Source organism: Secundilactobacillus odoratitofui DSM 19909 = JCM 15043 (assembly GCF_001434895.1).
GTDB lineage: Bacteria > Bacillota > Bacilli > Lactobacillales > Lactobacillaceae > Secundilactobacillus > Secundilactobacillus odoratitofui.
The window spans coordinates 1-57,671 of sequence record NZ_AZEE01000002.1; the positions used below are offsets into that span (position 1 = coordinate 1).

Genomic DNA, 57,671 nt, shown 5'->3' on the forward strand with positions numbered 1-57,671 from the left:
TGTTTCTGGGTTGACCGTGATCTGGGTTTCCTTATCACCGTCAGTCGTGGCCTTTGGCGTAATGGTAAACGTCCCAGTTCCAGTAGTAATGTTGTAGTTTACATTCTCACCAGCATTTGCATCAAACGAAACAGTTTCATCATATTGACCAGCATTTTCGCCAGGAACACGTGAAACGGTATAGGTTAATTCATCACCATCAGCCAATTTTGATACTGTCACTGTCAATTCAGGATCTGGAGATGTCCCATAAACCTTTCCATTATCTTCAGGTGTGATCTCAGCAGTCGCCTTATCAATTACCAGAGTACCAACACCAAACGTCACACCACTCAAATCGTAGTTAGGGTTTGCGTCTTTGATTGCTTTCAAACCAGTAGCCTTTAACTTAACTTCATAACCATTGGCATTAGCATTCAAATGGCCATTTGTATAAACCGCACCCGTGATGTCAAAATCGCTGTCATCAAGATTCGGAATATTAATATCTTTATTAGTAGAAGAGGTTACGGTAATCTGAGCGTCTTCTACTACCGTACCTTCATCAACTGTGCCGTACGTTTTCTTACCTGCAGTGATCGTAACAGAACCTTGAAGTGCCAATGAAGTAATCGCAATGACACCAGCTACTACTCTAATTGTATAGTTACCATTATCATTTGAAATACTGTCTGCACCCGGCGATACAACTGACGCATATTCGCCCACACTAGACTTAGTTGTCGCATCACTAGCTACCGAGTATTCAATCTTATCGCTGCCCAGGTTACCAGTCATAGTTGCACTTAACTGACCGCTATATGGAGAACCATCGTAAACCTTTGAACCACCATTAGCGGTAATGGTCAATTGAGCTTTGTTGACGATTAATTTGCTGGTGCCAAATGCATCCGCACCAAAGGTATAGTTCGGGTTAGCGTCCTTGATGGCTTTGATGCCTGCATCCGTCAATTTAACCACGTAACCATCTGTATTCACCTTGAGGAAGCCCGCCGTTGAATAGGCAGGGTCTTCGATCGTGTAATCATCACTAGTGAGGGCTGGCGAAACAAGATTTGCATCATTCGTGACAGTCACGGTTGGCGTTCCACCGTACGTAATCTCAGATTTGTTCAAACTGAACGTTGCATCGGAAGCTGCTGGGGTAATCGTGAAGTCTCCCGTACCCGCAGTTAAGTTGTAATTGCCATTATCATTAGTCGAACTTGGGTCAGCAATGTTTACTGTTTGTGTGTACGTATTAACATCTTGACCAGGCTCACGACTTAAAGTGTATTCAATATTGTCGTCTGTTACTCCCCCAGAAACCGTTGCAGTAAGTGCTGGGTCAGAAGTTGCCTTGCCATCATAGACCTTACCGTTGGTAGCTGGAACAATCTTCGCATCAAGCTTGTTAACAACTAATTGCCCCGTAACAAAGTCAGCATCAGTAAAGGTATAGTTCGGGTTTGCCTTCTTTAAAGCCGTAATCGCATCATCAGTTAAACTAATGTCGTAAGTACCAGCTGCTAAATGATCAGTCGAACTGTATTTTGCACCGGTCAACTGGAAGTTATCTGAACTCAAACCGCCTTCAGGCAATACTAAACCAGTACCGGTCAGCGTCACAGTAGCGCCATAATCGGTTGTTGACTTCGTATACGTGCCGTAATTAACATCAGCTGCTGTTACTGTAAACGTACCAGTTGCATCAGCAGGTGTGATGGTCATCGTCCCATTAACCGTTGTGAACGTGTAATTAGGGTTAGGCGTTACTGTAACAACAATGTCTTTGTGTGCACCAACGTCTTCCGAAGTACCGGCTGGATCAAGAGACGTATCACGTGATACTTTGAAATCGGCCTTATCATTACCAACCATACTTTTACTAGTGATCGCCGTCCAATGTATAGCTGGATCTGTATCTGGTGTACCATAGGTCTTGGTTTGGTCGCCCGCTGTTACCGTAACGGCTCTTGGTGCCACCACAAGTGTGCCAGGAATAAATTGATTAGAAATAAAGCTGTAATTACTATTGGCATTTTCCAATGCTTGTACGCCATTGGTGGTTAAATTAACTGTGTAGCCAGATTGGTTGGCATTCAGGTAGTCGCCAGTGTATGCCGTACGAGAGATATCAAAATTGGAATCGTCAAAATCGGTTGGAACAACTAGTTCAGATCCATCTGTCGCTGTTAACGTAACCTGGAAGCCAATATCATTGGTCTTAGTCACATCACCATAAACCTTGTTTGTTGGTGCAGTCACCGTTATGGTTGCTGAAATTTTCTTGCGATTAATCGTCAAAGTACCAGGTTCAATTGTAATGTCATAGTTTTTATTAACGGTCGAGTCATCAGTCAAGACAATCGTCAACGGGTGATCACCAACATTTGCATTGTTATCACTGTTGACAACCTGGTAATCCAAAGTTTGGCCATCTACCGCACCGGTAACATCAGCAGTTAAGCTCGGTGTTGTACCATAATCAACACTTACATCTTTTGCTTTAATTGTTGCGGTTGCCTGTTTAACAACAAACGTAGCGCTCGGTAATACAGACCCACTAAAATCATAGTTTGGATTCAATGCTTGAAAATCTGCGAAGCCGTTCTTTGTCAGAGCGATAGTGTGATTGTCGCCAGCATTCAGCAATGTTTTACCATCATATGCAGCACCATCAATAATGTAGTCCTGAGTAGACAATGCTGGCATTTGCAAACCAGAAACGGTGGAAGTTAACGTTGCCTGGATTGCAGTATCACCGTATGTCATGTCTGTAACACTGATAGTCAGATTTGCGTCCACTTTTTGAGGTGTAATCGTAAATTTACCATTTTCAAAGGTGTAAGTGTAGTTTGCATTCGCATCGGCTGATGGTTTGATGACATAGCCAGTTGTCTCGTTGACGTCTTCACCAGCATCACGAGTAGCTGATGTGGTGATTGTGTCACCATCAACTTTACCTGATACCGTTGCCGTTAACGCAGGATCAGTTGTCCCGTACGACTTGGATTTATCGTCAGCAGCAACAGTAACTGCCTTGGGCGTAACCGTTAAAGTACCAGTTTCAAATACAGTTGAAACATCATAATTAGGGTTTGCAGTTTGCAATGCTGTTTCAAAATCTCCAGTGACTTCGATAGTATAGTCACCGGCTTTTAAATGACCAGACGCAGTGATTGAGCCTACCGGAACCACCACAGCAAAATCAGCAGCAGTGTAATCAGGAATAACAAGCTTGTTGCCATCTTTATCGACAACGTTGAAAGTTAACCCCGTCACATTAGTCAAAGGTGTGGTAATAACCTGTGCACTACCAGTATCAGAGATGACTGGATCGGATCCGTATTCCATGGAAGCATCCGCAACCGTAATTGTTTCAGTGACTGGTGCAGGCGTGATAATAAATTTACCGGCTGTATTATGCAACGTATAGTTAGTGAGATCACGTGACGTTACCATGGCCGTTTGAACATATGAGCCTACATCTTCACCTGTCGCTCTATTCACACTGACGTCAAGAGTGTCACCATCCATCAGTCCGACAATATTATACGTCAACGTCGGATCTGGTTTTGTCCCATACACCTTCGTGTTGCCTGTCGTGATGTAAACATCCTTTGGATTGACAACCAAATGACCACTCACAAAATTATTAGCGGTTAAAATAAAATCGGGATTTTGAGCAATAAACTTATCGATTCCAGATTCCGCTATATTGACCGTATAAGTACCGGCATTTAAGTAACCACTAGTCGTATAGGTTGCCACTGCACCGGTTGAGGCATCCGTAATTGTAAAGTCTGCATTAGTTAACGCATTAGTACCAGTCGGAACTGATAAGTTATCGTCATTGGTTTCAAAAAGGGTACTAATGTTGTACGTATCAGAACTGCTGCCAGCCTGAGTAATTGAGCCATAATCCGTCGTATCTGACTTAATATCAATCCGATCAGAAGACAATTTCCCAGTAATCGTAAACCCATCTTTTAGTGACTGACTGGAAACAGCATAGTTAGGGCTACCAATAATTAAGACATCTATATCGTAAGTGCCAACATCTTCACCAATCTTACGTTCGACGTCGTAACCACCAATATCTGAAAATGTATCGCCTGATGCTAAGCTTCCTGACAAAATTGTGGGAGTCAAAGCTGGATCAGCCTCACCTTTCATTTTTGTTGCAGGATTAGCTGTTAAAACAATCGGGCGTTTTTTAACTGTGATTGTTCCCGTTGCGGATAATGAAGACAAATTGTAGTTACTGTTTGCTTTTTCAAACGCTGAAATAAAGCTAGAACTTAGCTGATACGTGTACGTACCAGCGTCAAGATGGCCATTTGAATATGATGCACTTTTGATGACATAATCATCAGCATTCAAAGTAACCGTCCCATTAGCTATTGAAGAACCATCCACATTCTTTAACGTGGTATTACCAGTAATTGTCATCGAAACGGTATATCCCAAATCGGTGGTACCAGATTGGCTACCATCTGCATTCGTATCATCGCCGTATCCAAGTGTGGCATTTGTTACTGCAAAAGTATCGTTAGCATCGACTGGTGTAATGCTTAAAGCACCAATTGAATCAGTTGTGACGTTAAAGTTAGGATTATCACCTAGTGTAACGATGTAATTATATGTGCCGACATCCTCACCTGGTTTACGCGTAACCGTGTAGTTGATCGTATTGTTATTGAACGATGTACCAATAGTGGTCAATGTTGTCCAGTTTTCGGTGGAATAATCTGTACTCGTCAGTGCAACAACTGGCATAGGATCTGCCGTACCTACCGACTTTGAATTGCTTGGAATTGAAATGGACAAATCTGCCGGAGTAACAGTAATCAGCCCATCCACAATCTGGTCTTTAGTAATCGTCAAATTGGATTTAGCAAAAATAGCTTGTAAGTCCGTAAAGCCTTGATCGGTCAACGCAACGGTATAAGCACCAACGTTTAGGCACCCATTTGTATAAGAAGCGCCCTCAATGACAAAATCAGATTGTGGCAAATCGCCACGCTTAATGTCTGGTACCGCAACACCGTCTGTACCTTTGGTAGCGCTCACAGAAAGGGCATAGTCACCCTTAGCAACTTCGTCCTGTCCGTAAACTAAATTTTCGTTCGTTATCGAGATTGTCCCGTTTGAACTATTAGGTGTGATGGTGAAGGTTCCGGCCTGATTGGAAGTATTGTAGTTGGGGTTTTCAGTGACATTGATACTGATAGTATAAGTACCAATTGTTTCGCCAGCCTTACGAACCAGAGAGTATTTAATCGTATCAGTGCCAATCAATCCAGTGACTTTTGCAGTAAGTGCTGGATCAGCTTGTCCTAAGACTTTTTTGGCATCGTTTGCAACAATTGTGACGTTGGCTTTCTTCACATTAATTGACCCAGCAGTAACCATGTCACTTGTAATGGTTGTATCCGGATTAGCGGTCTGAAGTGCTTTTAGACCATCCGCATTTAAACTAACAACATAGCTTCCTACATTCAAATGATTTGAGCCACTATATGTTGCACCTTCGATAGTAAAATCTGCTGGTGTTAAAGTTGGTACCGTAATGTCACTAGAACTAGGTGTTAAAGTAAAACCGTAGCCACCCGTGCTACCATTAGAGACCGCACCATACGTTATATTGACATCATTAATATTTAAAGTTGAGCTCGAGGTCTTTTTATAAATTGTAAATACGCCAGTGTTAGTTTCAAACGTATAATTATCATTAGTTGGAACCGATGCAGTTTCAGTATACGTTCCAGGCGTTTCACCATTAACACGCTTAACTGTAACACCAAGGCTCGCTTTAGTGTCACCATCAGCCAATCCATTAGCTGAAAAATCTAATGCAGGGTCTGCGGCACCAACTGTTTTACCATTATCAGTAGGTGTAATCACGACGTTCGCGGGTGTAACTACCAAAGTTGAAGTCCCGTAATTATCAGCAGCTAACTTATACTTAGTATTTGCTTGTTGAACTGCAGTCATACCGAAGTCATTAAGTGCAACTGTATAAGTACCGACTTTCAAATGTCCTGAAGCCGTGTAATCTGAACTTGCAATTTCATTACCATTTTCATCTGTGATTGTAAAGTCGCTGGTCGTTAACCCCGAAGGTATAGTAATTGTGCCGTCTTTTGATTTCACAGTAATGCCATAATCAGATGAAGCCTTATACGCGTCATCTCCATATGTGACTGTCGTGGCAGTTGGTGCCACTACATCCGTTGTGACTGGGTTAACAACGTGTAATGTTGCAGTACCTTGAGTATAGGAAATGGTGCTTGCATTGAAATATTCGACAACAAATGTATAATCGCCAGGAGTATTGGTTGAATAGTTGCCAGGATAAGTGGGCGACATGATTGAACCTGTTGATATTGTTTTACCGTTTTCATCCACAGCACTAACAATATAAGATTTCAAATCCGGTAAACTAGCGCCGACCTGAACTGTTTGATCCTGAGTAGTAATGGCAGCCTGAGAGGTCTTATAAACATAGTTAAGAGAAATTTTATCATTAACAAAAGTAGCTTCAGTACTATTCCCAAAAGCATAAGTAATAATCCAGAGAAGATCTGACATACTGGTCAACGAATGACCTGACAGATTAAACCACGAAATATTTGAAATCCAATAACTCAACGGTTGAGTTTGTCCACCAAGCGTAAACGTTGTTTTATCAGTGTCAATTTGATATCCCTTTTCATAAGGTGGCTCAGTGATTAATGCACTGACTTGATCGAATGTCTCAGGAACTGTTGCATTCAAACTGGGTGATAAAGTTTTACCCGTTGAATCTTTAAATGATTGTGAAACTGTAACCTTCCCCACATGATTGGTAACCGCGATTAGGGATCCGTTATTGTCCAAAACAAACGCATGCCCACCATTTTTAACTGCAGTTGCGTTGTATGATTTTAAGTAATCAATCACTTCGTCCGAGTTCATTGACTTCATTTCAGTATAAAGACTTTGTGTAATAGAAACTGGTGCGGAGGCCGAACTCGTCGCACTCTTGAGCGTTGCAACATTGCCAGTGTTAGCCGTAGAATTAACCTCACTAGAAGTAAACCCGGCATCCGAACTGGCCCCACTAGAAATAGTAGCACTCGAAACTTGTGCTGCTGCAGAATTGCTACTATTTGAGTTAGTTGATGAAGTATCACTTAAACTAGCGCTCTGAGTTGAGTTGGCAGTACTTGAAACCGTACTGCTTTCCTTAGTAGATGTTGCGCTAGTTGCTGTCTCGGACGTAGCTGAGGCAGATGCTGGTGATACACTATCAGAACTAGCTGATGACACACTGGTGGCACTGGCATCGCTAGTTGCATCAGCCGAACTAGCCGGCGTAGCACTGGTCGTAGCTGATGCACTGGTGGCTGTGGTATCTGCAGCTTTAATCGTATACGTCCCCGACGCAACGCTCAGCTTTTTCGTACTACTGCTGGACGCAGCGTCAGTTGTTGTCTGGGCGTAGGTAATCGTACCAGAGCTAACCATCCCAGCGCCAAGTGACAGCATGAAGATACCAGCGTACAACCAGTTCTTCCCAGCCTTAAACATCTTATAATGTTCTTTTTTCTCACTAAATGCGTCGAAGCGTTTTTTACCAAAATTCTGATTAGAATTAAAATGTACTTTCATGATTTTACCCCCTCCAAAGTCATCACGGCATAATAAACGACTTGGTATCAAATTTATTGACAATCATCGACTTAATAAAACCATTAACACCATTGATTAATCGTACGAATGATGACAGTCACGTGATTGAAAAAAGTTAATCGATCACTTAACTATTTCGTGTTCAATAAAGCCCCCATGACACCCCCATTCGTGTCTACTATGCCTATTTTTTCTAATTATATCTTCATACTACAACTTTAGGTAAACGTTGTCATTAATCATAAATGCATCACTTAATAGGGTTAATTACATTTAAAATAAATGTTAAATCTTATTAAGACTGACATAAATATTAATGAACGTACTTACTTAATTCAGAAAATAGATAACCACGGTATTCTAACTTGTACGAATAAATAAGATCAACAAAAAAGCCCAAATTTTCCAATCATACGTTTGGGAAATGTTGGGTTAAATTATTTTTGACTAAATCGATATATTTTATAAATTAATTTTAAAAAATATTTTATTTTTTCTATATCTTGTGCCTACACAATACAAGCCTACGACTCCGCCTCATCCCGAAACAGGTCAATCACCTGTAAGAACGCGGTCCCATACTTTGCCATCTTGTTGGCACCAATTCCTTTAACGGTTAACATTTCATCCTCGTCAACGGGCATTACCGAACACATATCACGTAATGTTTTATCTGAAAAAATCACAAATGGTGGTACTTGTTGTTTTTCAGCAAACTCACGGCGCAGGCTACGCAAGGCTTCGAACAACTCACTATTAACGGGTAACGCCTTGGTCGCGCGGATTGCCACCTTACGAAAGACTTGTTGGTTACCGTGCAAGACCTCACCACCTAGTTCAGTTACCCGAAGAACCGGATACTGACCACCGTCCGCAAACAGGTACCCAGCAGCCGTTAAGAAGTCAATTAACTCCGCCACGGATTTTTGAGACGCTTGCTTCATAATGCCATACGTACTGAGTTCATCAAAGTGCAGTTGTTTCACCCGTGCCACGTTCGATCCCGTCAGCACTTGCGCCACCAGGTTCTTACCAAAACGTTGATTCATTCGAATCACACAGGACAGCACTTTTTGAACATCTACGGTAATGTCAATGGCCTCCCGGTCGTCCAAACAGTTACTGCATTGACCGCAGGCTTCGCCATCTTCACCGAAATAATTTAAAATGTACTTTTGTAAACATTCCTGAGTATTCGCGTATTGTGACATTGCCTGCAGCTTATCATACTCGCGTTGTTTATTGGCCTCGTCACGCTCAGACTGATCAATTAAGAAGTGCTGAATTTGAACGTCCGACAACCGAAACAGCAAAATGGCTTCACTCGGCAACCCATCTCGCCCCGCTCGGCCAGCCTCTTGGTAATACGACTCCAAACTGCCAGGCACTTGCGCGTGAATCACAAACCGCACGTTACTTTTATCGATACCCATTCCAAAGGCGTTGGTCGCCACCATCACAGGAGTTCGGTCATACAAGAAGTCTTCCTGATTCTGTCGCCGCTCTTCTTGATTCAACCCACCATGATACATTGTGGCGGAAACGTGCTTACGCTGCAGCAACTTAGTTAACCGCTCAACTTCCTTACGGGTGCTAGCGTACACGATGCCCGACTGATCTGGGTTCTCCTTTAAATAATCCACTAAAAACTTATCATTATCCTGATCCTTCACCACTTTGAAGGCGAGGTTGGGACGAGAAAAGCCTGTTTTAACTTCTTGTTCGATATCCAACCGTGACATGATATCTTGCGCCACTTTGGGGGTCGCCGTCGCGGTCAAGGCCACGATGGTTGGCTGACTTGGCAGCTGTTCAATCGCATTCGTCAAATTCAGATAACTGGGCCGAAAGTCGTGACCCCATTGCGAAATACAGTGGGCTTCATCAATCGCAACTAACGAAATAGGCAGCTGCTCAAGTCGCGCCAAGTAGTCCGAATCTAATCGTTCTGGTGAAACGTACAGTAATTTGACTGCTTTGGCCGCTGCTTGGTTAAACCGATCATTGATTGCCTGGTAATCCAACGAGCTATTAATGAACGTGGCCGGAATGCCGTTTTCGTTGAGGGCATCCACTTGGTCTTTCATCAGTGAAATCAAGGGTGACACCACCAGTGTGATACCGTCTTGAAGTAGCGCTGGAATCTGATAGCAAAGTGATTTGCCACCACCAGTCGGCATGATTGCTAGGACGCCCTTTTGCTGCATAATATCGTCAATAACCTCGGCTTGACCGGTTCGAAATGAATCGTAGCCGAACTGTGTTTTTAGAATTTCAAGTGGCGTCATGGTTAAGTTCCTTCCCGATTTGTTAATACTCAATTCTAACACATTCCACTTCTGCTGTTAGCTACGGGAAATCGTTGTGGTTTTGGTTAAATACCACTTTTAGAACACTGTAATAGATTGCATATCTGTCGAATTTTACTTGTCCTGCGCCTCCGGCTCCCGGTTCTGGGCGTTTCTTGCTGTGGGGCCGGTCCGAGCCCAAGAGCTGTCTCGGACCTCGAATTTGAACCGTGCCAAAGTTCGTGCACGTTTCAAATTCGTCCCCGACTGGTTCCCAGTCGTTTCACTGCAGGAAACGCCCAGAACCGTCCGCACTACGGCTGACATTGTAGATATCCATAAGTAAAGTTAGATTTGGGTTAACCTCTACATTCTGCTACTGGTTAACAATTTAAATATTTCAAATCAACACACGACCTATTATTAAATAGGTGCAATTTGCAAGTAATAGTTAATTTTCCACTTAAAATTGAGGATGACGAACAACGAAAATTTAGCTATTAACTCTGAATCAACTTTAATGCGCCTATTTAATAATAGGTCGTCTATGCCAAGTAGACTTCAGCTTATTGACGTTTTGCATACGACGTCAGCTGGAGAGCAAACAGTGGTATTTTTTGGTGGTGGCAGTGACTAGTCCTCAGTTTGCGCGAAGCGCTTACTGAGACTGGACGAGTTTAAGACTCGTTGGGGTTTACGAGGCTTAAACTCGAGGTGGAAGACGCGTCAGCGGCTGCAACCGGTCCCACAGCCACCACCAAAAAATACCGCTGTTTGCCGGAAGCGTAATCAATAGAAAAACACCAAAATAAAAAGAGCTGCCAAAGCAACTCTCAAAAAATTTAAGCATTCTTAGAAGTAATGTACCCCTGAGCCTTAAGTAATTCGGCACATTCAACGGCACCACCGGCAGCACCACGGGCAGTATTGTGAGACAGACCAACAAACTTCCAGTCGAAAATCTTGTCTTCACGTAACCGACCAATGGAAACGCCCATGCCGTTCTCGAAGTTAACGTCTAAGCGAACTTGTGGCCGATCATCTTCGGTCATGTACTGAATGAACTGCTTAGGTGCACTTGGTAGGCCTAACCGTTGGGGTTCGCCTTCGTAACTTTCCAACGCGTCAATCAACTCTTGCTTGGTTGGGTTTTTAGCGAAGTTAACGAACGTAGCAGCAGTGTGGCCATACAAAACGGGAACTCGCAAACACTGTGACGTAATGACAGTACCTTCATCCGGCACGATGCTCTTCGTATCAGCATCAACGTGGCCCCAGATTTTCAATGGTTCGCGTTCTGACTTTTCTTCTTCACCGGCAATGTATGGAATCACGTTACCTTCCATTTCAGGCCAGTCCTTAAACGTCTTACCCGCACCAGAAATGGCTTGGTAAGTCGTCGCAATCACTTGCGTTGGTTCGAATTGACGCCATGCAGACAACGCTGGCGTGTAACTTTGAATCGAACAGTTTGGCTTAACTGCAATGAAGCCACGCTTAGTGCCTAAACGTTCACGCTGATATTTGATGACATCGGTGTGTTCTGGGTTGATTTCAGGAATCACCATTGGTACGTCTGGGGTCCAACGGTGCGCACTGTTGTTAGAAACCACTGGCGTTTCAGTCTTAGCATAGGCTTCTTCCAAAGCACGCGTATCAGCTTTGTCCAAACTGATGGCACTAAATACAAAGTCAACTTGGCTGGCAATCTTATCAACTTGCGCAGCGTCTTGCACAACCATGTCTGAAACGACATCGGGCACAGTGCCTTCCAACTTCCAGCGACCATCAACCGCCTGAGCGTAGGTCTTGCCAGCACTGTGTGCGCTCGCTGCAACAGCCACAATCTCGAACCAGGGGTGATCTGCGAGAATCTTAATAAACCGTTGACCGACCATCCCCGTGGCACCAATAATACCGACTTTTAACTTATCACTCATAACGAATCCCTCAACTTCCACACACATATTTCAAATCTAATTTTAATAATGCTAATTAAACTGTATTTGACACAATCAGTCAAGCCCTAGGCCTTAATCGAGTCGACAAACGCTGCCATTCGTTTCATGGCTTCAGCCAAAACAGCATCTGAAGCCGCATAGGAGAAGCGAATGTAGCCCTCACCACCAGCACCAAAAGCACTGCCTGGCACGCCGCCGACTTTGCCCTTTTCAGCTAAGTCTTCTGCAAAACGAACGTCATCTTGACCATAAGCAGCTGGGATTTTGACGAAGGCGTAAAAGGCGCCACTTGGCGTTGCCATATCCAGGCCCATCTTGGCGAAGGCCGCTTGTACGAAATCACGGCGCTTCTGATAAGCCTCTCGCATCACGATTGGATCATCTAACCCATTATTCAGCGCTTCAGCGGCCGCTGCTTGAGCTGGATTCGATGGTGAGGTGACCATGAAGGCGTGCATCTTAGTTGCATTGGCAATGAATTCGGTTGGACCAGCAATGTAGCCCATCCGATAACCAGTCATGGCGTGCGACTTCGACAAGCCGTTGATCAAGATCGTCCGTTCTGGAATCACCTTCGCGATTGAGAAATGGTCAACGCCAAAGGTCAACTCGCTATAAATTTCATCAGCAATCACGTATAAATGATGGTCAGCAATTACCTTAGCCAAGCCTTCTAGCGTCGATTGGGGGTATTCAACCCCAGTTGGATTACCAGGATAGTTTAACAAGACGGCCTTCACTGAATCACCCGCTTCGGCCAAAACCTGTTCCAGATGTTCCGGTGTTAACACGAAACCATCAGCAGAAGTATCCACCTGAATCGTTTCAGCGCCAGCAATCGTGACTAATGGAAAATACAGTGGAAAGGCTGGTGTTGGAATCACAACCTTATCACCTGGGTTCAAAATGGTTAGCAAGGTGGCGCAAACTGCTTCAGTCGCCCCAACGGTCGCAATAATCTCAGTTTCTGGATCGTAGTCGAGGTTCTGACTCGTTTTCAAGTAGTGGTGAATCCCCTGACGAAGGTAAGGCGTCCCCTTTTGTGGCGAATAATGGGAATCATTTTCCGTAATACTCTTAATCGCCGCCTGCTTTACGTGCTCTGGCACGTTCATATCAGGTTCACCCAAGGTCAATTTAATAATCCCAGGAACCTTCGAAAACTTCTGATCCACTGCCCGAATACCGGACGGCCCCACTTGATTGAGGCGTTGGTTCACTTGTTGCGATAACTCACTCGCCAATTTTGGCATGATAGTCACTCCGATTTCACATAAATTAAGAATTCAATAATAAGATTATAAAACAATTAAAGAACATTTTCGAGCCCAACGACTAATTCGTGCAGAGACTCAACGTGATCCATCGCGACTTTGACACCGGTCATAAACGATTGGCGATCAAATGAATCCTGGCGAATCGTTAAGGCTTCACCCGGACCACCAAAGAGGACTTGTTCGTGAGCGACGTAACCCGGTAACCGAACGGCATGAATGTGAATGCCGTGATAATCGCCACCGCGAACGCCCGCTAAGCTTTCGGTTTCATCAGGATTACCCTGCTCGTGTTCAGGACGAACTTCATCAATTAACTTGGCCGTGCTCAATGCCGTGCCAGAAGGGGCATCCGCCTTGTTATCATGGTGCATCTCGATAATTTCAACATCCGGGAAGTATTTGGCAGCCTCCTGCGCAAACTTCATCAATAACACGGCTGACATCCCAAAGTTAGGTGCGATCAGCCCGCCCAGTTGTTTAGCACTGGCCAACTGTTGTAATTCAGCAACTTGGGCATCCGTTAAGCCCGTAGTGCCGATTACTGGGTGAATACCGTGTTCGATTGCGAACTTGGTGTTGGCGTACACTGCGCTTGGCAAGGTGAAGTCGATCCAAATATCAGCATCCGTTTCAATTTGGTCTAAATCATCGAATACTTTAACGGTGGCTGGTAAGTTATAATCAGCTGGATTCAGTGACGTCAACCCACCCGCAAAACCAGCAACCAATTCATACCCCTCAGTTTCTTCGACTAAGTGCACCGCTTTTTGTCCCATAGCACCGGTAAATCCGGCTACAATTACCTTTGTCATCTCTAATTAGCTCCTAACTCAACTGGCACATCGTGTAACAACGCATCTGCCTCTAAATCTAAGGCAACGGCCAATTGTTGTTTTTCGGCGTCATTTAACGACAGAATTGGTAACCGGCAGCCACCAACAGAGAAACCTTGGGCATTTAAGACTGCCTTGACTGGTGATGGTGATGGGAACATGAACAAAGCAGCCATCTTTGGCGTTAATTGACGCTTCAGTTGACCAGCGGTTGCTAAATCGCCAGCGTACAGTGCGTCATACATTGCCCGCATCTGGGGACCATAAATGTGAGCAGCTACGGAAATCACACCAGCACCACCAACCACGCGCGCTGATAAAGCCTGAGCGTCTTCACCACTGTAAACGCTGAAGCCTTCAGCGCTGTGTTCTACCAAGTACTCAATGTCTTCGATTGAGGTACATTGCTTGACCCCTGCAATCATGGGGTGTTGTGATAATTCAACCACAGTGTCATTTGCCATCGTCACGCCCGTTCGACCAGGAATGTTATAAATGATGATTGGCTTTTCAGCGGCATCAGCAACGGCTGTAAAGTGGGCAATCATGCCTCGTTGGTTAGGCTTGTTGTAGTAAGGGACCACCACGAGTTCATAATCAACACCGGCAATTTGGCTAACCTCACGCGTAAAATCAATGGTTTCCTGGGTATTATTACTCCCGGTCCCAGCAATCACTGGTACACGACCGTTAATGATTTGAGCAAATCGCGTATACAGTTCAATCTTTTCATCGTGACTGAGCGTTGGTGTTTCACCAGTTGTACCACCAATCACAAATCCTTTGTTGCCAACGGCCAGCAAGTGCTCCGTCAACCGTTCGAGTGCTGGATAGTCAATATGATTCTGTTCGTCAAATGGTGTAATAATTGCGGTCATGAGATCAACATTGTTTAAAGTTGTCATTTTAAAGTCCCCTTTTCATTAACACGTGCTTACGGTTATGCGGTCATCCGGTCGTTCAAAAAGGCCGTGATTGCGTTGATGCCTTTACTAATTGCTGATTCATCTGGATTTAGCGTTGCTGAGTGAAGTTGTGAATCATCTTCAACGCCCAGCCAAAACATGGTGCCCGGAATCTTAGATAGTAGGTAGCCAAAGTCCTCACCAGTCATTGCCGGCTTCGTTTCGACAAAGGTCACCTCAGGATTATTTTTCATAAAGTTAATGAAACGTTTCGTCAACTCTGGGGCATTTTCAACCGGAAGATAGCCACCCTGGTTCAAGCTGACTGTCACTTCGGCGTTAAAACTCTTAGCGATGCCTTCACCAACTTCGCGCAAGCGCTGATCAATTTTTTCAATCATCACCTGAGTTAAGCCGCGAATCGTCCCTTCGATGTGAGCGTGACCCGCAATCACGTTACGAATCGTGCCGGCCTCTAGCTTACCCAAGGTAATGACACCACCCTCGATGGGATCAATACTACGCGAGATGATGGTTTGAACTTGGCCAATCAACTGAGCGGCTGCCACCACCATATCGTTGGCATCTTGTGGGTACGCGGCGTGACCACCTTTACCTTCAAGGTCAATATTGACTTCGGTTGTACCGGCAAACAGTGTCCCGAGTCGAGCACCAATTGCACCAGCTGGTAAATCGGGGTTATCGTGTAACCCGTAAAATTCATTCGGTCGCCATTCGCCCTCAAATACGTTAAGCTCGTAAGCTAATTTACCACCGTTCTCGCTTTCCTCAGCTGGCTGGAAGAAGAAGATCAGGTTATCAACGGGCTGATGTTCTGAGAAATAACTCAACACACCTAACGCAACGGTCATGTGAATATCATGTCCACAAGCGTGCATCACACCTGGATTCTTGGAAGCAAACGGCAAACCCGTTTTTTCGCTGACAGGAAGCGCATCAATATCGGTCCGATAACCAAGCGTTCGTTTCGGGTTGCTGCCTGTGACACGTACCAACAGCGCCGTTGGTAAGTCTTTAATGTGTTTGACTTGCAGATTGGTTTGATCAAAACTGGCAATCACTTTTTCCAGGTAGGCCGAAGTACGAACTTCCTTCAAGGCCAACTCTGGCATTGCGTGTAAATCACGACGAATCTGAATCAAGGCTTCTTCTGTCAGTACTGTCATTGTCATCACAACTTTCTTAAATCATCTTCGAGACCGGTCTTTGATTCGGTCTTTTCGTCAACGTTTTTAATGAATCGGGCTGGCACACCGGCAACCATCGTGTGGGGTGCGACATCTTGTGTAACCACCGCACCGGCTGCAACAACGGCACCTTCGCCAACGTGAACGCCTTCAATCACCACAGCATTTGCACCAATCATGACGTTATCATCAACACGAACGGGTTCAGCAGAAGCTGGTTCAACTACCCCGGCTAAAACGGTCCCGGCGCCGATGTGAGTGTGCTTACCAACAATCGCACGGCCGCCAAGTACAGCGCCCATATCAATCATGGTATCAGCGCCAATTTCAGCACCAATGTTAATGGTTGCGCCCATCATAATCACGGCGTTATCGCCAATTAAAACTTGATCCCGAATGATTGCGCCTGGTTCGATTCTGGCATTGACCCCTTTCAAGTCCATTAAAGGGACCGCCGTGTTGCGCGTTTGATTTTCAACTTCTGTGTCGGTAATCACCGCTTTGTGCGCTTCAAGGAAAGGTCCAATCTCTGCCCAGTCTCCAAACAAGACCCCGGTCTTCGTTTCAACAAAGGCTTTGATACTTGCAGGTACTTCTAAGTTAGCCAAATCACCTTTGATGTATACCTTAACGGGTGTCTTCTTGGGTGCGTTGGCGATGTAATCAATAATTGCTTGTGCGTCTAATTCTGCCATGAATTTATCCTCATCTCTCTGATATGAATTATAATAGGAAGTTTTTTAGTTATTTTTCGTATATGATCGATCTAACCGGGTCAAATCGGCGTAGGTTTCACGCTCAACAACCAGTGCTGATTCGCCGTTTTCCACGAAGACCACTGCTGGTCGTGGATTACGATTATAGTTGGAAGCCATCGAGTAACCATAGGCACCCGTATCGAGGATGGCAAGTAAGTCGCCCGGTTTAGTTTCCGGTAGCGCCTGTTCGTTGATCAGGATATCACCAGATTCACAATACTTGCCGGCAATGTGAACCGTTTCAGTCGTTTTGGCGGTTGGGTTGTTTGCGAGCACTGCTTCGTACTCCGCTTGGTAAAGGGCTGGGCGGATATTATCCCCCATCCCACCGTCTACGGTTAAATAGGAAGTTAACCCAGGCACATCCTTACGTGACCCAATCGTGTAGAGGCTGTAACCTGCAGGACCAGCAATGGAGCGACCAGGTTCGATCCAAACGGCCGGCATATTTAAGTGATGTTCACCGGCGCTTTGCTTGATGGTCTTTACAATGGCATCAACGAACGCTTCTGGCGCGAGTGGGTGGTCATCTTGCGTGTATTGAATCCCGAAGCCACCACCAACGTTAATAACTTCTGGCTGGTAGTTAAACTGTTCGTGCCAATCGGCTGCAATTTCAACCAGTTTTTCGGCCGCCATTTGGAAGCCGTTCAGTTCAAAGATTTGTGATCCAATATGAGCGTGAATGCCCAACATGTTCATTCGGTCATTAGCAAGCACGATTTGAAGCGCCTTAGCGGCTTGACCTGAGTTAAGGTCAAAGCCAAACTTGCTGTCTTCTTGACCGGTCGAAATGTATTCGTGGGTGTGCGCCGAAATACCTGGTGTGATCCGCATCATAACTGAAATACTGGCGTCATGCTCACGTAAGACCTGGTCCAGTAAATCAATTTCGTGGAAGTTATCCAAGACGATCACCCCGACATGATGTTCAACGGCCATCTCAAGTTCAGCCAACGACTTGTTATTACCGTGGAAGCTGACCCTTGCCATTGGGAAGTTGGCTTGAATTGCAGTGTAAAGTTCACCGCCGGAAACAACATCAATGTGGGCTTCTTCTTGGTCAATCACCTGGTACATGGCAATTGTTGCGAAAGCCTTGCTGGCATAACTCACTGCGTAGTTCACATCGTTATCTTCAAACACGGATTTGAAGCGCCGAATCTGATCACGAATTTTTGACACATCGTACACTGCCAAAGGGGTTTGGTACTTAGCAGCTAACTCAGTTGCATCTACCCCACCAATCGTTAAATGTCCTGCTTCGTTGATCTGTTGGTCCGTCAATTGTTCGCTCATGTTATGCCCTCCGGTGATTGTGGTTATACGAAAAGGGATCCTTTTGTTCACGCTAAACAAAAGGATCCCCAAATTTAATCACATAAATTAATGGTCTCATTTTCGATAGCGCCCCGCGAGCTATTGCCCGCGACAGTTCGTGGCCTCTTAAACCACGTCCCAGCTAACTAAGTTCTGTAAAGCCTAGCGCTTCGGCAACCGCCCCTTTTAGTCTGCTTCATCGTCATTACAGTGACTTCACAGACTGACTCTTGTTGGTTGCGACCTCTTCGATTTATTCAAAGTCTATAATTGTTTTCACAGATAGTCAAGTGATTTTTCATAATTTACTTAGATTAAGTGCTCGAAGGATTTGAAATGATTGCGGTTGAATGATTACCATGTGCGCCTTTCGGCCCACTGCCACTCCGACTATCAGCTTGGCGCCGCTACTGTGGGACCAGCTTCAGCCACGCATAACCCGCGTGGCTTACGCTTCGCTTCTGAGCCTCAAAACCCGAGTCTCAGAAACGTCCAGAGGTTGTAAGCGCTAGAAGCGCCAACAACCACTTGTCACTGCAACCGCGCCAAGCTGATAGTCTCCGTTCTCGTTGCGGAGTAGGTAAATTAAACGATAACTTTGAACAGAATCTTAAACGGATTCTTTCAAGACCATCATCACTGTTAAAGTGACATAGAGTACTTCTACGTGGCAACGTTTTTTATTGCGTAAATCATCAGGTACTTTTTAATACTAGACGTGTTTACTGAGTTCAATTTCATTGTGTTCTCGGAAAACTCGTTGAGTCGTTTAATTAAATTGGGCAAAAACTAACAATCGAAGTGGCGTGCGTACTTAACTTTAGGACCATGTCATAATCGTTTCTTGAATGCGTTCATCAATTCTTCCAAATTAGCCGCAGAGTCACTCGCTTTTTTCGGTGGCAGTGACAAGAACTTGTTGGCGCTTCAGCGGTTACAAGTTCTGGACGTATTTGAGACTCGGTGCTTTACCGTGGCTCAAATATGAGGCGTAAGACGCATCGCGGCTGAAGCCGGTCCCACAGCTACCGAAAAAAGCGAGTGACCGGAGGCGCCATCGTGCACAAACTCATATCGATGCAAAAGCTAAAAAAACTTTATATCTACTAAGTGCTCACTCAAACTGTGGGTATTTTCACATTTCAACGGTTGCGAAACCAAAATAAACTGTTAGAATTCAATGTAATTATTAACCGTTCGTGAAAATTGCGACGGACAGGGAGTGTTGAATGTGAAAGTCGTTAAGTTTGGGGGCAGCTCGTTAGCAGACGGCGCCCAGTTTGAAAAGGTGATTGGCATTATGACCGCCGATCCACAGCGTCAGGTAATGATTACCAGTGCGCCAGGAAAACGGCATGATGGTGATATTAAAGTCACCGATTTATTAATTAAATATGCAGAATTAACGATTAAACATGCAGATACTGGTGAGATCTTCGACCAGATTTTCGCGCGTTATCAAGCGATTGGTGACTACTTCAACTTAGGTGAAGATGCTTTAGCGCCAATTTGGATGGCGTTAAGTCAACTGCCAACGACAACTTATCCGGATGACGAGTACCTCATGGCCGCCTTTAAAGCCCACGGTGAACGCCTCAACGCCAGGCTCATGGCAACTGTGATGACACATCTGGGTATCAAGGCGCGCTTCGTTGATCCAAGTGAAGCTGGTATTGTGGTCAGCGATGACCCTAACAACGCCACTGTCTTACCGGAAACTTATGACCGCCTGGCTCAGTTGCAATACACCGATGAATTGTTAGTCTTTCCGGGCTTCTTCGGCTTCACAGAAACAGGTCAAATTGCCACCTTCTCACGTGGCGGTTCCGATATTACCGGTGCCATCGTTGCACGCGGACTGAACGCCGATTTGTACGAAAACTTTACCGATGTTGACGCCATTTACGCCGCTAATCCCAAAATTGTTGATCAACCAATGGCAATTGAGCGCATGACTTACCGGGAAATGCGAGAACTGTCATACGCCGGTTTCTCAGTTTTTCACGATGAAGCCATTATTCCGGCCATTCAAGGCCAAATTCCAATTAACGTCAAAAACACCAACCGGCCGGAACTACCTGGCACGTTGATCGTACCTGAGACTAACTTCCGTCCGGCTCAAACGATCACTGGGGTTGCCAGTTCCAACCGGTTTGCTGCACTGTACATTCACCGATATTTGCTCAACAAGGAAGTTGGGTTCACGCTGAAATTGCTCCAAGTCTTTAAAAAGTACAATGTGTCTTATGAACACATGCCATCTGGGATTGATGACTTAACGGTGATTTTTGACAAAACGCAATTTGACGATGAGACAGTTCACGCAATGTGTCACGACGTGCAGGAGGCTTTGCATCCTGACACGATTGAATGGATTGATGATTACGCCATTATCATGGTGGTCGGTGAAGGCATGCGCAACAAAATTGGTGTGATTGAACACATTGTTGAACCACTTGTTGCTCACGACATTGGCGTTCACATGATCAACCAAGGTGCTTCTAGAATCTCAATCATGCTTGGCACTCGCCGGGCTGATGCGGACGAAGCCGTTAAGAGTATTTACGATGCCTTTTTTAACCACCAACCAACTTTACAAAAGAATTAAGTTAATTTAGCAGACAAATTAGAGTAAGCCTGATAGAATGGGCTCATTATCAGCAACGAATGATTAGATTGGAGCGCTTAATATGGTGCAATTACGCAAGGTACACGGGTCTGAGAACCACTTTTTCTTATTAGATCAGACAACGCTTGAACAACCACTTACGGATTCTGAGCTAGTGGCGTTAGCACAACAAATCACGAATCCGGCAACTGGTATTTTAGATGGCGCAGACGGTGTGTTGGTCGTAGACAAATCCGACCACGACAACGTACTGGGTCAAATGCGGGTCATCAACGCAGATGGCAGCGAAGCCTCAATGTGTGGAAACGGCCTCCGAACCGTTTCACGGTACTTGGCCGAAAAATATCACATGAACCAGTTCAAAGTGGAAACCATGACCGCTGATCTTCAGGTAAGCCGCCAAAGTGACTTGGCGCCTGAAGTTCCCGCATTCAGCGTAGAAATCTCACCGGTTCGTTTCAACCCAGAGGCCTTTCCATTCGAAAACCTCGGTGATCAACCTTTGATTGACCAGCCAGTGCCAGCCTTCGTCGCCGGTCTGAACTTCACAGCGATTGCTGTACCTAATCCACACTTGATTAGTTTTGTTGATGAAGACGTGATGAACGGTAACGAACTTGGTGAATTAGGGGCCCGCTTAAACGGCCATAATAATTACTTCCCAGATGGTGTGAACGTCAGTTTTGCTCAGATTCTGGGCAAGAACCAATTGTTCGTTCGAACCTACGAACGTGGTGTTGGCTTCACAAACGCTTGCGGCACCGGAATGTCAGCGACGAGCTTGGCATTTGCTATGACTCACGCCAACCTCGGTGAATTCGATCACACGATTACCGTCTATAATCCAGGTGGCATGGTTAAAACTAAGGTTCATCAAACTGAGGAACGCTACTGGATCGACCTGATTGGTAACGCCACAGAAACCCACCACATTGAAGTTGCGGAAAGTGCACTACACGCAGCAAACGTCACTGATGACAACACTGAAATTTCAGAAACTAACGAAGAAACTGCCTATCTCCAATTTGTGGACCAGTTACCAAAAGTGTCTGCAATTGCGGTTAAGAAGTAATTGAATGAATATTCAATAATAACAAAAAATGACGCCTTTCAAAAACTTCGTTGAAAGGCGTCATTTTTTGTTATTTGCGATACTTTGATTCCGTAGTTTTGTACTCTAACTTATTACACCAACAGTTAAAAAACTGATGTAACGTAGTGCCAGAAGTGGCAGTTACACGTCCAAGTCGACTACTGTTTTTCCCGCATCATTGCGACCAACTCATCACTCACAAACTCACTGGTAAATCGCGACATGGGTGTTATCGCATGTCGATCCTTGTATGCGACGGGTCTCGTCTCAATCACAGCGACTGATAAGTGGTTTTCGGTCAAAAACACTTGGCCAACACCCTTAAACTTTCCTTTGGTATGGCGACCAGTTCGCCACGAATGTAGCTGACTAGTCGCAGCATCTTTAACAATGTATTGACCACTATCGTCTTGTTCAACCGGCACACCAATGTATTCTTCAACCGGGTACTTCGCCTTTGCCATGTGTGATTATCCCCTACCGTTTTTCAATCAATAACTCTGCCACGAGTGCCGTAATTTCTTCATCCGACAGCTCTTTTTTTAACCAACGCTTACTGAGACGATGTGACAAATCCTCCGCCGTTAAACTTGCGCCCGTGAGCTGGGTTTCAAGTTTATGGGCGAGTTTTTCATCTAATAGGTCACCATAGACGGCCACTTTCGTAATCGTGGTGCCCTCCACCTTCAAATTCAGTGCTAACCGGCCGCCAGCAAATTCTTTAAACCGGTACCGGTTAAAGCCTGGGTTTTCACCGTAATTCCAGTCATCGGTGCGGTACTGTTCTGCTAATCGCTCATCGATGATCTGCCAATCTTTATCGCTCAAATGATACGTTTCAATATCTGAAAGTTTTTCAACGTGGAATAATTTAAGTAGCAATTGCTCTTTAAAAGCTTCACTGCTCAAATTTTGGTACTCGGGCGCTAAGTGCAACCGAATGTTTTCAATGTTACTCCGGTTAGATTTCACCCATTTACCATTGATGCGGGACTCAACTGGGTGCAACGCTTGACTGGCAGCATCCAAATTCATATCAAACATCAGGGTGCCACCAGCTGCGTAGGCATCGCCGGACTTCACCATGGTCATCCCGGTAAACTTATGGTCATTAACCACCAAGTCGGAGCGACCACGTAATTCAGCATCGGTTGCCCCCAACTCATGTAAGGCATCCAGAATTGGTTGGGCAAACACACTGTAGTTCCCCCACTCCGCATCATCATCAGTGTCACCAACCACGATGTTTTCAAAAATTAAATTGCCCATATCATGGTAAACCGCACCACCACCGGAAGAGCGGCGCACTAACTTAATGTCGTTTTCACGTAAATACGGCACGTTGACCTCAGCAAAAATATTTTGGTTCACGCCTACAATCACTGACGGTTCGTTGATATACATGATCAAACCATGCCCTGGTAGTTTCAAGTCATTGATCAGGTAATTGTCTAAAGACTGGTTCACAATTGGATCATAAACGGGTTTGCCATTTCGGCTGGTATCGATTAAAAACATCCTGTTGTGCCTCCTGTATGCGTTTTCTACTGTTTCCATTCTACTTGGTTTCTGCGCTGGTGACTAGTCCGATGTTTCGACCGTCAGTCGTTTAGCCATCAGCTAAAAACTTGATGTTCTAAACGCTTTCCTTATTTCACAAAGCCCGTTATACTAGTAGCAATAAGTTTACGTTGAAGGGACCGATTATCATGGGATTTTGGACAAAATTCGTTAATAGTATTAAACAACTTTTTAACGGTAAGCAAAAGTTTGCGCCGCAAGAAAAGGACGGCATTTGGTATCAAGAGATTAAGCCAGGCATTGTCCGGATGGGGATTACCAATCAAGCCTACGAAGACCTGGGCGACATTTCATTCATGGACTTCTCTTCCGCTGATAACAACCTTGAGACTGGCGATGACCTGTTAGAATTAGAGGGCGCCAAGGCTGTCGAAACGTTGAAAACACCAGTCAGTGGTAAAATCATCAACCGCAACAACGATTTATTGACCCAAACCGACCAGTTGGCCAATCAATCTACTGAAAGTAATTGGTTAGTGGACGTTCAAACAACTGCATAACCTTCATTAAAGCGATTATGGTGTCAGCCATAATCGTTTTTTGATGGCAGCAGGTAAAAATATGGTCATCCTTAAGTAGACTATTTTTGACACGTTCAAAGTATTTTTAACACGCTTCCAATTGATGGTCATGTCGCTCCACTGTGCTCTTAACGCTAAAACGAGAAGCATCTTACTAGTCAATTTTTGACTCATTTTCGAGTCAATCACTGATTCGGTACGCAAATTAGATCAATCGGTGTAAGCTGTAAGTAAATTCAATGTCAAAAATTGACAGATTGATAAGGAGTGAACACGATGTTAGCAAACCACAACTATTCTTCAACGACCAATGTCAACTTTGATTTACTCACTTACATGATCGGCAGTTACCACTACAACTGGCACGAACAGCTTGAACTACTCTGGTTGCTAAAAGGTCACGTGGAAGCCAACGTTGATGGTGAGCGCTTTTTGCTCAATCCTGATGATCTCATTTTAATCAATACTAATTGTGGTCATGCAACGTTTGCGCGTTCAAGTGATTGCATTGCAATGCGCCTACATATTACGTCGACCTTTTTAACTGACCAAGGTGTCTCACTCAATCACGGGGCTTTTCAACTCAATAGTGTTACCGTCCCTCAACATCAGGATTACGCTCTCATCCGCAAAATTTTGGCGCGATTGCAACTCGCTGACACCACACACCGTTCAATTTTTGAAATTAATGCACTTTACTATCGTTTGATCAGTCTCTTGTTACAGGACTTTTTTAATCCAGAAGTTACGATCAACGCACCGTTAAAACGTCGTCAGGGGTCATTAAACCGCGTCATTCAATATCTAAACCATACTTATGATCAAGCAGTCACTTTAGACCGAGTGGCCGCCATCAGTCATTATTCATCTGCGTACCTGTCTCGCGTGTTTAAGTCTGAACTTGGCATTAATTTTTATGAATACTTAACGCGGTGTCGGCTGCAGCACGCCGTTTACGACTTAGAGGACCGAACTATGAAAATTGCTGATGTAGCGTTCAAAAACGGTTTCAAGGAAGTCAAATCCTTTAATTTAATGTTTAAAAAACACTTTGGCCAGACACCTTCTAACTATCGTGAACACCTCCAACTTGAAAGCCGACCACAAAAAGACCAGTTCAAGCAGCCACTTAATGTAAAACAAACCGATTGGGTATTCGCTCAGTTGCAACAAGTTATTAATTCGACAACCACTGACTCACTAAGTGCCTGCAATCACTGTGTTTATAAACGTCAATTTTCGGATTACCAAGCCCTCAAAGTTAAAGTTGGTCAACTAAAGAAAGTGCTCAATCAATAAAACTGGGGTAACCAATTTTTGTCATCAAATTTAAAACAGGCAAAACTTAATATCATCATTCAACCCTGAGAAAGAGGCAGTTATCGTTTTTATAGCGGTAACTGCCTCTTTCTTTTTTTATCGTTCTTAACAATGATTTCAAAACATTGTGAATGATTTTACGAAATTCTAAGCTTGTAATCGGTTGGTAATCGGTTCGTTTCTAAACTGGCTTGCGCCTAAACTATTGGTGTAATCAACGAGGAGGAATAATCATGGATACAATGACTTACGACTACACCGAACCAGAATTATCAACCAAGGGTCAGCAAATGCGTGATTTATTAGCAACTTACATTGCGTTAATTAGTCACCGACTACCTGATGACGTCACGGCTAAATTACAGGAACTTGCAAAAATTGAAGTTGATCCACTTCAAAAGCTGGTTTACGACACAATGATGGAAAACCAGCTGTTAGCGAATAAGCTCGAGCGTCCCAGTTGTCAAGATACTGGCGCCCTACAATTCTTTATCAAATGTGGTGCTAAATTCCCACTCCTAGGCGAATTGAACCAGATTCTCAAAGATGCCGTTTATCGTGGTACCAAAAAAGCACCGCTCCGACACAATGCTGTCCAAACTTTTGATGAATTTAACACCGGTATGAACATTGGTGATGGAATTCCATCAATTTTCCTACAAATTGACGGCGACAGCACTGACATTGAAATGTACGTCTACATGGCTGGTGGCGGTTGTACATTACCAGGTGCCGCTAAAGTACTCATGCCTGGTGAAGGCTACGAAGGCGTTGTCCGGTTCGTCATGGATCGCATGACTAGCTACGGGATCAATGCTTGCCCACCATTATTAGTTGGTGTGGGTGTTGGGACTTCCGTTGAAACCGCTGCTTTAAATTCTAAGCTGGCGTTAATGCGTCGGGTTGATAGCGAAAGCGACAACGCTAACGCCGCCAAATTGGAACACCTATTAGAAGATGGCATCAACCATATCGGCCTTGGCCCACAAGGCTTTGGTGGTCAAAAGTCCGTTATGGGCGTCAACGTGGTCAATACCGCGCGTCACCCATCAACCATCGGTGTTGCTGTCAGCACTGGTTGCTGGTCACACCGTCGTGGCCTCATTAAATTTGATGAAGACTTAAATTACGAATTACCACTGAACGAAGGAGTCGAACTCTAATGAAAACATATCACTTAACAACACCAATCTCAGATGATGACATTAAAGACATTCGCATTGGCGACATCGTATACCTGAACGGATCGCTCACGACTTGTCGTGACGTTGCCCATCGGCGACTCGTTGAAGAACACCGTCCTTTACCAGTTGACGTTCGAAACAAGGCGATTCTTCATGCCGGACCAATTATCAAGGACTTAGGCGACGACCACTATGAAATGGTTGCGGTAGGTCCCACCACAAGTATGCGGATGGAAAAATTTGAGGAAGAATTTGTTAAACAAACTGGCGTGAAATTAATTCTTGGTAAGGGTGGCATGGGCCCCGGCACCGAACGTGCTTGCAAGAATTACAAGGCACTCCACCTCGTGTATCCAGCCGGTAACGCCGTTTACGCTGCCCTTCACGTCGAAAAAATTGTGGATGCGCAGTGGAAGGACCTTGGCATGCCCGAAACACTTTGGTCATGTGAGGTGAAAGATTTCGGCCCACTCATCGTTTCCATCGATACTAACGGCGACAATTTATTCGAAAAAAACAAAGTGATCTTCAACCAGCGTAAGGAAGCTGAAATCAAGAAGATCAACGAACAGGTCAAATTTATCAAATAATTTCAAAACGAATAAATGATAGGTCTCACTTTGACAGTCAAAGATGGTGGTCACACGCAACCCATCTTTGGCTGTTTGTTTAAAGTACGACCTGTTCAATTCAATCTCAATCATCACTGAGGAGTGAACATTATGAGTAAAATAGTTTTAGTTGGCGACGGTGCGGTCGGTTCTGCTTTTGCCTATTCAGTTTTACAGCATGGTATCGTCGACGAATTAGTCCTCGTTGACTTGCGTAAGACTTATACCATGGGTGATGCAGCTGACTTAGAGGACGTCACCCCGATGCTTTATCCAGCACGTGTTTACGCCGGTAACTACCAGGACGCCGCTGACGCAGATATTGTGGTCATTACAGCTGGCATACCACGTCAAGTAAATGAATCACGCTTAGATTTAGTCAATAAAAACCGGCAAATTTTAGCCTCAATTGTTCAGCCAATTGTTGAAAGCGGTTTCTCTGGTTGCTTCGTTGTCTCGGCCAATCCAGTTGATCTTCTGACTGCCCTGACTCAGCATTTATCAGGTTTCCCAAAGCAAAAAGTTATCGGTACTGGCACCGCTTTAGACAGTGCACGTCTCCAAGTTGCACTGTCACGTGCACTCAACATCAGTACCCGTGGGATTGATGCATACGTTCTCGGCGAACATGGTGATAGCTCCTTTGGTGCATTCGACGAGGCCACGATTAACGGTCAACCATTAAGAAGCTACCCGGGCGTGACACCTGAATTGCTGACAACGATGATGCACCAAGTCCAGGGCAAAGGTGGGCAAATTATTACCAATAAGGGGGCCACCTATTACGGTGTTGCGACTAGTTTAACGAAAATTTGTCAGGCTATTTTGCTGGATCAGGCGATTGCACTGCCCGTCTCAGCTCCGTTGGATGGCCAGTACGGCCTTCATGGTCTGTACCTTGGCACACCGGCCATCATTGCGAGAGGCGGTATTCGAGCCGTTCTTGAAGCACAACTTTCAGAAACTGAGCACCAGCAAATGCTGGCTTCAGCAGCAACCATCAATTCATTATTGATGGCGGTTGAATGATTGGAGGCGCCTGATGACATTACATCACGTCGATTACAAAAAATTGATTCTACCGATATTGGTTGGCCTCATCATCTGGGGATGCACCCCTTTTAAACCTGCAGGCGTTTCATTAGCTGCCTGGCACATGTTCGCAATCTTCGTTGCAACCATTATTGGCTGCATCACGCAACCCATCCCAATCGCTGGTGTGGCGATTATCGCGCTAACGATCTGCGTCTTATTCAAAGTCACCACCATCGATCAAGCGATGACCGGCTTTGGTGATAGTACCGTTTGGATGATTGCTATGGCCTACTTCCTATCTCGTGGATTCGTCAAAACTGGCTTAGGTCGTCGCGTAGCCTTACTGTTCGTTCGGTTATTTGGTAAGAAGACGCTTGGGCTGGCCTACGCTCTGATTGGTGTCGATCTGGTCACATCACCGGCCACACCAAGCAACACTGCTCGTGCTGGTGGCATCGTTTTTCCCATCATCGAGTCAGTTTCGGCTGCCTATCATTCAAGTCCAGAAGATGGCACGCAACGTAAAGTTGGGTCGTTCTTAATCTTCTCTGCCTTCCACGGCAATATTGCGACCAGTGGCTTCTTCATGACTGCCATGGCCCCTAACTTAGTTGCCGTCGCCTTAGCGAAGAGTATGCATATTAAGATTACTTGGATGAACTGGTTTATGGCCGGACTCGTCCCTGGGCTGATTTGTCTGCTGGTTGTGCCCCTTTTGATCTATAAGCTCTACCCACCTGAGGTGAAGGATACACCAAATGCCAATGCGTGGGCCGATGATGAGTTAGCTAAAATGGGGCAGTTAACTCGAGCCGAAAAACTAATGGCGTTAATTTTCATCATGGCACTGGTTCTTTGGATTTTCTCAAGTTTTATTGGCCTTGACGCAACACTAGTAGCCTTCTTGGCCGTTTCACTATTACTCATGACTGGTGTATTATCCGTTCAAGACATTTTACATGAAACCGGTGCCTGGAATACGCTGGTCTGGTTTTCAATTCTCATTTTTATGGCCGGACAACTAAATAGTCTAGGCTTCATTCCTTGGCTATCCCAAGCAATCGGTACGAGCCTGCATGGCGTTAGCTGGGGGATCGTGTTAGCTGTATTGATGCTAGTCTACTTTTACGCACACTACTTGTTTGCTGGCGCCACCGCACACGTTTCTGCGATGTACGGTGCCTTTCTAGGCGTCGCAATCTCAGCGGGTGCGCCACCACTGTTAGCCGCACTCCTACTGGGTTTTGATGGTGCCATCTTTAGCTCAACGACCCATTACGCGAACGGTCCTTCGTCAATCATGTTTGGGCCTGGCTACGTCGCTCAAAACGACTGGTGGAAAATGAACTTTATTCTTGGCCTGTTCTATCTCCTTGTCTGGGGTGTGGTGGGCGCACTCTGGATGAAGGTAATTGGCTTGTGGTAGTACATCGTTAGTTGATTAATAGTGACAGTTTGTGCTCGATGTCACCTTCGGCTCCCGGCAAGGGTGGGACCCGCTGTGGGGCCGGTTCAAGCCCAAATTCAGTCTTGAACCTCGAAGTTGAACCGTGCCAAAATGCGTGCACGTTTCAACTTAGTCCCCGACTAGTATCCCAGTCGTTTCACTGCAGGTCCCACCCTTGCCGTCCGCACTACGGCTTAGATTGAAGTTAAACGAAACACGATGTCAATTTCGTTGAAATTTATTGATAAAATAATTTATGTCAATCGTGATTCAGAAAAGCTAACCCACCGTGTAAGCCGTAGTGCCAGAAGTCAGTCATTTTAACGGGTGGCACTGGACGTTTCTGAGACTCGTGGGTTTCGAGGCTCAGAAGCGAGACGGAAAACGCGAAGCGGTTGCAGTCGGTCCCACAGCTACTTGTTAAAATGACTGACTGGCGGCTGAAGGCGGCCTTTTATCGCACTTCCCGACATCAAAAAACGCGCTAACCAAATTGGTTAACGCGTTTTCCTTGTTCAAATTACTGTTAATTTTGGTCTTCTAACTTCTCGGCTGCTTCATCAATCGTTGCGAAGCCAGACTTGCCACTCTTGGCCTTTGGGTGCTTTGCGCGCTCTTCCTCTGCTTTTTCGATCAATGCCTTACGCTGTTCTTTACTTAACTTGTTAGCCATAAAATCGCGCTCCCTTTTTTGTCTGAATTAAATGTTAGGACTTCCTAACAACTTCATGCTAGCACTAATTGGCCAAAATGTTAAATTTTAATGTCAATGGTCATAAACTGTGTATTAATACGAATATCATTCAGTTTAAATGATTGTTCCTTATTAATATAGATTTACAGCAATATGGTTAAAAAACTAGAATGTTTCACATTATAAACGAATGAAATATCTCGTTTTCGCTAGCTTTATTCGCAATTTTACGCTAAAATAAATTTCAATCTGGCATTTAGTGTGCACAACTTAAGCAATATTCACAAAAAAATTATTGCATATGCATTTTTTGTATATCATTTGTGTGACATAGAATAACTGATTTTTCCAATGTTTGGCAAGAATGTGATTGTATCAGGGTTTAAGATTTATATTTGAAAAATCAAAAAAATAAAATAGCGCTATCAAAAGTGAAATGATAAGTTTTATAGTTATGCATTATATCCGTTTAAAACTTATAAATAACTGAAAACAGCATATTTTATGTATAAAGTTTCTTGACTTTTTCTCATGAATCTCTTATCTTATACAAAAAGCAATTAACACCGTCCTGTGAGGCGGAAATTGAGGAGGTTATCAAACATGAAAAAATATTTAACACTCGAAAACGGTGATCAATTTGTCGGTACGGCTGTTGGTGATTTAAGCAAAGAAATCAAAGGTGAACTCGTCTTCACTACCAGCATGGTCGGCTACCAAGAAACACTCACTGATCCATCGTACACTAACCAGATTATTACATTTACCTATCCCCTAATCGGCAACTATGGGATCTCGCTACACGCGAACCAGTCCCCAGCGGTTGCTGCATCGGCCGTTGTTATGCAAGAGATTGCAACGACGGTTTTTCATTACCAAAGTGTCATGACGCTAGACGAATTCTTGAAGAAGTCTGAAGTGCCTGGCATTGCTGGTATTGATACGCGTCAACTGACGAAGATTATTCGCAAGCACGGGACGATGAAGGCTAGTCTCACAAACCAACCACTCGCACAGAGTTCGTTTGCGAAGTCTAAGTCGGTGGATATGGTTGTTAAGTCCGCCACCTTCACAACGCCTCAGGATCAACATCCCGACCACGTCGTCTTGGTGGATTTTGGTGTGAAAACCAACATTGTTGAATCATTGAAGAACTTTGGCGCCAACGTAACTGTCGTAACGCCTGAGGCCAGCTTTGATTCAATTGCGGCTTTACATCCAGATGGCATTTTACTCTCCAACGGGCCTGGCGATCCCGAAGACTGGGCAGACTTTTTGCCGGTCATCCGTGAGCTCCAGAGCCATTACCCACTATTCGGTATCTGCTTGGGTCATCAATTATTGGCACTCGCAAACGGCGCGCGGACCTATAAGATGGTCTTCGGCCACCGTGGCATTAATCATCCCGTTAAAAACCTCCTCACAAATGAAGTGGTGATTACCAGCCAAAACCATGGTTACGCCGTCGATATCGATTCTGTAACAGACACCCCCCTCGAGGTCACTGCCATTGAGATCAATGACAAGACGTGCGAAGGCTTGCGCTATCCCGGTCGACCAGTCTTCTCGGTCCAATATCACCCAGAAGCGGCGCCTGGACCGCACGAAGCCACGCGTTTATTCAACCAATTCATTGACCTGATGCACACGAACGGGGGAGTTAAGCATGCCTAAGAGAACTGATTTAAACAAAATTGTTATTATTGGATCCGGTCCAATCGTGATCGGTCAAGCGGCCGAATTTGACTACGCTGGTAGTCAAGCCTGCTTGAGTCTAAAAGAAGAGGGTTACGAAACCGTCCTGATTAACTCAAACCCAGCCACAATCATGACTGATGACGAGATTGCAGATAAGGTGTATCTCGAACCCTTAACCATTGAGAGCGTTACAGCAATTCTTAAAAAAGAACAGCCAGACGCCATTTTACCAACGCTTGGTGGCCAAACTGGCTTGAACCTAGCCGTTGAACTTGCCAAAACTGGTATTTTGGATGAACTGAACATTGAACTATTAGGGACGAACCTGCACACCATTAACCAAGCGGAAGACCGTGAAGAATTCAAGGCCTTGATGAATGACTTGTCCCAACCGATTCCACCTTCGAAGACCGTTTATGATTTACAAACTGGGCTTGATTTTGCACACGAAATTGGTTATCCAGTTATCATCCGTCCTGCCTACACTCTCGGCGGTACTGGCGGCGGTTTTGCAAACAATGATGACGAAATGACGACCGTTTTGAATCGTGGTTTAACCATGTCGCCGGAAACCGAATGCCTGATTGAAAAAAGCATTGCTGGCTACAAAGAAATCGAATTTGAAGTCATGCGTGACCACAACGGGTCCTCAATTATCGTCACTGGGATGGAAAACTTTGATCCTGTTGGTGTGCATACCGGCGATTCCATCGTCTTTGCGCCAACTCAGACCCTTACCGATAAGGAATATCAACGACTACGTGACGCGTCACTTACGATCGTGAACGCTTTGAAGATTGAAGGCGGCTGTAACGTCCAACTCGCCCAAGATCCTTACAGCGAGGCCTACTACGTCATCGAAGTCAATCCACGGGTCAGTCGTTCATCAGCGCTAGCTTCAAAGGCGACTGGTTATCCGATTGCCAAAATTGCAGCTAAGATTGCGGTTGGTTTAAACCTGGATGAAATCATCAACCCCATCACACAGACCACCTACGCGATGTTCGAACCCGCTTTGGACTACGTGGTTGCCAAGATTCCCCGTTTTGCCTTTGATAAATTCTACAACGCTGACCGGACATTAGGCACTCAAATGAAAGCCACTGGTGAAGTCATGGCCATTGGCAGTAACATCGAAGAATCACTGCTGAAAGCAGTTCAGTCATTGGAACTGGACGCTCACATGCAAAACACGCTATTACCAGAAGATGCTGAGGGTAAATCGCTAGCTGATTTACTGGCCACCATCCCAGTTGACACTGACATCCGTTTGTTCGAACTATTCGCCGCTATTGCTAAGGGCGCAACGCTTGAACAGTTACACGATGCCACCAAAATTGACGAGTTCTTCTTAATCAAACTTATGAATATCATGGCCATGCAAAAACAACTGATGACCGGCATGTTAACCGCCGACTTAGTGTTAAAAGCGCAAAAGTTAGGCTTTGATGACGCCATGATCAAGTCCGTTTGCCAAGTTACTGATCACGAACTTGATCAGCTCCACGGTATGGCGGATCAAAAATTGGTCTACAAAATGGTGGATACCTGTGCTGCTGAGTTCGAGAGCTTCACACCTTACTTCTATAATACAGTTGGCACCGAAAACGAAAGTAAACCGCTGGGTAACAGCATTATCGTTCTTGGCGCTGGCCCTATCCGGATTGGCCAAGGTGTTGAGTTTGATTACACCACGGTTCACTCGGTCAAAGCAATTCAGTCCGCCGGTTACAACGCAATTATCATTAATAACAACCCCGAAACGGTCTCAACCGATTTCTCAATCTCTGACAAGCTATACTTTGAACCACTCACCATTGATTCCGTCATGAACATCATTAACCTCGAACAACCGCTAGGGGTCATCGTCCAATTTGGTGGTCAAACTGCCATTAACTTGACCCAACAGTTAACGGATCGTGGCGTTAAGATTCTCGGCACCAACATGGCAGGTATCAACCAAACCGAAAACCGTCATGAATTCGAAGAACTGTTGATTGATCAAAACATCGCCCACCCCCAAGGACATACCGCAATGAGTATGGTTGAAGCGCATCACATCGCTGCTACCCTTGGTTACCCAGTGCTAGTTCGTCCGAGCTTCGTTCTCGGTGGCAAAGGCATGGCCATCGTGCATAACCAAGACGAGCTCAACGATTATCTAGTCCCAGCACTCAAACACAGCGGTGGCCAACCGATTTTGGTTGATAAATACATCATGGGCACTGAATGTGAAGTCGATATTCTAAGCGACGGTCAACAGGTCTTTATTCCCGGCATTATGGAACACTTGGAAGGCGCTGGCGTTCACTCTGGTGATTCGATTGCCATGTACCCACCACAGCATTTGACGGCCGCACAAAAGTCGGAAATTGTTGAAATCGCCACTAAGATTGGTAAGTCTGTGCACTGTATTGGCATGATGAACATTCAATTCATCGTCGCAGACCAAGTCTACGTCATCGAAGTCAACCCCCGGGCCTCACGAACTGTGCCGTTCATGAGTAAGATCACGCACAAGCATTTGGCCCAGTTGGCGACTCAGCTGATTATTGGCAAATCGCTCGCTGATATCAACTTGAATCCCGGCCTGTTCCCAGAACCAGCCAGTGTTTATGTCAAAGCGCCAGTCTTCTCATTTGCTAAGTTGCCCGGAGCCCCAACCGCGCTCAGTCCAGAAATGAAGTCAACCGGTGAAGACTTAGGTCACGGTGCAACTCTCGCCGAAGCATTGCACAAAGCCTTCTTTGATAGCTATCACTTTGACAGTCACACCAAGGGCAACATTTTGGTAACCCCACTTGATGCCGAAAATACTGATTTGATGGCAGCACTTGATGCAGGTGGTTATCCGCATCAGGTTTATCAACTAGATCAAGCATGGCCTGACGAACTCGCCTTTGTTCTAGCAACTGAAGACGAGTCCGACCTAGCCAAACAATTAACTACCCGTGCGTTAAGTCACGAAGTCACCTTGTTTACTGCCAGTGATACCGTTGCTGCACTTGTCAGCGTTCCTCACAGTGCTAACGCAAGGCAAGCTGGTTAAATAAAAAATTTAAATGCCCTCATCAAAATTATTTTGATGAGGGCATTTTTTGACGTTATCAATATTGCTTTTACTCTGAAACTCCTGCTGTCTTCGAACTATCAAACACCGTGTGTGCTTTACCCGAAACCCGTTCAATGAGCGCAGTACCTTCTTTTGGCGTTTTCTTACCGTGAACTTGTTTGTGTTCAAGGTAACCAATGAATTTATCAGTCACCATCGTGGTTGCTTTGTGGAAGCGGTGACGATAGACCACCTTAGCACCATCCGTTTGAACATAAAAATCTGTTAACGGACGAATCTTTTGTTCAGTCTGACCAGGTTTAGCATTCTTGATCCAGTCATCAGACGAAGTAAATTGTGCTAAATACGGGTCGTAATCGTAATGTCGATAAATCATTCGCTCACTGGTCGTCTTACCGGCCTTAGTCGTCACCTTAACTGTTAGCTTTTCTGGTTTAGGCGTCAAATACTTCGCCGTCTCGATTCGCCAGCGACGTTCTTTAAGTTCACGAATCGCATCACGAGTGGCGGCCCGCTTAGCCGCAGACTTAATCGTTTTAGCCTTCAGTTCGTTTGTCAGCGCTAGTTCATCGGCTTTACTGGTATCGTACGCGGCCTGGCGCTTAAGGTTAAACGATTGACGGTCTGCCCGCTTTGCCCGAGCAATCATTTGACCATCCGTCAGCCGGTTATAACTACTCATCGCGGCATCACCCGTTCGATAAACGGTGACCTTGCCGTTTTGAGTGACGATGAGATAAGCAATCGTACTATCTGCCGTCACGTTTTTCCCATTCGTTTCTAACCAAATGTGTTGTTTGGTGGACTGAGCGGCCTTCGCAAACGTTTTAGGTTGTGACTTCGTTGCTGAATGCGAAGTTGTCTGCCCACAACCTGCCAGCAACAATCCCAGTATCCCAATCATGACCCCAAGTTTTCCTAAATGTCGGTGCTGCACGATACGTTCCTCCTCGCGAAGTCTATAATAAGTTAATTATCGACTACGGATAAGTCTAAATGCAACTACTGATTCACTTCGACTTGAATTTGTATTCCGTTTGTCAATTTTTTGTAAAATTAGCGGCCATACATTTCAATGAAACCGTTTACTTTATTATTGACACTAGGCTTTTAACCTGAGATGATTAATTTGAAAAGTTGTTTCAAAGATACACCCACTTGATTTAAGGAGGGATTGAGAATGATTAAAGATCAAGATCCAAAAACCGAGAACCGGCAACTCCAGTTAACCCTTTGGCTGTTGGTTCATTCGCCCAAACCAGTTGCATTAAGCGACCTTGCGCTACGAGTAAATGCCGATGTTGATACGGTACGTCATGATTTGAACTGGATTTCAGATTATCTGGCCCACTACACGTTAGTCGTCGACCCATCCGTAGATCAACAGGTGACGGTATACGGCCGTGAAAACAACATCTTCCGCGCTAGCCTGGACTTATTAGCGTCCAAGTCACAACCTGGCCAATTGGTGACACACTTACCAATGACTGATGAACAACTGGAAGAACAATTGACTGATCGACTGGCCGGCCTGGTTCAGACCATGCCGTTAAATATCGGTGCGCAACAGGCCATTTATGATTACATGTGGACCGTGGCGATGCGTTATCGTTATGGCACCGTAAAGCGGGCTGCCTTAGCCACGCTCTTTACGCCTGGTCAATTAGCGTTAATTTCACGTGAAAAGGACATTCACCACTGGTCGCAACATACCATCGAAGTTCTGGAGGGTGATTTACCAGCCAATCACGATATGCCCTTGATTGAAGGCTACCTTTTAACGTTGCGGGTATGGTTATATTCTCATTAATAATGGTATCTAAGCGTTGGCCTGGTGCTGACGCTTTTTAATTACTTTTGCGGCTGGTGGATTAATGCTCGCCTTCGGCAGCCTGTCAGGGTGGGCACCTGCTGTGGGGTCGGTTCGAGCCAAATGACGGTCTTGAACCTCGAATCAAAGCCACACTCAAGCCCGTTGTGTGTCTTTGATTCGTCCCCGGCTGTAACCAGCCGTTTCACTGCAGGTACCCACCCTGACAAACTGCGCTACGGCTGTACACAGTTCACTGCTTCAATAATTGCGGACAAGTTCACCATTTGCACAAAAAATAGTTTATAGGGTATCTTTGACTCTCATAAACTTTTCCAATCCAGCATTTGAATTGTGCACCCACTTCTATCCATAAATACGCGAACCTCATCTGTATATCTCCATTATTTTGATTCAACCCACTAGATCAGCCGAAGTGCCACCAGCCGTCTTGGTCCGTAGCAGTGACTAGTCCTTGTTAGCGCGCAGCGTTTACAAGGACTGAACGGTTTTGAGACTCGGCGAATTTTCCGAGGCTCAAAATCGAGGCGGAAGACGGGGTACCCGGCTGCAGCCGGTTCCACAGCAACGGGCCAAGACGGCTGGTGGCCGGAGGCGACTGGTTGAGTCATAGTTGATAAATTAACGTTTACAACAGTTGCTTTTTGCTGTTCTATTGCTGAAACGTGTTCGCCAAAACAAGCTTTAAAAAATAACACGATAGGGCCCGCACCCCCTCGCCGGGGGCACGGGCCCTTCACTGTGCTATTGCCGAAACGTGTTCAACCGCACGTCTAGTTCTAAAAAAATAAGGGCATCCCGTGCACCCCCTCACCGGGGGCACCCGTGATGCCCTTATTTTTTTAGAACTAGACGTGCGGTTTTACACTCTATAATTCCTTATAATCAAAATACCCAAATTCAGCAGGTTGATCATACCCAGCGTAATCCACAGCGGCTAAGCCCACAAAGGCGCCGGTGAAGAAGCCACCGTAGTTTTGTAGTACGTAGTCATCAGAAAGAATGGCTGCATCTAAGGTTACTGGAATCTCGTGCCAGTTTTGACCATCGAATGAGTATTCGTAACTGTACGACTGCTTACGCGCCTTCACTTTGAACCAAACATTTTCAGTCCCATCAGGAATCGCAATGGCATCATCCTTCAGGTATGACGTGTAGTTACCATTATTGTTTTCGCCAATTTCAATCACGTGGCCCTTCTTTTCATCCCAGGTGATGAAGATGAATGACCAGTGCTTGTCGTTGTAGAAGTTAGTTAACCCAGCCATTTGTTGGTAAGTGAATGGATCAAACTTAACCTTGGTTTCAGCATCAAAATCAAATGCTTGCCAACGACGGGCAATCATCGACACATCGAAGTTGCTTGCCAATGAGTTCTTACCAATCAGCGTTAATTTACCATCACCGGTAGAACCCACTTCAGCCGTAAATGGTGTCCGTAAAGTGTTCCATTCACCATTTAATTCAGGTGTATCGAATTCGTCGTGTTGTGACCCGTCAACTGGTGCGTCAGTTAAGATAGCATCCTTAGGCGCCTCAACTTCAACAGTTCCACCGTGACCACCAACAATACGAGGCCAGCCTTGATCATCCCATTCAACTTTTTGAATAGAAGTTTCACGACCAAGCGTACACCAACCACGAGGATCATAAGCTGATTCATTTTCGTGGTTCCAAGGACGACCACAAAGTGATGCGTAGTACCATTCGCCACCTGGTGTGTCGACTAAAGCGCCGTGACCTTGTTTTTGAATACCCAAATCAGGGGTATCAAAGTTGGTCAGGAATGGGCCATCTGGTTCACTTTCAAACGAAAGTTCGTCCAAGCTCTTAGAACGAGCAACGACTTCTTGGTGGGTATATACCGTACCACCTTGGGCGGCGAACAAGTAGTAATAACCGTTAATCTTGTAAAGGTGTGGTCCTTCAACCAGCTTAACCTTCGTCCCATTGTAAATGTTACGGGCAGTTTCTGGCCTTAACTTCATGATGTCAGTATCAAACTCAGTTAAGGTGATCCCGTTGAATGGGTGGTGGTATTCACGGTGATCCCAGGTTTGTTGGACCAAGTATTTACGACCATTATCATCGTGGAACAGCGAGGCATCAAAGCCCACCCCATTCACGCGAATTGGGTCAGTCCACGGTCCGCGGATGTCCGTAGCCGTGGTCAAGTAGTTGGTCATATCCTTGAAGGCACCCTCGGTGATCTTCACGTCTGTATAAATCAACCAGAATTTACCATCAGCATAGGTTAAATCTGGGGCCCAAATCCCACCTGAAGCGGGGTTACCTTTCATATCCAGTAAAGTAGTCGTTGAGAGTGGTGAAGGTAGCAAGTTCCAGTGAACCATATCCTTTGATTCGTGAAGACGAACGCCTGGGAACCATTCGAAGGTCGAGTTAGCGATGTAGTAAGTGTCGCCCACTCGAATCATGCTAGGGTCTGCGTTAAAACCGTGTAAAACAGGATTCTGAATTTTCATGAGTATTATTCCTTCCAAAAGTTATTTTAATTGAATACTTGTGACTTAAAGTTAGTCTTGAGTAGCTTTAGTCTTACGATCTTGTTCGAGTTCGATGTTAATTTCAGCCACACGCTTATCCGTTAATGGGTAACGGCTCATGACAAACATGGCAACGATAGCTAAGGCAATTGGAATCCAGATCATTGACCATTGGATACCAGCTAAGGCTGAAGCCGATTGGTGAGCAGCGGTGCCATCAAAGTGCGTAAAGGCGTTGATGTAACCAGGGATGATCCCACCTAAAGCCAAGCCAATCTTGAAGAACAGACCCATGATGGCGTTAATGATACCAGCCACCCGTTTCTTAGACTTGTATTCGCCGTAAGAAACAACTTCGGGTACCATTGACCACATGTAACCGGTAGCGGCAGTTAAACCCCATTGTTGTAAGAAACGACCGATGTAACCTAGGGCAGTTGCGTTTCTAAATGCAGGCATGCCCCATACCCAGATCACTAATTGACCGGCAATGAAGAGCGTCAAGAAAAGGTAGAAGAAGCCCTTCTTACCAATCTTCTTACGCACAATTGGCCATAAGAACACGAGGAAGATACCAGGAATTGAACCAATTAAGTTGATTGAAGCCATCCATTCTGGGTGACCCACAGTGTATTGCATGTAGAAAGCCCAAACGGTGTTGCCAAAGAACATGAAAGTGAAACCAATTAAGAAGAAGAAACCAAGAATTTGAAGTGGCTTGTTGTTCTTAAGTTCAGTGAACAAATCACTGTACTTAACAGAATCGGATTCTTCCTTAGTTGGTAAGACCCGTTCCTTCACGCCTGAGTACGTGAACATTAACATGATAAAACCAATCACCATGTAAATTGACATCACGAGGAAGTAGGCACCACCGGCCTTTGGTGAAGCATAGTTCCCAAGGTTTAACTTGATGCCAAAGAAACCAATATCTTTAAGTTGTTTTGCTGGTGAAGCCATTTGTACAAACAATGGCAAGAACGTATAAACTAACAAGTTACCAATGTTCGCTTCAGTCATCCGGACCGTCGTTAACGTTGACACTTCATCGTTGTCACGTGTTAAACTGGCATTCAAGGCACCGTATGGAATGTTAACCAATGAGTAAACCATGGCAGTGGCCATATAAGCAACGAACGCGTAAATGACGTTACCACGAACGGCATCGATCGGTAAGAATAACAGTGCCGACAAGATGGTCAACGGAATCCCATACTTAATTAAGAATGGGCGATATTTCCCAATTTTAGGGTTGAAGTTGTGACGGTCCACGTAGGCCCCCACCCATGGATCCCAGAAAACGTTGATCCAACGAACGACCAAGAAGATTGTTGCGCCAGCAGCTGCTGAGATACCGTAAACGGTGGTGAGATAGAATAAGAGCATTGAACCGATGGTACCAAAAATTAAGTTTTGCGCGAGGTCACCTGCCCCGTAACTAATTCGTTCACGCCAAGATAACTTGGCAAATTCGTCGTTTTGCACAACGGCGTCTTGCTTAGGCACTGATGCCATAACTGTTTCCTCCATTCTGACTTTGAATAGTCATTTGGTTGGTTCAAAAGAACAACCAAATATCGATAAGTGCACCTTATCACGAACTATTCTGCTAACCATTTTTATCATGTGAGTGATATGTTTGGACAAACTAGTTTGCTACGGTTCAAATTGTATCCGTTTTCACGGTACCTGGCTATCTTACTTCGTGCCCAAAATTAGTTAAAATATGACCTTGGCGATAACGAACTAGTCAAAAATAACACTTTTACAATCAAGTAAAAGTGCATTAATATACGGAATTTTCAATATTTTATTCAAAGTAACCACTATCTTTAACGTTGCGTACCGAACGCTTGCCAGACAGTTGTCGTTGGTACTTACTTGGCGTAATACCCGCCCACTTTTTAAATTGTTTCGTGAAATTTGACACGCTGCTTGCACCCAACATCTCAGCGACCATTTCAATTGAATTTTCCGGCGAACCGAGTAATAGCTTGGCCTTACGGTACTTTTGTTCCTCAATAAAATGAAGTGGTGTGATGCCATACACCTTTTTGAACGTTCGGTGACCATATCCAGAACTAATACCGAGTGTCAGACAGATATCACCAAATGAAAAATCCGGAATTTCTGGTTGATCGATTTTGTCTTCAATCAAAGTCGCCATGTCCCGGCTGATCTGAGCCTCACGCTCTGAATACTTGGCATTCGAGGGCTGATAGTGTTTCACGTTAGCCATTAGACCATACAAAAAATTCAGGAGCGTAATCTGAATCTTAATCTTCTTTTGTTCCATATCCAGATTCGGCCTAAGACTATCTGCCACCATTTCTTCAGCGGTCGACTGAGCTAACTTGGCAATGGGTGTATTCGCTTTCAAAACTTTGTTAGCAACGTTGCCAATAATTTCCGATTTCAACGCCAAACTTTCAATATTGAAATGGAAGGTAATGTAAGTCATTTCAGCCGTTGCGCTAGCATTTTCGTTAGTGTGTAACGTTCCCGGCGAAATAATTAACGCGTCGCCAGCGCCATACGTATAACTCGAAAGACCTTTTATCTCCGTTTTTTGCTGACCAGAAACAATACACATCAACTCAAACGCCTGATGTTTCTGTTCAAAAAAACGCCAGCCCCCAGGGACTGTTCTTTGGTGCCCACCAAATAAGTAGAGACTCGACTCAACGACGGGCAACGACACAAATTGTTTCGTCATGACTGCCACCATCCTCCAAAAGGCTTTCCGCCTAAAAAATACATGTCATGTATGATACTCATTCTATTCATCATGCATTTATAAGTCAAATTATATGCATAAAGTTAAAAACATGGTGTTAGTCATAAAATAACTCATACTGGTTATTTTATGACCTTTAGTACCTCGTTTAACGTTTTACCTTTTAAAATTAATGCTACAATAACGTAAAAATCATTCTTGTGATTTTTGTAACTTTTTCCCGATGAATTTTGCTTTTTCTAACAGCCGGTCTATAATATTGATTACCGCTTCAAATATTACGTTGTTTGTTGGAGGATTCAAATGCTCACATTTCAAGAAGCACAACCCGCTGATCTTGACCAGATCATGACAATTGAAAATCAAGGCTTTAATCAAGACGAAGCCGCAACCAGACCAAGCATGGCCGAACGAATTAAGCGGATCAGTGATACGTTTATCGTTGCCAAGGAAGACAACCGTGTTTTAGGCTATGTCGTTGGCCCTGCTTCAGATGAACGCTATATCACCGATGATCTTTTCGAGCATCTTGAAGCTAATCAACAGACTGATCGGTATCAGACTATTCTCAGTTTGGCAGTTGAAGCTAAATTTCAAAAGCACGGACTGGCAGGTAATCTATTAACCAAACTTGCTGAAGTTGCCCGCTCACAAGGACGTGAAGCCATTACGTTGACCTGTCTTGAACGACTGGTCCCCTTTTATGAGCGTCATGGTTACGTCAATGAAGGCGTGTCTGAGTCAACACACGCTGGTGAGACGTGGTATAACTTAGTATTGACGCTGTAATATCAGTCGCTCACCCTCAGCTATTGCTGAACGGAACAGTAGTTGTATTTATTTTCATTAAATCAACCAACCAACTTGATTACAAAAAAGCTTCAGGACGATACCAACTACGGTAAAGTCCTGAAGCTTTTTGAGTCGTCTTAATAGCGACGATTGTAGAACCAGACGTAGTAGCGACCGTCGATCAAACTAATCTTCGTCACACTCGTATTTTCAGGTTCAGGCAACGTCATTACGTTGGTTGGATCAAGTGCGGCTAGGACCGCCGCCTTCACCGTGAAACCGTGAGTCACTGCAATAATCTTACCATTCGGCTGCCGAGTAGCGTACTCATTCATGAAAGTCCGCACTCGGTTAACAACATGTCCGAAAGACTCGCCATCCGTTGCTAAAGTTGTATAGCTCGGTAACACATCATGTAGAACTGGATCAAACACTTCGGGGTGGTCACGCTCCAATTCTGCGTTTTGGCGGCCATCCCAGCTGCCATAAGAAATTTCGAGTAGTCGATCATCGACTTCAACTGGCAACTGAGCGGTTTGGTTAACAATTGCAGCTGTTCGGCGTGTACGATCTAAGGGACTAACCACCACTTGATCAGCAAATCCAATGTCAAAATGATCGTGCAACTGTTGCGCCTGCTGTTCACCGGTTGGCGTCAGCTGCGTGATTTCTGAATTAATAGTGCCCTGTTTTAACCCCATGGCGTTAGCTTGTGTTTGGCCATGACGAATAAAGTAAAAATCAGTCATTATTTTCCTCGTCTTTCAAAGTCATTACTGCTCGCGTTTTAAAATTCGAGCACGGTAAACGGCGTCAATGGCACTGAGTTGATCAATAATTGCAGCATCCTGTTGTTGCAAATGGTTCACATCGATAATCGTGTAAGCCACGTCATTCTTGGCAGCGTTACTCATATTTTCGATGTTAATGTTCGCATTGGCCAAAATTGTAGCAATTTGGCCGACCATGTTAGGAATGTTTTTGTGCATGACCGTTATCCGGTATGGTGCGACAAATGGGACCTGTAAATTTGGCAAGTTCACACTGTTTAAAACGTTCCCGGTTTCCAAGAAGGTCATAATCGAGTCAGCACCCTGTACGGCACCATTTGTCTCAGCTTCTGCAGTGGACCCACCAATGTGCGGTGTGATCACAACATCATTCCGATTCAGAATTTCATCACTACCAAAGTCGGTAAAGTACGCCTCCGCTCGGCCATCATCCAGTGCCTTGATCATCTCGGTGTTATCAACAATACCACCCCGAGCAAAGTTAAAGACTTTGACGCCCGGCTTCATGGCTGCAAAAGCATCTGCATCGATCATGCCGGTCGTTTCAGCGTTTTTAGGCACGTGAACGGTCACATAATCGGCAACGGCTAACGCTTCATCCAGAGTCTTGGCACGCTTAATATCCGTCGAAATACGCCATGCGGCATCTGAAGATAGGTACGGATCATAAGCGACCACCTTCATGCCTAAATTGCTGGCAGCGTTAGCAACTAGTGAGCCCACATGGCCAACACCAATCACGGCTAACGTCTGGCCAAGCAGCTCTTGACCATTGAATTTTGTCTTATCACGTTCCGTACGTTTTGAAATGTCTGCACCACTATTATTAGCGGCATAATCAGCTGCCGCAAACAAATTTCGTGAAGCCGCAATTAAAACGGCAATCATTAACTCTTTCACTGCATTGGCATTACTACCTGGTGTCGTGAAAACAGCGGTCCCATTTGCTGTTGCTTTATCCAACGGAATGTTATTAAACCCGGCGCCACAACGGGCGATTACCTTCAACGTTTCAGGAAAATCATGCTCGTGTAAATCGACTGAGCGAATCAGGTAACCATCTGCATCATCCGTTTGATTGATCTGATAATCATCATTAAAGCGGTCTAAGCCGGTTTGTACAATCGCATTATAGGTTTTAATTTGATACATCCTATTACCTCCTAAAGGTTCTTTTCAAAGTGATAAAGTTCGTTTACTAACGCTTGAACGCCTTCAAATGGCATCGCGTTATACAAGCTGGCACGTAATCCACCAACGCTTCGGTGCCCCTTAAGGTTCATTAAGCCGTGGTCGGTCAAATCAGCCACCGCTGCATCATCCAACTTTGCGTCACCAGTCATAAACGGCACGTTTGTGAGTGACCGATCTGCTGGCTTTACAGGGTTATTGAAAACTTTAGAGTGGTCTAAAAAGTCGTACAGTAGACTAGCCTTTTTCTGATTACGTCGTTCAATTTCGTCGATACCACCAATTGACTTAAGCCATTTCAAAGTTAACCCAGTCGCGTAAATATTGAAGACTGGCGGTGTATTTGGCATCGAATTCTTCTTGGCAAACAAGCTGTAGTCAAAGACGCTTGGAATATGGTCAACTTCTTTGATCAGTGACTTCTTGACAATGACGATGGTGACGCCAGCCGGGCCCAAGTTCTTCTGCACACCGGCGAAAATCAAATCAAAGTCACTAACGTTATAGCGTTGCGCCATGATGTTAGATGACATATCGCCTACCAGCGGCACACCGCTGGTTTTAGGCAGTGCATGATAAGCAGTGCCTTCGATCGTGTTGTTCGTACAGATGTGCATGTAATCGTACGTATCAGCAGGAAGTGTCATGGTCAGCGCCGGTAATTTATCGTAATGGGTCCCTTTAGTTGTCGCCAAGGTGTCTACGGTAACCCCAAGTTTAGTGGCCTCGTCACCAGCCTTTGCTGCCCAGTGACCGCTATCAAGCAATGCGATTCGATGATGTGTTGTTGCCAGATTCAGTGGCACAGCCGCAAATTGGCCAGTCCCACCGCCTTGGAAAAAGAGTACCTCATAGTCATCTGGTATCGCCATCAAGTCGCGCAGATCCTGTTGAGCGGTGTTGATAATCTCATCAAACATGGCAGAACGATGAGAAATTTCTAGAATGCTCATGCCTGATCCCTGGAGTGAGGGAAGCTCTGTTTGAATTTGTTGAATCACTTCATCAGGTAAAGTTGCCGGACCAGCGGCGAAATTATAAACTGTCATCACGCATTCCTCCGAATAATTTATGGTATTAAAAAGCCCCCACAGCGTACACTGTGAGGGCGGTTCATTCAGTCGTTAGACGGCCTCACAGTTGAAAATAACTTTCATCTGTGATGACCTGTGGTGCATGTGAAAAGGGGTCTACACAGAAGATACTGCAGACCAGGAGGATGATGTAATTTGGTTAGTTAATAAGTTTGTCATGATGATATCCTCCTCTTTTCTTTAATTAAAATTTAACAGAACTTATTTTGAAAGTCAACGGGTATTTTCGGTCATCAATTGACACATACTTTCGTCGGCCAATTAATCCTGCGCCTCCGGCTCCCGGTTCTGGCCGTTTCCTGCTGTGGGGCCGGTCCGAGCCAAAGAGCTGTCTCGGGCCTCGAAGTTGAACCGTGCCAAAGCCCCTGCACGTTTCAACTTCGTCCCCGACTGGTTCCCAGTCGTTTCACTGCAGGAAACGGCCAGAACCGGGAACACTACGGCTTACATCATACCTACAACAATGGTCAAGTATCTGTGTTACGTTCAACAAGGCCTTAAATTGAAACTGTTGTAAGTTAATTGGCCTCTCAATAATTAAAACGCACGTGCAATCAATAAAATGCCTGTCAGTATTAAGAAACCGGCCACAAAGATCACCGCTGTAGCTGCACTGAACACCGGGTTAAATAGCATGATGATGCCTACGATAACCCCTAAGATTGTTCACACTTACCCGTATTCTTGTAATGGCATCAATGACCGCTAACTCAGCAACTGCCCTCCGAAGCTACTAGAAATCAGAAGACTTGCTCTCATAATCGGCTGAAAAATGCGTAAACAAAAAACCGCACCGCGTTATTGGGGAACAACGCAGTGCGGTTTCTCTGAAGCTGCAATGGTGCTGAAAGTCACGTTGGTGGAGTACAACTGAGCTTTCAAGGTCGCCGTTACATACAAATTGGTCGGGACGGATGGTTCGTCGCCACCGCCTCCCGAAGTTTTAGTGACACGCCCGCATCACACGCCCCCACGCATGAATGAGACATTGTCGTTCCGTTTCAGCCGAATCATTACTGTTAGACGGCTCTTGTTCACGGTTTGAGAGTTGTATTAAAATTCCCCCGATTAATATCAACGTTATATAGCCTTATCAGAAATATTAAGCCCGAGTACTTCAATACCCTTTCATTATCTCGGTTCATTGTACAAAATTCAATGGGTGTACTCTCCCAGTTTTTTCAATTTTTTTGAAAAAACTGACGATTTAACTTGGGCTGCAACTCTGATTTACGGGACAAACACGAGTATAATAAGGTATAATTTAGAGTAGGAATAATTCGTACTTTAAATGATTGGGATGGCTGATTTAGATGAACTACACTTTCTTATTAACTAAAAACGACTACATCTGCTACAGTATTCTATCGTTGTTTACTCAGCAGACTAATCTGGTGTTGAACAAGGATGCGTTAGCTCAAGAACTGTCCCTTACAACTTACCAACTCAACAAATACTTCGAAAGCATCAACACTGATTTAGCGCTGATTGCCGGTAAGACACCTTGCTATATTGATGAACCCAATAAGGGTCAGTGGCAGGCACATGGATTAAACACCTACTGCCTCCAAAAAGCAGCGTTGCTCTACCTCAATCGATCACCACTCTTCACCGCTTTGGAGTATCAATTCTTCTACGAAAACTTATACACCAAGAAGGAATACGTTGCCGCTAATTTCATGAGTAGCTCAGTATTTTATCGTTCCTTAGATTCACTCGAGGCGATTCTCAAAAAGCACGGCTTCTACCAAGCTAGCAGCTTGTATGCTGGCAAGGAATTTACGATTCGGCTACATCTATTCCAACTCTATTACACGATGTATAACAGTGTTTCGGATCCATTCGAAGCGCTGAACCCTTTGATCAATGACCTGATTGAAGCCATTCAAGCTGGCTTACCTGATCAACTGGATCCGACTCAAGAAACAAAGTTGTCAACTTTTTTGCGAATTTGGTTATTGCGCCAGTTAGATAAGCATCCAATCAGTCATCATCAGCGGCTGCAAGTTGAACCGGACGAGCGTAATCAAGCCATGCTGTCACGTTTACAAACGTTATTAGCTGATCAACTCACATTGAGCAATGATGAATTTAACTATCTTTACAGTTTTCTCATCGCCCAGGGTTATCTCGGCAGTGAACAGATGCATGCTTTATCTGCCGGGATTCCGGCTATTGACGAGTTAACGAACCAGTTTTTAACCGAAATTCGTTCTAGCAACGTCTTATTGGCAACCAATTTTGTTAATGACCAGTTGCTTGAAGATAGCTTGCTGAGCATTCACTTTCAGTTCACAACTTTTTACATTGAGCCAACAACGTTCATCAATCCTGAACAAGTGCAATTCTTTGCCGAACTTTATCCCGCCTTTGACGTTGCGGTTTCACACAATATCACGAAGCTCCAACGCCGGGAAGATCTACGTTTGACTCAGAAAATGGCTGTTAACTTGTACTTTAGTTACATGTTCGCCTTGATCAACTCGATTCCACCTGAACTGATGCGCGACCAGGTTCATATCTGCGTCGACTTCTCTCAAGGAACGCTTTACACCAATTATGTCATTCAATCACTGGACGCATTTAATCACGCCCACATCATTATCGATCCACACTTAACGCCGGAAACGGATATTTATATTTCTGATTTTCATTCACCGAAAGTCGATCGCACCCAAGTTATCTGGCAAGATCCGCCAACTCCGGTTGATTGGTCTAACTTGGCCGACTTAATCTTAGATACCAAACGGGACAAGTTACCACAACTTTTCCCAGAACAGAAAGGAAGTGACGTTGATGACACGCAATAATAAAACCCAAACCAAATGGCTCGCTGCCTGTTTATTCTCTGCCACCGTATTAGCTGGTTTACAGCTTCAGATGGCACCAGTATCAGCCAACACAATCACGACTACGGTCACAACAACTAATACCAATACGAATAATAACAATGGCGTGCTGTCTGGCATCGTTACGGGTTCATTTGCTCACAATCCTGGTGGTAGCACCACGACAACCTCATCAACGTCGTCTAACTCTGGCACCTCAACAGAGACTTCCGGTGCTGGTGTGACTTCTGCCGTCGCTTCTGGCGCAGCTAGTGGCTCATCCAGCACAGCCGTTTCATCAGAAACACAGTCATCAAGTGTTTCTGCATCCACTGACAACACCAGCTCAGCAACTACAAATTGGTTCTCTGGTGCTACCTCGGGGGTTAATGTCAGCGCTTCTTCAAGCACTCCTGCCACGACAAGTGATCTTGCTTCGGTTGTGACATCAACTAATGCCGATTCTTCAGCTCAAAGTGCTTTTGCAACTAGCAATGCATCTACCACCAGTAATGCCAGTTACCAGGCTTCGCTATCTGCTAGCTATGAAACTTCGAGCAGCAATACTAGTGCGATTTCCAGCTTAACCAGCAGCGAAGTGATGAGTAGTATTTTGTCTTCACTTAGTGCTGCCAGCAATAGTGCTACATCATCAATCATGTCAGATCAAAGCACTACGAGTAGTTTGGTTAGCAACGTTGCTTCAGCATCAAGCGAAGCGGAAGTTACCGCGACAACTGGCGAATTGATTATTCACCGAGTAAACGGTTTGACACAGCAAACATTGAGTAGCACTCAACTGACTGTTCCGGTTGGTCCTGTCACAGCTGATAGTGCGACCTACGTTTCACAATTAACTGGTTATGGTTATGTTGGTGATTTGGCAACCGAATTACCAACAACCTTTACGACTGGTGTCCAATCAGTCACTCTGACTTACATGCCACTTTCTGCCATTGTTGTGCGCTACGTGGATGCAACTGATCCAACTCACGTGCTTTGGACTTATACGCTGCCAACTAATTACGCGACGCTTGGTCAAACCTATCAAACAAACTATACTGACCTACCATTCAGCGGTTACCAATACGTCTATGCAACAAGTAACGCCACCGGAACAATTCGTCAGACTGTTCAATCTTTGACGAATGCTAACTCAGTGGTCGTGACTTACTATTACAAGCCAACCAGTTCAACAAGTCAGGTTGATACGTCGAGCTGGCAGTTGACGACTGCTACGACACAAGTCACCGGTAGTTCCGCGTACAGCATCGGTGTGTCACTCACGACTGATCAATCTACTTCTACGCTGATTGGCAGCATTGGCCCCGTTGTTTTAACGGGCAATTCTGCGACTGACGTGTCGAATCCAGCAACTACGACCGGAGAACTGAAAACAAACGCTGCAACTGACACCACAACGACAACCAGCGAGGCTGACTCAACTAATATTCACTTTGTAACATCACTTGGAACCGAAGTTGGTCAAACCACTGTAACGGGTCAAACTGGCACTCGTGTCAACGATGCGCTCAACCCGACACTGACTGATCTCCGTCAACAAGGTTACGTGGTCTTAAACAACGGCGTGTCACCGACCCAACACTTTGGTAATACTGAAACAGATTACACAGTCAAAGTGTCAAAGCCCGACACCAGCGCTAATCCGTTTAAGCGCCCAACCATGCCACTTGTCGCACAGTTAGGCAACGCCTCTACATCCGTTAGCGTTACTCATGATGTCACCAGCAACGAACTTGGACAGTCGCCTGCAGCTGCTTTAAATAACCTTTCGGCTTCTGGTCAAAACGCGACCCGATCAACCACGTCAACAGATCAGCCGACTAATTCAACGCAAACAAACCAACCTGCTAGTGCTCAATCTACTAATCAGCAAAGTAACAGTAATAACAGCACGAATCACGCTACAAACTCAAACAACAACACGACTAACGCTGCGCAACAACAGCAAAATATCGCCAAGAAAGCGACGACCAAGACGGCACTCGACAACCAACAAAGTGAACAAATTCACCGAGACGCGGTTGCTAACGATGGTCAGTCACACGGTTCTGGTAGCGCAATTGGTGGCGGTGGCAGTAACCCTGTCACTGGCTTGGCAGCCTACTTTATTAGTCTGAACGGCAAAATTAACTTAGGTGCGCGAAATTAGCGATTTTTAATCGCTTTTTTGGCGACTTCTCGAATCCAAATCTGAATCCCTTCTCAAGGAACAATATTTATATCAATCTACTGAGGTAGAAACGTCACAAACAGACAAACGTGTATCTAACTATTGGGTCCACCGATATTTAGTCTTTTACTGAACATCTGCAATCAGTGATAATATACCGTAAGTCTTCGCTTGCTAGATGTAAACCAAAAACACATCAATGTTTTCAACTCCAACGGCCCCCCGTTAGCTGAAAACATTGATGTGTTTTTGGTTAAATACTTTCTTATGCGTTAACCCGCTTTTCTTCGCGTGCCAACAATGGTCCAAGGTATTGATCAACCGCTTTCTCACGCGCTTCAACTGCATCGTCAAATCTCACAAAACTGTGATTTAAAACGAGCGTCCCTCTAACCATCAAGCGCGCAACCCAGTGCTTCGAACGCGTATCAAAGGAAACGCCAGCAACGCCAGAATGGTTATTCTTACGTCGGTTGAGCACTGAAATTAGGCTGGTGCCTTCGACTTGTCGTAGGTTACTCACGTTACCACGGTGGGCTAATAACTTGTTATTAGTCTGCATGACTTCGCGACCACGATCACGTCTCAAACATCCACAACTCTTCGTGCTCCCACTACGTAGCAGGTAACCATCGACAACAACCTCTTTGCCGCAATCACAGTGGCAACGCCACATTGCGTTACCGTTCTTGTTTTTACCAGCAAAGCCAACTACCGTTAGTCGGGAAAAACGTTTATTTGTTAAGTCTATTCGTCTCATCGTTAATCGCTCCTATCATCGTTGTGCTGACGCTGATTGCGTCGCCCGTTGTGTTTGTTTTCTAGCCGTCTTCTTTTGTCGAGGATGACGGGTTCGATAAGCATCAAGTTCAAACAATCCGAGTAAGCTGAGTAGTAGTCCTAAACCAATAAATACGGCTTCAGTTAGGTCGTCGGTGTTTTGAGTCAGGTTCGTCGTTGCAGCCTGAACAGTTGTTGGTAATTGCGTGATGCCAAAACTAAATGCTGCACCTAACGATACCCAAACATAGCCGACTTTAGACCTTAATCGTGTCGTCTGCATAGTCACTCAGCCCCCTCCAAAGATTGTTTGATGCGCTTTTCTTTACACTCTTTATATTACGCTGAAACCCTTTAAAATCAACGGTTTTCGGCCGGTTACGTCTCCCACTTTTTTTGAAAAAATTAAAAAAAATGGGAGACCAAGCGTGGAGAACTTTGGTTAATGCCGTAATAGCCATGTTTCTCCCGTGATGGTGTTTTTGTATACGCCTTACTTCGACCATTCGAGACAAAAAACGACCCAACACTATGATAGCCGTTGAGTCGTTTTATAATGCCTTGATTAATCTGCTAATATCACCGCCAACTTACCGCGGCTGATATCCGTTTTACTAAGCGGGTTCGCCCAAATATTGGCCGATGTCACGTCATCATAATGATAAATATCCGAGAACCCAATGCCCGCATACATTAAATCAGCAGGATTCTTAGAGTGTGACAGCCCTAAGCTATGACCAAATTCATGCGCCAAAATCCGTGAATACTCAACTTGACGTGCTACATCAGTGGTAGTGTCATCAATTGAACTCTTCACTAAATCGATTTGATTGCCATTTTGACGAGCATAATTTAGCTTCATATATTTATTGATATCTAGCCATTCATGATTAAAGAACGGCTGTGAAACCTCTACAGACTGGCTGGTAGGCCGCCACCAAGCAATCTGCTCACCATCACCGGCACTACTAGCAGAAGTCAGTTTAATTGTCAGTGTGTGGTGTTTTTTGGTTCCCGTTACAAAAACGGTTTGGCCAAGCTGACTGTTCCAATCTCTCATGGCAACCTTAATTGACTTCGTTAGCCCTTTTGTACGAGTCTGATCGTACACCCAAATTTTGGTGTGATTATCAAAAGCGGTCTGATAGCCCTGATCAATCCCGTACGTCGCCATCAACTCATCTTCGTGTAGTTGATAGTAACTCGCAGTGTGCGCTAGAACACGCTTGGTAGGAGTCGGTGTCCGCTTGCTTTTGGCGGCCGCTGTCGTAGGACCAGCGACAGCCGTAACTGCTAAAACCGTTGTGAGTAAAATCATCCAGCGACGCATAATCATCCCTCCATTTCGATGTCATCAGTGTGTCCTTCACCAGAGTTAATCAGTCGGCCTCATCAATAATTGGAAGTGTCTGAGTCAAAAAAGTTGCGATATCCGTAGCTAATTGACGCCCAGCTGGACTGTATGTCATCACGTGGGGCGCATCTGGATAGCTGTGATAGGTAACGGGTGCACTTGGTGCCAAGTAGTCAGCCAACTGACGGCCAATCGTTCGATCCAAAAGTTCGTCGGCCTCAGCCTGGGCAATAAAGACGGGCTTGGTTAACCCGTTGATTGCATCATGCACAGGGATCGTATATTCAGAAATCGCCGTTAGCATCTCACTGATGTGGTGCGTCAAAAAAGCCATTTTCGGTTCAATCTCGTTTTGGGGTAACTTCAACTTCTGATACCAAGCCAGACATTCCTGCAAAAAGCGGTCAGCAACGCGACTCTTATCCACTGGAAACAGTGGTGTATCAATCGTGCCGCCCGCCACAACCTCATCAAACTTGGCCAGTGCCTTCATTGCGAATAATCCACCAAGTGATTCGCCAAAAATAGCGATTTGATGGTGACCATCAACTTCAAGCTGGTGAATGGCCGCAATGGTATCCTGCCACCATTGTTCCGGTCGTCCTTGCATAAAAATCTGCTTAGGGTCTGCGGTCCCATGACCGGTAAACATCGGTCCCATCACGGTATAGCCTTGCTTTTGCAGACTTCTACCGAGCACTCGAACATCGGTCGGGGTGCCAGAGAAAGTGTGTAATAAAATAACAGCGGGTTGGCCGCCCTTAAAATAAAATGGTTCTGGAAGTGCCATGCGCCTCACCACCTTTCAAAAATTGATATCGTTTTCACCTTCTATTTTACACTAAAATCAGTGAAAAAGAAGCTGGTGTGCACTTGAAATCGATGGGCTTAATCCGAGTTTTCCCGTCTTATTGACGCTAAGATTAATAGCGTGCGGGCCCGTTACATCAGAGATTAATTCAGTTTTAAAATTTAAATTACAATTAACTTAGTATCATAATCTGTAATAGCCATTGTGCGATCTATATTCAGCCGGAGGTAGGCTGTCAGGGTCGTGACCTGCAGCGGAACGACTGGACACAGTCGGGGACGAATTGAAGACATACAACGGGCTTTGGTATGTCTTCAATTCGAGGCTCGAGACCGATTTTTGGCTCGAACCGGCCCCACAGCAGGTCACGACCTTGACGGACTACTGTAGGCGACATCATATCCAAACATTTCTAATGATACAGAAAAGCGATGACTCTCATTTAAAGAATCATCGCTTTTTAATTCAATTTAAAATAATTTCGGTCATAAACCTAGCTTCGTATTAAGCCAACACCTGATGCCGACTAACACCACCGTTGGCAATGGTCAAAACATCATCCAACGCAATCTCAACCATGTTTGCCACCGCTGCATCCGAATAAAAGCCGATGTGGGGACTCACACTCACATTTGGCATCGTCAGTAGTTTAGCTAACGGCGCGTTATCCAGTGGTCGATCGGACCAATCTTGGCTGAAAATCTGGCTGTCGCCTTCAATGGTGTCAATGCCCGCGCCAGCAATTTCGCCATTTTCTAACGCCGCTACCAAGTCCGTGGCCACAACAACTGGACCGCGAGAAGCGTTAATGAAAAAGGCGGATGGCTTCATCATTTTGAAAACTTTGGCGTCGATCATGTGGGTCGTCTCAGCCGTTAACGGTGTGTGCATCGTAACAATATCAGCGGTTTTGTAGACTGTTTCGTGATCCACGTAGGTCAGTGTATCGCCCAATTCTGGTCGGTGAATCGGATCGGCAGCAATGACCGTTGATCCCAGTGCCTTGAAAATTCTAGCGACCGCACTGCCAATTTTACCAGCACCAATGATGCCAATGGTCAGATTATGAATTTCGTTGGCCTCCAAACCGCCCCAAGTAAAATCGTGATTGGTCTCACGCGCTTGGGTGATACCAAGATGGCGAACAAGTCGCATCACGTGAGCCAGTACGAGCTCACTGACCGAGCGAGGTGAATAAGCCGGCACATTAGTTACGACCAAGTGATTCTTAGCAGCTAGGGCCAAATCAATGATTTCATAGCCCGTAATGCGTAGCGTGATTTGTTTAATGCCAAACGCGTGGAGCTGTTCGTAAATGGTCGGTGCTTCGACTGGAATATGTTGCTGAATCACAATACCGTCATAACCATTAGCCAGTTGAACCGTTTTCTCGGTCAATGGCACATCATTCGTGTCGACCTGAACATCTGGATGCAGACTCATCCAGTGTTTCACGGCAACCTTTTCATCTTCACGTGCATGATATAACAAGAATTTCAAAATTCTGCCTTCCTTCACTCTCTAGTGGGCCTGTGCGAACGCTTGAATGCGTGCAACGGCCTTTTCTAAATCTTCTGTGCTTGCGGCGTAACTTAACCGAACGTACCCTTCACCACCGGGGCCAAATGAAGCACCTGGAATCACGGCAACTTTTGCTTCCTTAGCTAATTCGTAACAAAAGGCAACACTGTCTTGATTCAAATTAGCTGGAATCTTCGCGAATAAGTAGAAGGCCCCCTTTGGACTAGCACATTCAAAACCAGCCTTTTGTAACCCAGCAAGTAATAGGTCGCGACGTTGTTGGTAAATCTTACGCATGGCCACGCCATCATCCGGACCATTTTTGAAGGCTTCTTCCGCTGCGGCCTGTGCGTTAGCGGTGGCTGATGTAATCGCGAATTGATGGACTTTTGCGATTTCAGCAATCACGTCCACCGGTCCACAGATGAGGCCAATTCGCCAGCCGGTCATGGCATGTGACTTGGAAACGCCGTTCAACAATACCGTTTGTTCTGGTAGGATACTGCCCATCGAGACGTGGGTCTCGCCATAAGTCAGTTCGGAATAAATTTCGTCACTCAAAACAAAGATATCATACTGCTTTAAAACGGCAGCTAGTTTTTCGAGATCTTCTCGACTGTAAGTGACACCAGTTGGGTTACTTGGGAAGTTTAGCACCACGGCTTTTACAGTGTCGCGGTTGGCTTCGATTGCCGCCTGTAATTTTTCGGGTGACAAGACGAACCCGTTATCAGACGTATCAACGAAAATTGGCTTAGCGCCATTTAAGATCGACACTGGGATGTATTGTGGGAAGATTGGCGTTGGAATAATCACTGAATCGCCAGGATTTAAGATTGCGGTTAACGAACTAAAAATACCTTCCGTAGCACCCGTCGTCACTAAGATTTGCGATTCTGGATCATAGTTTAAATCGTACTTGTTTTTTAAAAAGTCGGCGGCCGCTTGACGTAACCCCGCCGTCCCACGTGAGTCCGTGTAGTGACTCTCGTTATTTTCAATACTTTGAATCGCTGCTTGCTTCACGTGATCCGGTGTGTTGAAATCCGGTTCGCCCAGGGTAAGCTTCACAATATCTGGTATCGTCGAGATTTCTTGATTGAACTTTAAAATTGATGATGGTTGAATCTGACTTAACTCATGCTTCATACTTTCTGATAAACGGCTCATGGCACACACTCCTTAAAATTTAAAAGACCCGCACAGTTTAAACTGCACGGGTCCATGATTTTCATGGTTTTAGCCCACGCAGTCGTTCACTGATCTGCGTGGTCGGTTAGCATTCATGACAAAATGCTTCTGGCTCTTCACAGATCAGCTCTGGAAAAACCAAAAGTAAAATCGACTATTCAATTGAGAAATGGCATTCACGTTCATTTTAGTTACCTCTCAGAATAGATGATAGTTTTATCATAGCATTTTAATTTTGTTTGTCAAAGTCGATTTGCATAACTATAAAAAAGCCACTTCCTACAAACCGTGCAGGAAGTGGCTTTAACGACTCAATTAATCATACTTTATTCAGCTTGAACGTAGGCCTTATTAGCGGTGATATACGACCCATCCGAAAGTTGGATTCGGTAAGTCCCGCCGCTAGATTTAGCAATGGTCTTGGCCGTCAACGTGGTGTTGTACTTCACACCGGCAATCTTGCCAGTCAGGTTAGCCGTCTTATAACGGTTGATTCCACGAGTTGCCCGAATCTTCTGGCCGGCTTTCACACTGCTCATGTAAGTAGCCTTGGTCGACTTGGTCCAGTTGGCAACCGTGCTGCTGTTTTGAATCTTGCTCAAATCAACGTGGCCGCTAATACCGGAGAGTGAACCGGTACTGGTATATTGCCACAACGCAGCGGTGTACTTCGGCTTCGCTGATGAATACTTAGCTAACCAGGCACCATCAAACTTAGAGTAGTTGATTTTGTGTGAGGTGACGAAACTTTCATATGTGTAGTAAACCAATGGCTTGTTGGTCAGGCTACGCATCGTCTTTAACCACGCGTTGACGTAGGTCTGTTCGGAACTCTTCACACCAGATTTACGCTTCTCATTATCCAACACCAGGAACTTAGCCTTAGTACTTGAAAGTGCGTAGAATTGACGGGCATCCTTCTGGGCATCAGCCACACTGTCAAATTCCGCATAA

The 57,671-nt window shown here is 45.1% G+C and carries 41 protein-coding genes and 1 riboswitch (1 of these 42 running past the window's edge); of the genes, 14 read left to right on the forward strand and 27 right to left on the reverse strand.

Annotation, left to right across the window (positions count from 1 at the left end; all coding sequences use genetic code 11):
* The 9 genes from FD04_RS00565 to lysA all read right to left on the reverse strand — a co-directional run.
* A partial coding sequence (locus FD04_RS00565; RefSeq protein ID WP_156660368.1) for an MBG domain-containing protein occupies positions 1-7,638 on the reverse strand: 7,638 nt, incomplete at its 3' end.
* A gap of 545 nt (positions 7,639-8,183) precedes the next feature.
* On the reverse strand, positions 8,184-9,947 hold the full coding sequence (recQ, locus tag FD04_RS00570) for a DNA helicase RecQ (protein WP_056946285.1): 1,764 nt from the start codon (positions 9,945-9,947) through the stop codon (positions 8,184-8,186).
* A gap of 842 nt (positions 9,948-10,789) precedes the next feature.
* Positions 10,790-11,887 carry an aspartate-semialdehyde dehydrogenase gene (gene asd / locus FD04_RS00575; protein ID WP_056946287.1) on the reverse strand — a complete coding sequence of 366 codons (1,098 nt, stop codon included), beginning with the start codon at positions 11,885-11,887 and terminating at the stop codon, positions 10,790-10,792.
* A gap of 86 nt (positions 11,888-11,973) precedes the next feature.
* Positions 11,974-13,161, reverse strand: a complete 1,188-nt coding sequence (locus FD04_RS00580; RefSeq protein ID WP_054702614.1) for an aminotransferase class I/II-fold pyridoxal phosphate-dependent enzyme — start codon at positions 13,159-13,161, stop codon at positions 11,974-11,976.
* 56 nt (positions 13,162-13,217) lie between these two features.
* On the reverse strand, positions 13,218-13,997 hold the full coding sequence (gene dapB, locus FD04_RS00585; protein ID WP_056946289.1) for a 4-hydroxy-tetrahydrodipicolinate reductase: 780 nt from the start codon (positions 13,995-13,997) through the stop codon (positions 13,218-13,220).
* A gap of 2 nt (positions 13,998-13,999) precedes the next feature.
* On the reverse strand, positions 14,000-14,923 hold the full coding sequence (dapA, locus tag FD04_RS00590) for a 4-hydroxy-tetrahydrodipicolinate synthase (RefSeq protein WP_054702611.1): 924 nt from the start codon (positions 14,921-14,923) through the stop codon (positions 14,000-14,002).
* A gap of 35 nt (positions 14,924-14,958) precedes the next feature.
* Positions 14,959-16,110, reverse strand: a complete 1,152-nt coding sequence (locus FD04_RS00595; protein ID WP_054702628.1) for an N-acetyldiaminopimelate deacetylase — start codon at positions 16,108-16,110, stop codon at positions 14,959-14,961.
* Between the two features lie 5 nt (positions 16,111-16,115).
* Positions 16,116-16,826 carry a 2,3,4,5-tetrahydropyridine-2,6-dicarboxylate N-acetyltransferase gene (dapD, locus tag FD04_RS00600; RefSeq protein WP_054702608.1) on the reverse strand — a complete coding sequence of 237 codons (711 nt, stop codon included), beginning with the start codon at positions 16,824-16,826 and terminating at the stop codon, positions 16,116-16,118.
* A 45-nt stretch (positions 16,827-16,871) separates the two neighbouring features.
* Complete coding sequence (gene lysA / locus FD04_RS00605) at positions 16,872-18,188, reverse strand: diaminopimelate decarboxylase (protein ID WP_054702605.1); 1,317 nt, start codon at positions 18,186-18,188, stop codon at positions 16,872-16,874.
* 98 nt (positions 18,189-18,286) lie between these two features.
* Positions 18,287-18,466, reverse strand: a riboswitch (Lysine riboswitch).
* A 974-nt stretch (positions 18,467-19,440) separates the two neighbouring features.
* Here lysA and FD04_RS00610 point away from each other — a divergent pair.
* Together FD04_RS00610 and dapF are read left to right on the forward strand one after the other, a co-directional pair.
* Positions 19,441-20,817: an aspartate kinase gene (locus tag FD04_RS00610; protein ID WP_056946290.1), complete on the forward strand. Its 1,377-nt coding sequence runs from the start codon at positions 19,441-19,443 to the stop codon at positions 20,815-20,817.
* A gap of 82 nt (positions 20,818-20,899) precedes the next feature.
* Positions 20,900-21,910 carry a diaminopimelate epimerase gene (dapF, locus tag FD04_RS00615; protein WP_056946293.1) on the forward strand — a complete coding sequence of 337 codons (1,011 nt, stop codon included), beginning with the start codon at positions 20,900-20,902 and terminating at the stop codon, positions 21,908-21,910.
* Positions 21,911-22,089: 179 nt separating this feature from the next.
* On the opposite strand, the gene FD04_RS00620 is transcribed toward dapF, so the two are convergent.
* Together FD04_RS00620 and FD04_RS00625 are read right to left on the reverse strand one after the other, a co-directional pair.
* Positions 22,090-22,395 (reverse strand): DUF7671 family protein, encoded by a 306-nt coding sequence (locus FD04_RS00620; RefSeq protein WP_054702597.1) that lies wholly within the window; start codon positions 22,393-22,395, stop codon positions 22,090-22,092.
* 13 nt (positions 22,396-22,408) lie between these two features.
* A complete protein-coding gene (locus tag FD04_RS00625; RefSeq protein WP_056946295.1) occupies positions 22,409-23,449 on the reverse strand; it encodes a lipoate--protein ligase in 1,041 nt (346 codons plus the stop codon).
* Between the two features lie 191 nt (positions 23,450-23,640).
* Between FD04_RS00625 and FD04_RS00630 the strand changes: the two genes are divergently transcribed.
* The 6 genes from FD04_RS00630 to FD04_RS00655 all read left to right on the forward strand — a co-directional run bounded on the left by FD04_RS00630 (position 23,641) and on the right by FD04_RS00655 (position 29,609).
* Positions 23,641-24,012 carry a glycine cleavage system H family protein gene (locus tag FD04_RS00630; protein WP_054702594.1) on the forward strand — a complete coding sequence of 124 codons (372 nt, stop codon included), beginning with the start codon at positions 23,641-23,643 and terminating at the stop codon, positions 24,010-24,012.
* Positions 24,013-24,309: 297 nt separating this feature from the next.
* The gene (locus FD04_RS00635; protein ID WP_056946298.1) at positions 24,310-25,332 is read left to right on the forward strand and encodes an AraC family transcriptional regulator; all 1,023 of its coding nucleotides are present in this window, start codon (positions 24,310-24,312) and stop codon (positions 25,330-25,332) included.
* 254 nt (positions 25,333-25,586) lie between these two features.
* Complete coding sequence (ttdA, locus tag FD04_RS00640) at positions 25,587-26,516, forward strand: L(+)-tartrate dehydratase subunit alpha (protein WP_056946300.1); 930 nt, start codon at positions 25,587-25,589, stop codon at positions 26,514-26,516.
* A complete protein-coding gene (gene ttdB, locus FD04_RS00645) occupies positions 26,516-27,127 on the forward strand; it encodes a L(+)-tartrate dehydratase subunit beta (RefSeq protein ID WP_056946302.1) in 612 nt (203 codons plus the stop codon). Before ttdA ends, ttdB begins: the two co-directional genes overlap by 1 nt.
* A gap of 132 nt (positions 27,128-27,259) precedes the next feature.
* Complete coding sequence (locus tag FD04_RS00650) at positions 27,260-28,177, forward strand: L-lactate dehydrogenase (RefSeq protein WP_056946304.1); 918 nt, start codon at positions 27,260-27,262, stop codon at positions 28,175-28,177.
* Between the two features lie 13 nt (positions 28,178-28,190).
* Positions 28,191-29,609 (forward strand): anion permease, encoded by a 1,419-nt coding sequence (locus FD04_RS00655; protein ID WP_056946305.1) that lies wholly within the window; start codon positions 28,191-28,193, stop codon positions 29,607-29,609.
* Between the two features lie 547 nt (positions 29,610-30,156).
* On the opposite strand, the gene FD04_RS12660 is transcribed toward FD04_RS00655, so the two are convergent.
* A complete protein-coding gene (locus FD04_RS12660; protein WP_169790164.1) occupies positions 30,157-30,303 on the reverse strand; it encodes a hypothetical protein in 147 nt (48 codons plus the stop codon).
* A gap of 624 nt (positions 30,304-30,927) precedes the next feature.
* On the opposite strand from FD04_RS12660, the gene FD04_RS00660 reads away from it, so the two are divergent.
* Together FD04_RS00660 and carB are read left to right on the forward strand one after the other, a co-directional pair.
* Positions 30,928-31,998 carry a carbamoyl phosphate synthase small subunit gene (locus tag FD04_RS00660; RefSeq protein ID WP_056946306.1) on the forward strand — a complete coding sequence of 357 codons (1,071 nt, stop codon included), beginning with the start codon at positions 30,928-30,930 and terminating at the stop codon, positions 31,996-31,998.
* Complete coding sequence (gene carB, locus FD04_RS00665) at positions 31,991-35,071, forward strand: carbamoyl-phosphate synthase large subunit (RefSeq protein WP_056946307.1); 3,081 nt, start codon at positions 31,991-31,993, stop codon at positions 35,069-35,071. Before FD04_RS00660 ends, carB begins: the two co-directional genes overlap by 8 nt.
* Before the next feature lie 70 nt (positions 35,072-35,141).
* Here carB and FD04_RS00670 read toward each other — a convergent pair whose 3' ends face one another.
* Positions 35,142-36,032 carry a hypothetical protein gene (locus FD04_RS00670; RefSeq protein ID WP_054702591.1) on the reverse strand — a complete coding sequence of 297 codons (891 nt, stop codon included), beginning with the start codon at positions 36,030-36,032 and terminating at the stop codon, positions 35,142-35,144.
* A 243-nt stretch (positions 36,033-36,275) separates the two neighbouring features.
* On the opposite strand from FD04_RS00670, the gene FD04_RS00675 reads away from it, so the two are divergent.
* Positions 36,276-36,905, forward strand: a complete 630-nt coding sequence (locus FD04_RS00675; RefSeq protein WP_056946309.1) for a hypothetical protein — start codon at positions 36,276-36,278, stop codon at positions 36,903-36,905.
* Positions 36,906-37,795: 890 nt separating this feature from the next.
* Here FD04_RS00675 and FD04_RS00680 read toward each other — a convergent pair.
* The 3 genes from FD04_RS00680 to FD04_RS00690 form a co-directional block, all read right to left on the reverse strand.
* Complete coding sequence (locus FD04_RS00680) at positions 37,796-39,412, reverse strand: glycoside hydrolase family 43 protein (protein WP_054702585.1); 1,617 nt, start codon at positions 39,410-39,412, stop codon at positions 37,796-37,798.
* Positions 39,413-39,463: 51 nt separating this feature from the next.
* Positions 39,464-40,948 (reverse strand): MFS transporter, encoded by a 1,485-nt coding sequence (locus FD04_RS00685; RefSeq protein WP_056946311.1) that lies wholly within the window; start codon positions 40,946-40,948, stop codon positions 39,464-39,466.
* 295 nt (positions 40,949-41,243) lie between these two features.
* Positions 41,244-42,149, reverse strand: a complete 906-nt coding sequence (locus FD04_RS00690) for a helix-turn-helix domain-containing protein (RefSeq protein ID WP_235805619.1) — start codon at positions 42,147-42,149, stop codon at positions 41,244-41,246.
* Between the two features lie 324 nt (positions 42,150-42,473).
* Between FD04_RS00690 and FD04_RS00695 the strand changes: the two genes are divergently transcribed.
* The gene (locus FD04_RS00695; protein WP_056946316.1) at positions 42,474-42,959 is read left to right on the forward strand and encodes a GNAT family N-acetyltransferase; all 486 of its coding nucleotides are present in this window, start codon (positions 42,474-42,476) and stop codon (positions 42,957-42,959) included.
* Positions 42,960-43,099: 140 nt separating this feature from the next.
* Here the strand turns inward: FD04_RS00695 and FD04_RS00700 are convergent, their stop codons facing one another.
* From FD04_RS00700 to FD04_RS12920, 4 genes are all read right to left on the reverse strand, one after another.
* The gene (locus tag FD04_RS00700; protein ID WP_054702581.1) at positions 43,100-43,711 is read right to left on the reverse strand and encodes a histidine phosphatase family protein; all 612 of its coding nucleotides are present in this window, start codon (positions 43,709-43,711) and stop codon (positions 43,100-43,102) included.
* Between the two features lie 24 nt (positions 43,712-43,735).
* The gene (locus FD04_RS00705) at positions 43,736-44,905 is read right to left on the reverse strand and encodes a phosphoglycerate dehydrogenase (RefSeq protein ID WP_056946318.1); all 1,170 of its coding nucleotides are present in this window, start codon (positions 44,903-44,905) and stop codon (positions 43,736-43,738) included.
* A gap of 11 nt (positions 44,906-44,916) precedes the next feature.
* The gene (gene serC, locus FD04_RS00710; protein WP_054702578.1) at positions 44,917-45,993 is read right to left on the reverse strand and encodes a 3-phosphoserine/phosphohydroxythreonine transaminase; all 1,077 of its coding nucleotides are present in this window, start codon (positions 45,991-45,993) and stop codon (positions 44,917-44,919) included.
* Positions 45,994-46,575: 582 nt separating this feature from the next.
* The gene (locus FD04_RS12920) at positions 46,576-46,701 is read right to left on the reverse strand and encodes a DUF308 domain-containing protein (protein WP_420806507.1); all 126 of its coding nucleotides are present in this window, start codon (positions 46,699-46,701) and stop codon (positions 46,576-46,578) included.
* A gap of 650 nt (positions 46,702-47,351) precedes the next feature.
* On the opposite strand from FD04_RS12920, the gene FD04_RS00715 reads away from it, so the two are divergent.
* On the forward strand, positions 47,352-48,848 hold the full coding sequence (locus tag FD04_RS00715; RefSeq protein WP_056946320.1) for a BglG family transcription antiterminator: 1,497 nt from the start codon (positions 47,352-47,354) through the stop codon (positions 48,846-48,848).
* Complete coding sequence (locus FD04_RS00720) at positions 48,835-51,039, forward strand: hypothetical protein (protein ID WP_054702718.1); 2,205 nt, start codon at positions 48,835-48,837, stop codon at positions 51,037-51,039. The genes FD04_RS00715 and FD04_RS00720 overlap by 14 nt, the downstream gene beginning before the upstream one ends.
* 286 nt (positions 51,040-51,325) lie before the next feature.
* Here FD04_RS00720 and FD04_RS00725 read toward each other — a convergent pair whose 3' ends face one another.
* The 7 genes from FD04_RS00725 to FD04_RS00755 form a co-directional block, all read right to left on the reverse strand.
* Positions 51,326-51,820: a hypothetical protein gene (locus FD04_RS00725; RefSeq protein ID WP_054702715.1), complete on the reverse strand. Its 495-nt coding sequence runs from the start codon at positions 51,818-51,820 to the stop codon at positions 51,326-51,328.
* 15 nt (positions 51,821-51,835) lie between these two features.
* Positions 51,836-52,123, reverse strand: a complete 288-nt coding sequence (locus tag FD04_RS00730) for a hypothetical protein (RefSeq protein WP_056946323.1) — start codon at positions 52,121-52,123, stop codon at positions 51,836-51,838.
* Positions 52,124-52,405: 282 nt separating this feature from the next.
* Positions 52,406-53,170: a matrixin family metalloprotease gene (locus FD04_RS00735; protein ID WP_056946328.1), complete on the reverse strand. Its 765-nt coding sequence runs from the start codon at positions 53,168-53,170 to the stop codon at positions 52,406-52,408.
* Positions 53,171-53,219: 49 nt separating this feature from the next.
* Entirely contained in the window at positions 53,220-53,984 is a 765-nt protein-coding gene (locus FD04_RS00740) for an alpha/beta hydrolase (protein WP_056946330.1), read from the reverse strand.
* 525 nt (positions 53,985-54,509) lie between these two features.
* Positions 54,510-55,508, reverse strand: a complete 999-nt coding sequence (locus tag FD04_RS00745; protein WP_191981741.1) for a D-2-hydroxyacid dehydrogenase — start codon at positions 55,506-55,508, stop codon at positions 54,510-54,512.
* Positions 55,509-55,526: 18 nt separating this feature from the next.
* A complete protein-coding gene (locus tag FD04_RS00750) occupies positions 55,527-56,696 on the reverse strand; it encodes an aminotransferase class I/II-fold pyridoxal phosphate-dependent enzyme (protein WP_056946333.1) in 1,170 nt (389 codons plus the stop codon).
* A 347-nt stretch (positions 56,697-57,043) separates the two neighbouring features.
* Positions 57,044-57,671: the 3' portion of a GH25 family lysozyme gene (locus tag FD04_RS00755; RefSeq protein WP_054702697.1), read on the reverse strand. The gene runs 281 nt beyond the window's last position; 628 of the gene's 909 nt are visible here — the last part of the coding sequence; its start codon lies off the right edge, out of view; its stop codon occupies positions 57,044-57,046.

Coding starts and splice junctions, on each gene's coding strand:
- dapF (WP_056946293.1), top strand. CDS start 20,900: ATGGTGCAATTACGCAAGGTACACGGGTCTGAGAACCACTTTTTCTTA.
- dapA (WP_054702611.1), bottom strand. CDS start 14,923: ATGACAACTTTAAACAATGTTGATCTCATGACCGCAATTATTACACCA.
- FD04_RS00630 (WP_054702594.1), top strand. CDS start 23,641: ATGGGATTTTGGACAAAATTCGTTAATAGTATTAAACAACTTTTTAAC.
- FD04_RS00675 (WP_056946309.1), top strand. CDS start 36,276: ATGATTAAAGATCAAGATCCAAAAACCGAGAACCGGCAACTCCAGTTA.
- FD04_RS00740 (WP_056946330.1), bottom strand. CDS start 53,984: ATGGCACTTCCAGAACCATTTTATTTTAAGGGCGGCCAACCCGCTGTT.
- FD04_RS00660 (WP_056946306.1), top strand. CDS start 30,928: ATGAAAAAATATTTAACACTCGAAAACGGTGATCAATTTGTCGGTACG.
- FD04_RS00580 (WP_054702614.1), bottom strand. CDS start 13,161: ATGCCAAAATTGGCGAGTGAGTTATCGCAACAAGTGAACCAACGCCTC.
- serC (WP_054702578.1), bottom strand. CDS start 45,993: ATGACAGTTTATAATTTCGCCGCTGGTCCGGCAACTTTACCTGATGAA.
- FD04_RS00750 (WP_056946333.1), bottom strand. CDS start 56,696: ATGAGCCGTTTATCAGAAAGTATGAAGCATGAGTTAAGTCAGATTCAA.
- ttdA (WP_056946300.1), top strand. CDS start 25,587: ATGGATACAATGACTTACGACTACACCGAACCAGAATTATCAACCAAG.
- FD04_RS00635 (WP_056946298.1), top strand. CDS start 24,310: ATGTTAGCAAACCACAACTATTCTTCAACGACCAATGTCAACTTTGAT.
- carB (WP_056946307.1), top strand. CDS start 31,991: ATGCCTAAGAGAACTGATTTAAACAAAATTGTTATTATTGGATCCGGT.
- dapD (WP_054702608.1), bottom strand. CDS start 16,826: ATGGCAGAATTAGACGCACAAGCAATTATTGATTACATCGCCAACGCA.
- FD04_RS00720 (WP_054702718.1), top strand. CDS start 48,835: ATGACACGCAATAATAAAACCCAAACCAAATGGCTCGCTGCCTGTTTA.
- FD04_RS00625 (WP_056946295.1), bottom strand. CDS start 23,449: ATGTTTTTAATCGATACCAGCCGAAATGGCAAACCCGTTTATGATCCA.
- asd (WP_056946287.1), bottom strand. CDS start 11,887: ATGAGTGATAAGTTAAAAGTCGGTATTATTGGTGCCACGGGGATGGTC.
- FD04_RS00705 (WP_056946318.1), bottom strand. CDS start 44,905: ATGTATCAAATTAAAACCTATAATGCGATTGTACAAACCGGCTTAGAC.
- FD04_RS00735 (WP_056946328.1), bottom strand. CDS start 53,170: ATGCGTCGCTGGATGATTTTACTCACAACGGTTTTAGCAGTTACGGCT.
- FD04_RS00700 (WP_054702581.1), bottom strand. CDS start 43,711: ATGACTGATTTTTACTTTATTCGTCATGGCCAAACACAAGCTAACGCC.
- FD04_RS00680 (WP_054702585.1), bottom strand. CDS start 39,412: ATGAAAATTCAGAATCCTGTTTTACACGGTTTTAACGCAGACCCTAGC.
- FD04_RS00595 (WP_054702628.1), bottom strand. CDS start 16,110: ATGACAGTACTGACAGAAGAAGCCTTGATTCAGATTCGTCGTGATTTA.
- FD04_RS00655 (WP_056946305.1), top strand. CDS start 28,191: ATGACATTACATCACGTCGATTACAAAAAATTGATTCTACCGATATTG.
- recQ (WP_056946285.1), bottom strand. CDS start 9,947: ATGACGCCACTTGAAATTCTAAAAACACAGTTCGGCTACGATTCATTT.
- FD04_RS00725 (WP_054702715.1), bottom strand. CDS start 51,820: ATGAGACGAATAGACTTAACAAATAAACGTTTTTCCCGACTAACGGTA.
- FD04_RS00695 (WP_056946316.1), top strand. CDS start 42,474: ATGCTCACATTTCAAGAAGCACAACCCGCTGATCTTGACCAGATCATG.
- FD04_RS12660 (WP_169790164.1), bottom strand. CDS start 30,303: ATGGCTAACAAGTTAAGTAAAGAACAGCGTAAGGCATTGATCGAAAAA.
- FD04_RS00715 (WP_056946320.1), top strand. CDS start 47,352: ATGAACTACACTTTCTTATTAACTAAAAACGACTACATCTGCTACAGT.
- FD04_RS00650 (WP_056946304.1), top strand. CDS start 27,260: ATGAGTAAAATAGTTTTAGTTGGCGACGGTGCGGTCGGTTCTGCTTTT.
- FD04_RS00685 (WP_056946311.1), bottom strand. CDS start 40,948: ATGGCATCAGTGCCTAAGCAAGACGCCGTTGTGCAAAACGACGAATTT.
- FD04_RS00690 (WP_235805619.1), bottom strand. CDS start 42,149: ATGACGAAACAATTTGTGTCGTTGCCCGTCGTTGAGTCGAGTCTCTAC.
- lysA (WP_054702605.1), bottom strand. CDS start 18,188: ATGAGCGAACAATTGACGGACCAACAGATCAACGAAGCAGGACATTTA.
- FD04_RS00730 (WP_056946323.1), bottom strand. CDS start 52,123: ATGCAGACGACACGATTAAGGTCTAAAGTCGGCTATGTTTGGGTATCG.
- FD04_RS00620 (WP_054702597.1), bottom strand. CDS start 22,395: ATGGCAAAGGCGAAGTACCCGGTTGAAGAATACATTGGTGTGCCGGTT.
- dapB (WP_056946289.1), bottom strand. CDS start 13,997: ATGACAAAGGTAATTGTAGCCGGATTTACCGGTGCTATGGGACAAAAA.
- ttdB (WP_056946302.1), top strand. CDS start 26,516: ATGAAAACATATCACTTAACAACACCAATCTCAGATGATGACATTAAA.